Annotated in this window: 55 protein-coding genes and 1 other RNA gene (2 of these 56 only partly in view); 27 read left to right on the forward strand and 29 right to left on the reverse strand. The window is 62.5% G+C overall.

All coding sequences use genetic code 11. The features are described from left to right. Positions 1 to 839, reverse strand: the 5' portion of a protein-coding gene (gene ccoN / locus BM234_RS11350; RefSeq protein WP_092064793.1) for a cytochrome-c oxidase, cbb3-type subunit I. It extends 760 nt beyond the left edge of the window; the window shows 839 of its 1,599 coding nt (coding positions 1-839); it begins with the start codon at positions 837 to 839; the stop codon falls past the left edge of the window. A gap of 191 nt (positions 840 to 1,030) precedes the next feature. Between ccoN and BM234_RS11355 the strand changes: the two genes are divergently transcribed. Beyond that, positions 1,031 to 1,870, forward strand: a complete 840-nt coding sequence (locus tag BM234_RS11355) for a universal stress protein (protein WP_092064796.1) — start codon at positions 1,031 to 1,033, stop codon at positions 1,868 to 1,870. A 115-nt stretch (positions 1,871 to 1,985) separates the two neighbouring features. Beyond that, entirely contained in the window at positions 1,986 to 2,339 is a 354-nt protein-coding gene (locus BM234_RS11360) for a DUF1428 domain-containing protein (protein WP_092064798.1), read from the forward strand. Between the two features lie 3 nt (positions 2,340 to 2,342). On the opposite strand, the gene fnrL is transcribed toward BM234_RS11360, so the two are convergent. Then, positions 2,343 to 3,089 (reverse strand): transcriptional regulator FnrL, encoded by a 747-nt coding sequence (fnrL, locus tag BM234_RS11365; protein ID WP_092064801.1) that lies wholly within the window; start codon positions 3,087 to 3,089, stop codon positions 2,343 to 2,345. Between the two features lie 62 nt (positions 3,090 to 3,151). Between fnrL and hemN the strand changes: the two genes are divergently transcribed. Beyond that, positions 3,152 to 4,504, forward strand: coding sequence for an oxygen-independent coproporphyrinogen III oxidase (gene hemN / locus BM234_RS11370; protein WP_245752599.1), 1,353 nt, complete (start codon positions 3,152 to 3,154; stop codon positions 4,502 to 4,504). 4 nt (positions 4,505 to 4,508) lie between these two features. On the opposite strand, the gene BM234_RS11375 is transcribed toward hemN, so the two are convergent. The 5 genes from BM234_RS11375 to BM234_RS11395 all read right to left on the reverse strand — a co-directional run bounded on the left by BM234_RS11375 (position 4,509) and on the right by BM234_RS11395 (position 10,986). Then, the gene (locus BM234_RS11375) at positions 4,509 to 6,110 is read right to left on the reverse strand and encodes an ABC transporter ATP-binding protein (protein ID WP_092064804.1); all 1,602 of its coding nucleotides are present in this window, start codon (positions 6,108 to 6,110) and stop codon (positions 4,509 to 4,511) included. Continuing rightward, on the reverse strand, positions 6,107 to 7,291 hold the full coding sequence (locus BM234_RS11380; RefSeq protein ID WP_092064807.1) for an ABC transporter permease: 1,185 nt from the start codon (positions 7,289 to 7,291) through the stop codon (positions 6,107 to 6,109). The genes BM234_RS11375 and BM234_RS11380 overlap by 4 nt, the downstream gene beginning before the upstream one ends. Before the next feature lies 1 nt (position 7,292). After that, entirely contained in the window at positions 7,293 to 8,372 is a 1,080-nt protein-coding gene (locus BM234_RS11385) for a microcin C ABC transporter permease YejB (protein ID WP_092064810.1), read from the reverse strand. Positions 8,373 to 8,387: 15 nt separating this feature from the next. Continuing rightward, complete coding sequence (locus tag BM234_RS11390; protein WP_092064813.1) at positions 8,388 to 10,274, reverse strand: extracellular solute-binding protein; 1,887 nt, start codon at positions 10,272 to 10,274, stop codon at positions 8,388 to 8,390. Positions 10,275 to 10,470: 196 nt separating this feature from the next. Continuing rightward, positions 10,471 to 10,986 (reverse strand): c-type cytochrome, encoded by a 516-nt coding sequence (locus tag BM234_RS11395; RefSeq protein WP_092064816.1) that lies wholly within the window; start codon positions 10,984 to 10,986, stop codon positions 10,471 to 10,473. Between the two features lie 115 nt (positions 10,987 to 11,101). Here BM234_RS11395 and BM234_RS11400 point away from each other — a divergent pair, with 115 nt between their 5' ends. Together BM234_RS11400 and BM234_RS11405 are read left to right on the forward strand one after the other, a co-directional pair. Beyond that, a complete protein-coding gene (locus BM234_RS11400; RefSeq protein ID WP_092065235.1) occupies positions 11,102 to 11,932 on the forward strand; it encodes a prephenate dehydratase in 831 nt (276 codons plus the stop codon). A gap of 128 nt (positions 11,933 to 12,060) precedes the next feature. Continuing rightward, complete coding sequence (locus BM234_RS11405) at positions 12,061 to 13,323, forward strand: PAS domain-containing protein (RefSeq protein WP_092064819.1); 1,263 nt, start codon at positions 12,061 to 12,063, stop codon at positions 13,321 to 13,323. Positions 13,324 to 13,330: 7 nt separating this feature from the next. Here BM234_RS11405 and BM234_RS11410 read toward each other — a convergent pair whose 3' ends face one another. Next, entirely contained in the window at positions 13,331 to 13,798 is a 468-nt protein-coding gene (locus tag BM234_RS11410) for an SRPBCC family protein (RefSeq protein ID WP_092064822.1), read from the reverse strand. 29 nt (positions 13,799 to 13,827) lie between these two features. Beyond that, positions 13,828 to 14,724, reverse strand: coding sequence for an NAD(+) diphosphatase (nudC, locus tag BM234_RS11415; RefSeq protein ID WP_092064825.1), 897 nt, complete (start codon positions 14,722 to 14,724; stop codon positions 13,828 to 13,830). A gap of 181 nt (positions 14,725 to 14,905) precedes the next feature. Here nudC and BM234_RS11420 point away from each other — a divergent pair, with 181 nt between their 5' ends. Together BM234_RS11420 and ffs are read left to right on the forward strand one after the other, a co-directional pair. Then, entirely contained in the window at positions 14,906 to 16,726 is a 1,821-nt protein-coding gene (locus BM234_RS11420; protein WP_217645969.1) for a 5'-nucleotidase C-terminal domain-containing protein, read from the forward strand. Positions 16,727 to 16,766: 40 nt separating this feature from the next. After that, an RNA gene (ffs, locus tag BM234_RS11425) (signal recognition particle sRNA small type) lies at positions 16,767 to 16,865 on the forward strand. Positions 16,866 to 16,874: 9 nt separating this feature from the next. On the opposite strand, the gene ypfJ is transcribed toward ffs, so the two are convergent. Continuing rightward, entirely contained in the window at positions 16,875 to 17,720 is an 846-nt protein-coding gene (gene ypfJ / locus BM234_RS11430; RefSeq protein WP_092064831.1) for a KPN_02809 family neutral zinc metallopeptidase, read from the reverse strand. Positions 17,721 to 17,842: 122 nt separating this feature from the next. On the opposite strand from ypfJ, the gene BM234_RS11435 reads away from it, so the two are divergent. From BM234_RS11435 to recR, 3 genes are all read left to right on the forward strand, one after another. Then, positions 17,843 to 19,627 (forward strand): DNA polymerase III subunit gamma/tau, encoded by a 1,785-nt coding sequence (locus BM234_RS11435; RefSeq protein WP_092064834.1) that lies wholly within the window; start codon positions 17,843 to 17,845, stop codon positions 19,625 to 19,627. Between the two features lie 87 nt (positions 19,628 to 19,714). After that, positions 19,715 to 20,059, forward strand: a complete 345-nt coding sequence (locus BM234_RS11440; RefSeq protein ID WP_092064837.1) for a YbaB/EbfC family nucleoid-associated protein — start codon at positions 19,715 to 19,717, stop codon at positions 20,057 to 20,059. A 5-nt stretch (positions 20,060 to 20,064) separates the two neighbouring features. Next, complete coding sequence (gene recR, locus BM234_RS11445; RefSeq protein ID WP_092064839.1) at positions 20,065 to 20,658, forward strand: recombination mediator RecR; 594 nt, start codon at positions 20,065 to 20,067, stop codon at positions 20,656 to 20,658. Here the strand turns inward: recR and BM234_RS11450 are convergent. Next, positions 20,655 to 21,566, reverse strand: coding sequence for a sugar kinase (locus tag BM234_RS11450; protein WP_092064842.1), 912 nt, complete (start codon positions 21,564 to 21,566; stop codon positions 20,655 to 20,657). The two genes, recR and BM234_RS11450, sit on opposite strands and share 4 nt — an antisense overlap. After that, on the reverse strand, positions 21,563 to 22,261 hold the full coding sequence (locus BM234_RS11455) for a GntR family transcriptional regulator (RefSeq protein WP_092064845.1): 699 nt from the start codon (positions 22,259 to 22,261) through the stop codon (positions 21,563 to 21,565). Before BM234_RS11455 ends, BM234_RS11450 begins: the two co-directional genes overlap by 4 nt. A 115-nt stretch (positions 22,262 to 22,376) precedes the next feature. Between BM234_RS11455 and uxaC the strand changes: the two genes are divergently transcribed. The 5 genes from uxaC to BM234_RS11480 are packed head-to-tail and all read left to right on the forward strand — an operon-like array spanning position 22,377 to position 28,319. Next, a complete protein-coding gene (gene uxaC, locus BM234_RS11460) occupies positions 22,377 to 23,783 on the forward strand; it encodes a glucuronate isomerase (protein ID WP_092064849.1) in 1,407 nt (468 codons plus the stop codon). A gap of 22 nt (positions 23,784 to 23,805) precedes the next feature. Next, on the forward strand, positions 23,806 to 24,630 hold the full coding sequence (kduI, locus tag BM234_RS11465; protein ID WP_092064852.1) for a 5-dehydro-4-deoxy-D-glucuronate isomerase: 825 nt from the start codon (positions 23,806 to 23,808) through the stop codon (positions 24,628 to 24,630). Further along, entirely contained in the window at positions 24,627 to 25,373 is a 747-nt protein-coding gene (gene kduD / locus BM234_RS11470; protein WP_092064855.1) for a 2-dehydro-3-deoxy-D-gluconate 5-dehydrogenase KduD, read from the forward strand. Before kduI ends, kduD begins: the two co-directional genes overlap by 4 nt. Then, the gene (locus tag BM234_RS11475) at positions 25,351 to 26,799 is read left to right on the forward strand and encodes a mannitol dehydrogenase family protein (protein WP_092064858.1); all 1,449 of its coding nucleotides are present in this window, start codon (positions 25,351 to 25,353) and stop codon (positions 26,797 to 26,799) included. The genes kduD and BM234_RS11475 overlap by 23 nt, the downstream gene beginning before the upstream one ends. Next, positions 26,796 to 28,319 (forward strand): UxaA family hydrolase, encoded by a 1,524-nt coding sequence (locus BM234_RS11480; protein WP_092064861.1) that lies wholly within the window; start codon positions 26,796 to 26,798, stop codon positions 28,317 to 28,319. Before BM234_RS11475 ends, BM234_RS11480 begins: the two co-directional genes overlap by 4 nt. Here BM234_RS11480 and BM234_RS11485 read toward each other — a convergent pair. Continuing rightward, a complete protein-coding gene (locus tag BM234_RS11485; protein WP_092064864.1) occupies positions 28,288 to 29,178 on the reverse strand; it encodes a helix-turn-helix domain-containing protein in 891 nt (296 codons plus the stop codon). The genes BM234_RS11480 and BM234_RS11485 overlap by 32 nt on opposite strands. A 154-nt stretch (positions 29,179 to 29,332) precedes the next feature. Between BM234_RS11485 and BM234_RS11490 the strand changes: the two genes are divergently transcribed. From BM234_RS11490 to BM234_RS11525, 7 genes are read left to right on the forward strand one after another with little or no spacing between them, the layout of a single operon-like run. Beyond that, complete coding sequence (locus tag BM234_RS11490) at positions 29,333 to 30,727, forward strand: family 4 glycosyl hydrolase (RefSeq protein ID WP_092064867.1); 1,395 nt, start codon at positions 29,333 to 29,335, stop codon at positions 30,725 to 30,727. After that, positions 30,724 to 31,611: a carbohydrate ABC transporter permease gene (locus tag BM234_RS11495; RefSeq protein ID WP_281247963.1), complete on the forward strand. Its 888-nt coding sequence runs from the start codon at positions 30,724 to 30,726 to the stop codon at positions 31,609 to 31,611. The genes BM234_RS11490 and BM234_RS11495 overlap by 4 nt, the downstream gene beginning before the upstream one ends. Before the next feature lie 5 nt (positions 31,612 to 31,616). Next, on the forward strand, positions 31,617 to 32,531 hold the full coding sequence (locus BM234_RS11500) for a carbohydrate ABC transporter permease (protein WP_245752601.1): 915 nt from the start codon (positions 31,617 to 31,619) through the stop codon (positions 32,529 to 32,531). Continuing rightward, positions 32,531 to 33,772, forward strand: a complete 1,242-nt coding sequence (locus BM234_RS11505) for an ABC transporter ATP-binding protein (protein ID WP_092064873.1) — start codon at positions 32,531 to 32,533, stop codon at positions 33,770 to 33,772. Before BM234_RS11500 ends, BM234_RS11505 begins: the two co-directional genes overlap by 1 nt. Next, positions 33,675 to 34,940 (forward strand): ABC transporter substrate-binding protein, encoded by a 1,266-nt coding sequence (locus tag BM234_RS11510; RefSeq protein ID WP_092064876.1) that lies wholly within the window; start codon positions 33,675 to 33,677, stop codon positions 34,938 to 34,940. Before BM234_RS11505 ends, BM234_RS11510 begins: the two co-directional genes overlap by 98 nt. 56 nt (positions 34,941 to 34,996) lie before the next feature. Beyond that, on the forward strand, positions 34,997 to 37,600 hold the full coding sequence (gene pglA, locus BM234_RS17555; RefSeq protein ID WP_217645970.1) for a polygalacturonase PglA: 2,604 nt from the start codon (positions 34,997 to 34,999) through the stop codon (positions 37,598 to 37,600). Continuing rightward, positions 37,587 to 38,858, forward strand: coding sequence for a pectinesterase family protein (locus BM234_RS11525; protein WP_139226798.1), 1,272 nt, complete (start codon positions 37,587 to 37,589; stop codon positions 38,856 to 38,858). The genes pglA and BM234_RS11525 overlap by 14 nt, the downstream gene beginning before the upstream one ends. A gap of 43 nt (positions 38,859 to 38,901) precedes the next feature. Here BM234_RS11525 and BM234_RS11530 read toward each other — a convergent pair whose 3' ends face one another. From BM234_RS11530 to BM234_RS11540, 3 genes are all read right to left on the reverse strand, one after another. After that, entirely contained in the window at positions 38,902 to 40,074 is a 1,173-nt protein-coding gene (locus tag BM234_RS11530) for a type III PLP-dependent enzyme (RefSeq protein WP_092065248.1), read from the reverse strand. Positions 40,075 to 40,272: 198 nt separating this feature from the next. Then, positions 40,273 to 41,217, reverse strand: a complete 945-nt coding sequence (locus BM234_RS11535) for a 1-phosphofructokinase family hexose kinase (protein ID WP_092065251.1) — start codon at positions 41,215 to 41,217, stop codon at positions 40,273 to 40,275. A gap of 110 nt (positions 41,218 to 41,327) precedes the next feature. After that, positions 41,328 to 42,086: a DUF1013 domain-containing protein gene (locus tag BM234_RS11540; RefSeq protein WP_092064879.1), complete on the reverse strand. Its 759-nt coding sequence runs from the start codon at positions 42,084 to 42,086 to the stop codon at positions 41,328 to 41,330. Between the two features lie 124 nt (positions 42,087 to 42,210). Here BM234_RS11540 and BM234_RS11545 point away from each other — a divergent pair, with 124 nt between their 5' ends. Beyond that, positions 42,211 to 42,843, forward strand: coding sequence for a ribonuclease T2 family protein (locus BM234_RS11545; protein ID WP_092064882.1), 633 nt, complete (start codon positions 42,211 to 42,213; stop codon positions 42,841 to 42,843). Here the strand turns inward: BM234_RS11545 and BM234_RS11550 are convergent. Continuing rightward, positions 42,840 to 43,820 (reverse strand): quinone oxidoreductase family protein, encoded by a 981-nt coding sequence (locus BM234_RS11550; protein WP_092064885.1) that lies wholly within the window; start codon positions 43,818 to 43,820, stop codon positions 42,840 to 42,842. The two genes, BM234_RS11545 and BM234_RS11550, sit on opposite strands and share 4 nt — an antisense overlap. Before the next feature lie 81 nt (positions 43,821 to 43,901). Continuing rightward, entirely contained in the window at positions 43,902 to 44,591 is a 690-nt protein-coding gene (locus BM234_RS11555) for a COQ9 family protein (protein WP_092064889.1), read from the reverse strand. Between the two features lie 104 nt (positions 44,592 to 44,695). On the opposite strand from BM234_RS11555, the gene rpsU reads away from it, so the two are divergent. Further along, a complete protein-coding gene (gene rpsU / locus BM234_RS11560; protein WP_085306716.1) occupies positions 44,696 to 44,902 on the forward strand; it encodes a 30S ribosomal protein S21 in 207 nt (68 codons plus the stop codon). A gap of 117 nt (positions 44,903 to 45,019) precedes the next feature. Beyond that, positions 45,020 to 46,903 (forward strand): extracellular solute-binding protein, encoded by a 1,884-nt coding sequence (locus BM234_RS11565; protein ID WP_092064892.1) that lies wholly within the window; start codon positions 45,020 to 45,022, stop codon positions 46,901 to 46,903. Here BM234_RS11565 and BM234_RS11570 read toward each other — a convergent pair. From BM234_RS11570 to pyk, 10 genes are all read right to left on the reverse strand, one after another. After that, positions 46,900 to 47,085, reverse strand: coding sequence for a hypothetical protein (locus BM234_RS11570; RefSeq protein WP_245752603.1), 186 nt, complete (start codon positions 47,083 to 47,085; stop codon positions 46,900 to 46,902). The genes BM234_RS11565 and BM234_RS11570 overlap by 4 nt on opposite strands. Before the next feature lie 165 nt (positions 47,086 to 47,250). Next, positions 47,251 to 47,643: a large-conductance mechanosensitive channel protein MscL gene (gene mscL, locus BM234_RS11575; protein ID WP_092064895.1), complete on the reverse strand. Its 393-nt coding sequence runs from the start codon at positions 47,641 to 47,643 to the stop codon at positions 47,251 to 47,253. Between the two features lie 223 nt (positions 47,644 to 47,866). After that, a complete protein-coding gene (locus BM234_RS11580) occupies positions 47,867 to 48,316 on the reverse strand; it encodes a YtoQ family protein (RefSeq protein ID WP_092064898.1) in 450 nt (149 codons plus the stop codon). Positions 48,317 to 48,328: 12 nt separating this feature from the next. Then, positions 48,329 to 50,725, reverse strand: coding sequence for a phenylalanine--tRNA ligase subunit beta (gene pheT / locus BM234_RS11585; protein WP_092064901.1), 2,397 nt, complete (start codon positions 50,723 to 50,725; stop codon positions 48,329 to 48,331). 69 nt (positions 50,726 to 50,794) lie between these two features. Beyond that, complete coding sequence (locus tag BM234_RS11590) at positions 50,795 to 51,079, reverse strand: YrhK family protein (protein ID WP_092064904.1); 285 nt, start codon at positions 51,077 to 51,079, stop codon at positions 50,795 to 50,797. A 100-nt stretch (positions 51,080 to 51,179) separates the two neighbouring features. After that, complete coding sequence (pheS, locus tag BM234_RS11595; protein WP_092064907.1) at positions 51,180 to 52,253, reverse strand: phenylalanine--tRNA ligase subunit alpha; 1,074 nt, start codon at positions 52,251 to 52,253, stop codon at positions 51,180 to 51,182. A gap of 169 nt (positions 52,254 to 52,422) precedes the next feature. Then, the gene (gene rplT, locus BM234_RS11600; protein WP_092064910.1) at positions 52,423 to 52,785 is read right to left on the reverse strand and encodes a 50S ribosomal protein L20; all 363 of its coding nucleotides are present in this window, start codon (positions 52,783 to 52,785) and stop codon (positions 52,423 to 52,425) included. 14 nt (positions 52,786 to 52,799) lie between these two features. Continuing rightward, positions 52,800 to 53,000 (reverse strand): 50S ribosomal protein L35, encoded by a 201-nt coding sequence (rpmI, locus tag BM234_RS11605; protein ID WP_092064913.1) that lies wholly within the window; start codon positions 52,998 to 53,000, stop codon positions 52,800 to 52,802. A gap of 120 nt (positions 53,001 to 53,120) precedes the next feature. Continuing rightward, a complete protein-coding gene (locus BM234_RS11610) occupies positions 53,121 to 53,345 on the reverse strand; it encodes a hypothetical protein (RefSeq protein ID WP_092064916.1) in 225 nt (74 codons plus the stop codon). Between the two features lie 6 nt (positions 53,346 to 53,351). Continuing rightward, positions 53,352 to 54,800, reverse strand: a complete 1,449-nt coding sequence (gene pyk, locus BM234_RS11615) for a pyruvate kinase (RefSeq protein ID WP_092064919.1) — start codon at positions 54,798 to 54,800, stop codon at positions 53,352 to 53,354. 153 nt (positions 54,801 to 54,953) lie between these two features. Here pyk and BM234_RS11620 point away from each other — a divergent pair, with 153 nt between their 5' ends. Beyond that, a complete protein-coding gene (locus BM234_RS11620; RefSeq protein WP_092065258.1) occupies positions 54,954 to 55,751 on the forward strand; it encodes an N-formylglutamate amidohydrolase in 798 nt (265 codons plus the stop codon). Continuing rightward, the gene (locus tag BM234_RS11625) at positions 55,751 to 56,065 is read left to right on the forward strand and encodes a DUF1244 domain-containing protein (protein ID WP_092064923.1); all 315 of its coding nucleotides are present in this window, start codon (positions 55,751 to 55,753) and stop codon (positions 56,063 to 56,065) included. Before BM234_RS11620 ends, BM234_RS11625 begins: the two co-directional genes overlap by 1 nt. 125 nt (positions 56,066 to 56,190) lie before the next feature. On the opposite strand, the gene BM234_RS11630 is transcribed toward BM234_RS11625, so the two are convergent. Next, positions 56,191 to 56,357: the final stretch of a M16 family metallopeptidase gene (locus BM234_RS11630; RefSeq protein ID WP_092064926.1), read on the reverse strand. Its footprint extends 1,135 nt past the window's final position; 167 of the gene's 1,302 nt are visible here — the last part of the coding sequence; its start codon lies beyond the right edge, outside the window; its stop codon occupies positions 56,191 to 56,193.

The following is a 56,357-nucleotide window of genomic DNA, read 5'->3' on the forward strand; positions in this document are numbered from 1 at the left end:
TACATCATCCCCAGGAAGCCGGCTGTCAGAAAGAACCCAACGGCGTTGTGCCCATACCACCACTGGGTCATCGCATCCTGCACGCCGGAAAAAACCTGCACCGACTTGGAGCCGAAGATCGACACCGGTAGCGAGAGGTTGTTGACGATATGCAGCATCGCCACGGTCACGATGAATGCGAGGAAGAACCAGTTGGCTACATAGATATGGCGTTCGCGCCGGGTCATGATCGTACCGAGGAAGGCGATCAAATAGGCCACCCAGACGATGGTGAGCCAGATATCCACGTACCATTCGGGTTCGGCATATTCCTTGGATTGGGTTGCCCCGAGAAGGTAGCCGGTGGCCGCAAGAACGATAAAGAGGTTGTACCCCCAGAAAACGAACCAGCCGAGGTTGCCGCCGAAGAGACGCACGGCCGAGGTGCGCTGCACAATGTAGAACGACGTCGCGATAAGCGCGTTGCCCCCGAAGGCGAAGATCACCGCCGACGTGTGTAGCGGACGCAGGCGGCCGAAGTTCGCATAACCTTCGGCCCACTCGAAGTTGAGCGCCGGAAAAGCGAGTTGAAACGCGATGAAGGTTCCGACGAGAAACCCCGCGACCCCCCAGAAGGCGGTTGCGATCACGCCTGCTCTTACGGGACCATCCATGTAGCCGGTCTCAGCCACCGGCACTGGCTCATCAATGCGGCGCAGGGTGCGCAGGAAAAGCCCGCCAGCAACCAGCATGATGATGATCGCATGGACCGAATAGGCGAGGTCGCGCCCGTAATTTGCCGCGATCATCGCCGCGAGGGTCACAAGACCCAGCGCGATGAGTTTGACGTAGTTCGACATGATCTGTCCCTTCGGCTTGGACGCCCCCCGTCTGCCGCGGGTGGGCGGAAAGTCTGGGGGAGGTTCTGAACGATCGCGGCGGCCCCTACCTTGATCTGGGTCAAGCATCGGCGCCCCACGGTTTGATCAGGGTCAAGGTGAGGCTCCGCGGGCGACCCTAGGGTCAGAGACGTGCAATCAGGGAGGTTCCGATGGCCTACAAGACAATCTTCTCCGCATTGGCTCATGAGAGCGCGCTGGAACGCACCATCGCGCAGGCAGAGGCGTTGGCCGGTCAATGGGATGCGCACCTGGAGGTCCTTTGTATCGGCCTCGACCGGATCCAAAGCGGTTACTACGATGTCGGGGCGAATGCCCTGATCCTGCAGGATGCGATCAAGAAGGCGACGGAAGATGCCGAGGCATTGAGCGTCAAGGTCGATGAACGTCTGCGCGGCGCGGCTTTGCGCTGGTCCAGCGATACCGCCGTGGCGAATGTCTCTGATATGGTCCGCCCCGTCGCGGGCCGCGCCCGGTTTTCCGACCTCGCCGTGATGTCGCAGCCCCAAGGAGGACGAGCAGAGGGCGAAGCAGAGGCGCTCATCGAATCGGCACTATTTCAGGGGCAATGCCCGGTAATGGTCGTCCCGGAAAGTGGCGCGCCGATTGTCGCCCCGCGGCGGATTCTCATCGGCTGGGATGAAAGCCGTGAAGCGCTGAGCGCGGTTCGCGCCGCTTTGCCCATGCTCAAGAGCGCCGGTCAGGCGACGATCGCCGTCATCGATCCCCCCCGGCATGGCCCGGAGCGGTCGGACCCCGGCGGTCTTCTATCGCAGTTCCTGGCGCGCCACGGTATCCGCTGTGAAATCGACGTCCTGGCGCGGACCATGCCGAGGATAGCGGATGTTCTGATCCAGCGGGCGGTTGATATGGACGCGGAGATGGTGGTGATCGGGGCCTATGGCCACTCACGCTTTCGCGAAGCCATTCTCGGCGGCGCGACGCGGACGATGCTCGAAGAGGCGCCTATGCCCGTTTTCATGGCACATTAGGCCCCGCAGATCCGTTAGCCTCGGGCCTGCCCCGCCTACTGAGGCGATAAACCGACTGCGAATCTTGCGGAAAATGGAGTAAGCTGCGACGGCAAGGTTGCAGGAGGATGTTTCCATGCCCCATGTCTCTGGGTTTCTCGCCCCGGTCCCTGAAGAAAAGAAAGACGCCTATATCGCAAGCGCGAAAAAGTTCTGGCCGCTCTTCAAGGAATATGGCGCTATTTCGATGACCGAATGCTGGGAGGCAACGGTGCCCGACGGCGAAGTCACGTCTTTTCCGCTGGCCGTCAAACGCGAGCCGAATGAGAAGGTCGTGTTTTCATGGATACTTTGGCCGGACGAGGAAACCGCCGGCAAGTGCTGGGCAGCGATGGAAACCGACTCGCGGTTTCAGGAATCCATGGACATGCCCTTTGATGGGAAGCGAATGGTATGGGGCGGCTTCAACACCATCTTTGAGGGAACCTGACCCTCAGACGAGAAAACCGCCGTCAGAATCATCTCCTGCCTCTTCGATCAGGCGGGACATGTCGCGCACGACTATTCCCCGCTTGCCCTCAAGGATGATCGTTCCGTCCCGCTTGAGGGCGCTCATCTGGCGGCTGACTGTTTCGAGGGTCAATCCAAGATAGTCGGCCATCGCCTCTCGGGTCAGCGGCAGGTCGAAACTGGCACTGCGGGCACTTTGACGATCTTCGAGAACGGCATAGCGGCGCGCAATGATCGAGAGCAGGGATGCGATTTTCTCCCGCGCTGTTTTCCGCCCCAGCACAACCATCCATTCGCGCGCAGCGTCCAGTTCATCCAGCGTCATCTCCAACAACCGCTGAGCGATATGCGGAGTTTCAGTCATCAGCTTTTCGAACGGTTTCTTGCGAAAACAGCACATTACCAGATCACTGGTCGCGGTCACATCATACGCTGCCCCACGTCGGCCGGGCCTTCCGACAAAATCCGACGGCAGAAGAAGGCCGACCATTTGCGTCCGCCCGTCCTCCATTGTCTGGGACAATGTCGCGACACCCGACACCACGGAACCTACGAAATCCATCGGATCATCGCTCCAGACGACAGTCTGCCCGGCCTGGAAGTTGCGGTAATACTTGATTTCCTCAAGCTGAGAAAGCTCGTCGGATTCGCAGCGGGAGCATACCGCGCGATGTCGGATCGGACAGGCGGAGCATTCCACATGAAGCTCGGGGGTCTTCAGTTTATGCATGGCCACACTCTCGTTTGATCTGGGTCAAGGCCGACCTTAGGCTTGGCTAATAGATACCCTGTATGTCGAACACTGAACATCTGGCAACAATGGGTCTCTTTGACGCAAAAGTCCCGCGTTATACGAGTTACCCCACCGCGCCGCAGTTTACGGGCAACGTAAACGGCGGAACGCACTGCGATTGGATCAAAGCCATCCCCGAGGGGGCGGAGATCTCGCTCTATGTGCATATCCCCTTTTGCCGGCGGCTGTGCTGGTTCTGCGCCTGCCGAACCCAAGGTACGCAAACCGACGCGCCGGTGATCGCCTATCTCGAAGTGCTCAAGGCGGAACTTGCCCATCTTGCCGAAATCCTGCCTGCGGGAGTGCGTCTTTCCCGCTTGCACTGGGGCGGCGGCACGCCAACGTTGCTATCTCCTGTGATGATCCGCGATTTGGCGCGCAGCATCTTTGCGGTCGCGCCATTGGCTGGGTATGGCGAGTTTTCCGTGGAAATCGATCCCAATGAGATTGATGGCTTTCGCATTGCCGCCTTGATGGCGGCGGGCATGACCCGCGCATCCGTTGGCGTTCAGGACTTCGATCCGACCATACAAGCGGCCATCGGACGCTCCCAAAGCTATGAGGTCACGCGGGACGCAATCACACTTCTGCGCACCGCCGGGGTGGCCAGTCTGAATGCCGACATCCTCTATGGCCTGCCGCATCAAACCCGAGCGCGCATGACGGAGTCGGTTCAACGCCTGCTGTCGCTTGGACCGGACCGCGTCGCGCTCTATGGCTATGCACATGTTCCATGGATGGCGAAACGACAGCAACTCATCCCCACGTCCGCCCTGCCAACACCTGAGGAGCGGTTGAACCTGTTTGAGACCGCGCGGCGGCTCTTTCTGTGGGACGGGTATGCCGAAATCGGCATCGACCATTTCGCGATGAAGGGTGACGGACTCGAAATAGCCCAGCGAACGGGTCGACTGCGGCGAAATTTTCAGGGCTATACCGATGATGCTGCCGAGCATTTGATAGGCGTCGGTGCCTCCGCCATTTCTCGCTTTCCGCAAGGCTACACTCAGAACGCTGCTGCGACCGCAGCGCATATGGCCGCGATCCGCGAGGGCCGTTTCAGCACCAGTCGCGGGCACGCGCTGTCCCGGGAGGATCGACTTCGCGCTGCGATGATCGAGGCGGTGATGTGCGACTTTCGGATCGACATGGAAAAAATGAAGGCGTTGGGCGCGGATCCTGCATGGCTCAGGGCAGAATTCAAATCTGTCGCTTCAAGGTTTCCGGGCGTTACCCTTGCCCGAGACGAGGGATTCGAAATTCTGCCGGAGGGCCGCCCATTGACCCGGATGATCGCGCATGGGTTTGACGCCTACGAACTTGCGCGGGCGGGCCACTCCTCAGCGGTGTGAGGTGTCAGAGCACTGCGCTCGGGGAGCCGAACGCAGCCGCCATGAGCGTGCGGGTGTATTCTGTCTGAGGCCGGGCAAAGATATCCTCGGTGCTACCGGTCTCAACAACATCGCCCTGCTTCATCACGAGCACCTTGTGCGCAAGCGCGCGCACAACCTTCAGATCGTGGCTGATGAAAAGATAGGCAAGGTCATACTTTGCCTGCAGATCACGGAGCAAATCGACAATCTGTACCTGCACAGTCATGTCGAGCGCCGAAGTCGGCTCATCAAGGACAAGCAGCTTGGGCCGCAAGATCATGGCGCGGGCAATCGCGATACGCTGCCGCTGTCCCCCAGAAAATTCATGTGGATAGCGGTGCATCGTGGCGGGATTGAGCCCGACCTCCGTCATCACTTCGGCCACGAGGTCGTGTCGGCTTCGGTCGGATGCCACGGCATGCACGCCAAGCCCCTCGGCAATGATCTGTTCACAGGTCATTCGCGGGGAAAGCGAGCCGAAGGGATCCTGAAAAACGATCTGCATGGCACGCCGATTTCGCCTCAGCTCGCGCGTGGACCAGCGATTGACGTCCTCCCCCATGAAGGTGATCTGCCCCTCCGATGCGATAAGACGCATCATTGCGAGAGCCATGGTCGTCTTGCCCGATCCGGATTCTCCGACAATGCCGAGGGTCTCGCCCGCCCGAACCGAGATGGAGGACGGATTGACCGCTTTCACATGTCCGACAGTGCGCTTGAGAAAGCCTCGCTGAATCGGAAACCACACTTTCAGGTCTTTGGTTTCGGCGATTACCGGGGCGTTTTCGGGCACCGGGCCAGGTGTACCAGTGGCCTCAGCAGACAGGAGCATCTGCGTATAGGGATGCTGGGGCTTGGCAAAGATATCCTCGGTCGGCCCGCTTTCGACAATCTCGCCATCCTTCATGACACAGACGCGATCGGCAATCCGGCGCACGATCCCAAGGTCATGAGTGATGAAAAGAAGGCCCATTCCTTCGGCGTCCTTCAACTCTGCGAGAAGGTCGAGGATCTGGGCCTGAATCGTAACATCCAGCGCTGTCGTCGGCTCGTCAGCGATAAGCAGATCGGGACCGTTGGCGAGCGCCATGGCGATCATCACCCGCTGACGCTGTCCCCCAGAAAGTTGGTGCGGATAGGCATCGAGCCGGCTTTCGGGATCACGGATACCGACCTTGTGCAGAAGGTCTAGGATCTTGGCGCGGATCGCGGAGCCTTTCAGCCCCTGATGGAGTTCTATTGACTCTGCCAACTGCTTTTCCAGCGTATGCAGCGGGTTCAACGAGGTCATCGGCTCCTGAAAGATAAAGGAGATGTCGTTGCCGCGTACCTTGCGCAGACGAGCCTCCGAAGCGCCGACCATCTCCTGCCCCTCATAGGTGATAGAGCCGGAAACCTTGGCGCTATCCCCCAAAAGTTGCACGGTGCTGAGCGCGGTCACCGACTTCCCGGAGCCGGATTCCCCCACCAAAGCCACAGTCTCGCCCCGTCCCACATCAAAGGACACGCCCTTGACGGCCTCCGTTGTAGCGCCGTCCTGCTCGAAGCGGACGCGCAGATCGCGCACGGTAAGGATCGGGCTCATGGCTTTTGCTCCGCGCTACGCTGGCGCAAGTCTTCGGCCGTGGGCCCACCGGCTTCCTGCTTGGCCCCACCGCCGCCCGAGAAGGTCTTGCGCGGATCAAAGGCATCGCGCACGCCCTCGAAGATAAACACGAGCAGCGACAGCATGATGGCGAATGTGAAGAAGGCCGTGAAGCCAAGCCACGGCGCCTGAAGGTTCTGCTTTGCCTGCAGGGTCAACTCGCCCAGCGAGGGGGCCGAGGACGGCAAGCCGAACCCGAGGAAGTCGAGCGAGGCCAGCGTCGCGATGGTGCCCGTGATGATGAAGGGAAGCATGGTAACAGTGGCGACCATCGCGTTGGGGAGCATGTGGCGAAACATGATCGTGTAGTTGGAAACGCCCAAGGCCTTGGCCGCCCGCACATACTCAAGGTTTCGAGCGCGAAGGAACTCGGCGCGCACCACGCCCACAAGCGCCGTCCAGCCGAACAGCACAGTGAGGAACACCAACAACCAGAAGCTCCGCCCAAGGATCGCGAAGAGAATGATGATGATGTAGAGCGACGGTGTTGATGACCATATCTCGATGATGCGCTGAAAGATCAGATCGACCCACCCTCCGAAATAGCCCTGTATAGCGCCAGCCAGAACTCCGATCAGGGTGCTCAAGGTGGTGACGATGATGGTAAACAGGATCGACAGGCGGAAACCGTAGATCACCCGTGCGAGCACGTCGCGCGTCGTGTCATCGGTGCCAAGGAGATGGTCACCATCGGGCGGGGACGGTGCCGCACGGCCAATGTCGTTCGGGGTGTCAAAACTATAGGGAATGGGCGGCCAGATCATCCAGCCACGGGCTATCGCCTCCCCCTCGATCTCGCCGTCCTGCGCGTCTTCTATGGTGGCTTCCGGATCATCCCAACAAAGTTCCGAGCCTTGGGAGGCCACAAGGCATTTCACCTCGATATCGCGATAGATGGCTTCGGTCTTGAAATCACCGCCGAAGGCCGTCTCGGGGTAAAACTTGAAGATCGGGAAATAATAGCCGTCCTCGTATTTCACGACGATTGGTTTGTCGTTGGCGATGAACTCGGCAAAGAGCGAGAGACCGAACAGGATCGAGAAGATGATCAGCGACCAAAAGGCCCGACGGTTGCGTTTGAAGTTGCGCCAGCGGCGTTGATTGAGAGGGGAAAGCGCCATATCAGCCCTCCCGCTTTTCAAAGTCGATCCGCGGATCGACAAGGACATACATCAGGTCCGACACGATCCCCATCACAAGGCCGATAAGGCCGAAGACGAAGAGCGTACCGAAGATGACCGGATAATCCCGCGCCACCGCGGCCTCAAAACCCAGCCGCCCAAGCCCATCCAGCGAAAACAACGTCTCGATGATGAGCGAGCCGCCGAAGAAGACGGAGATGAAGGTGGCGGGAAGGCCCGCAATAACGATCAGCATGGCGTTACGAAACACGTGGCCATAGAGCACGCGATGCTCCGTCAGGCCCTTGGCGCGGGCCGTCATCACGTATTGTTTCTTGATCTCGTCGAGGAAGCTGTTCTTGGTCAGCATCGTCAGGCCCGCGAAAGCCGCAATGGTGGAGGCCAGTACCGGCAGGGTGATGTGCCACAGGTAATCCCCCATCTTGCCCAAAAGGCTCAGGCTCTCCCAGTTGTCAGAGGTGAGGCCCCGAAGCGGGAATATCTGCCAATAGGAACCACCCGCAAACAGAACGATGAGAAGAATGGCAAAGAGAAACCCGGGGATCGCATAGGCCACGATGATGAGCGCGGAGGTCCAGGTATCAAAGGACGTTCCATCCCGAACGGCCTTGCGTATCCCGAGAGGAATCGAAATCACATAGGCGATCACAGTGGACCAAAGGCCAAGCGTTACCGATACGGGAAGCTTTTCGAGCACCAGTTCCATGACGCCGATGGAACGGAAGTAGCTCTCTCCGAAGTCGAGCCGCATGTAGTTCCACATCATGGAGAAGAACCGCTCGATCGGGGGCTTGTCGAAACCGAACTCTTTCTCCAACTCCGCAATGAACTCAGGCGGCAGACCCCGCGCACCGGCATAATCCTCCGCCCCCGCGTTGTCGAAGGTCTCTCCCCCGGTGCCCGCGATCCCCTCGAAGACGTCTCCGCCGCCCTCAATCTGGGCGATGATCTGCTCAATCGGCCCGCCGGGGACGAATTGCGTCAGCACGAAGTTGATGACCATGATGCCGATCAATGTGGGGATGATCAGCAGCAGTCGCCGTAGGATATATGCGCCCATGCCTGCCTTGCCGGTCTATTTCAGCGCGCCAGCCGCGCGCAGCTTTTCGGCCTTTTCGGCGTTATACCACCAGAAATCAAGCTCTCCGCGCGCAAATGGCGGAAGTGGGTCGGGGTGTTCGTACATGTCGTAGTAAGCGACGGTATGCGTATCCTTGTACCACTGCGGCACCCAGAAGCGCTTGGCGCGCAAAACCCGGTCCAGCGCCCTGACCGCCACCGTCATTTCTTCCTGGGTATCGGCACGGATCACCGTATCGATCAGCCGGTCGACGGCGGGATCAGCAATCCCCATCGCATTGCGAGGAGATTCGTTGACCGCCTCGGAGCCGAAGTACTGCTTCAGCCCCGAACCCGGCTCGTAGGACATGGGCATCTGGTGCGTGGTCATGTCGAAATCGAAGTTGCGGGTGCGGTCGGTGGCTTGCGCCGGATCCACGCGAGACAGGCGGGCATCCACGCCAAGCTGGCGAAGGTTGGCCACATAGGGATTGATCACGCGGTCAAAGGTGGGACTGTCTTCGAGAAACTCGACCTCAAGCGTACGGCCATCCTTGCGGCGCAGCCCGTCCTGACCGACGATCCAGCCGGCCTCCTCCAAAAGTTGGGAGGCTCGGCGCAGGTTGCGGCGGTCAAGCTGCCGGTCGCTCGACGTGGGGGCCATGACGGCCTCATCGGTGAGGATCGACGCCTCCAGCAGGCCCTCATCGACCAGCGGCTGCAGCAATGCCTTCTCGGCGTCGGACGGGATGCCATCGGCCGCCATGTCACTGTTTTCCCACAAGGAATTTATCCGCTCATAGAGCCCATAAAACAGGGCTTCGTTCGACCATTCGAAATTGAACATCAGCGCTATGGCCTCCCGCACACGCGGGTCCTGAAACTTTTCGCGGCGCAGGTTGAAGACGAAACTCTGTCCTGTCGCCATGGTACCGTCGTTCAGTTCAGCCTTGACGATATGCCCCGCTTCGATTGCCGGGATGTCATAGCCCGTGGCCCATTGGCGCGAAGAGTTCTCCACCCGGAACGTATAGGCCCCTGCCTTGAACCCCTCGAATGACGCGGAAGCATCGCCGAAATATTCGACCCGTATCGTATCAAAGTTGTTGCGGCCGATATTGATGGGAAGAGAATTCCCCCAGTAATCGGGGTTCCGCTTGTATACGATGCGCTGGTTTATGTCATAGCTCTCAAGCTGATAGGGTCCGGATGTCAGACCGGGGTCAAGCCGTGTTTCATCCAGCCGGGCGCCCGTTTCCTCATACCATTCCTTGGAGAATGCCGGCATCGCCCCGGCAAGCCCGATCACATCGCGACGCGGCGCATCCTCGTTGAAGGTGAACTTGATCCGTTGAGGCCCGAGCACTTCGACCGTGTTGATGATGGATCCAAACGCCGCCCGGAAAGAAGGCAGCCCCTGATCCATCAGAATGTCATAGGAGAACTTGATATCCTCCGCCGAGATCGGTGTGCCGTCTGAAAATTCCGCCTCTGGGCGCAAGTTGAAAACTACCCAATCAAGGCTTTCGGGGTACTCCATCGTCTCGCACAGCAAGCAGTAGAGCGACGTGATGTCATCGGCCGTGGTGGTCAGCAGATCTTCCGTCCCGATGGAGGCAAGCGCCCCGGATCGGCCCTTGATCGTATAGGGATTGAAACTGTCGAACGTGCCGGGAGCCCAGATGGAAATCTCTCCACCCTTGGGCGCGTCCGCATTCACATATTCCAAGCGCTTGAAATCGGGGCCGTATTTAGGCTCCCCGAAGTAGTTATAGGCATGCGTCGTCGTCACGGTCTCTTGCGCGAGCGCAGGTTGGCCCAGCAGTACCGCAATGGCCGCGACCCCCAAGTGCCATCGCGGGGATGGTCGGGTGGCTGACCGGGGCTCTTTGCGGTTGCGCATGATACTGCTCCTCTTGTGGGATCGAACGCTACGCCGTTCCTTGCTCCCGGTAAGGTAGAGGTCGTCGCGGCCAACATTCAAGTTGAGATTGCGTGAGCGTGCCGTGACGCGCCCGTAGCCGAGAATCGAAACCCACCAAACGAAAAACCCCCGGAAAAACCGGGGGTCTTACAACGATAGGATTTCAAGAAGGTGATCAGCCGCCGATCGTTTCCAGATAGGCGATGACGTTGGCCCGATCTTCGACCTTGGGCAAGCCATTGAAGCTCATGGCCGTGCCGGGCGCATATCCCTTGGGGTTCTCGAGGAACGCCTGCAAGTTCTCGGGCGACCAGACATCGGCAGGCGATTCCGCCAACGCGCCGGAATAGTTGAACCCATCGACAGAGGCGACCTCGCGTCCGACAACACCGTAAAGGTGCGGACCGACCGCGTTCGCGCCATCTTCGAGCTTGTGACAGGCGCGGCACTTGCCAAACACACGTTCGCCGGAGCCGGCATCCGCATTTGCCAGAAGTTCGGCGAAATCGACCTCTTGTTCCGGCTCAGCCTCCTCGGCGCCGGTCTCGATCACATAGCCTTGAGCGTGTTCCTCACCGTGGCCGCCACCAACGTGGTAGAGTTCTTCCGCAGCCCACTTGCCGAGCAGGAACACAAGAAAGGCCCCGCAGAATGCGCCGACGGCCTTGGTCATTGTCATTGTGTCAAACATATTCGGTTGCCTAGCTAATCGTCGTTGCGGGCTATCTATCCGCTTCCCCCGCCGTTCTGCAAGGTGTAGCTACCGCGACCAATCGACCTTTTGAGGAAAGTTGGGAGCAATGCCCATGAGCAAACGCATCGCCTTTCAGGGTGAACCGGGCGCATATTCGCATCAGGCCTGCCGCGAAGCGCGCCCTGGTTATGAGCCGCTCCCTTGCCCCACGTTCGAAGATGCGATTGAGGCCGTTCGTTCAGGGGATGCCGAATTGGGCATGATCCCGGTTGATAATTCGACCTATGGGCGCGTGGCCGATGTGCACCACCTGTTGCCCGCATCGGGCCTCCATATCATCGACGAAGCCTATGTGCGGGTGCATGTGAATCTGCTGGCGGTAAAAGGCGCGACTCTGGATCAGATCAAGCGTGTGCGGTCGATGGCGATCCTTCTGGGACAAGCACGGGAGTTCATCAAGACGCACGATCTGCGGACGCTTGCGTGGTCCGACAATGCTGCCGCCGCGCGCACTGTCGCCGAAATGGCCGACCCCACCGAAGCCGCCTTTGCCTCTGAGCTTGCGGGGGAAATCTTCGGGCTCGACGTTCTTGCGCGTCATATCGAGGATCATGAACTCAACACCACGCGTTTCATCGTCATGAGCCGGCAAGCGGATCATTCGCGCCGCGCCGAAGATATGGTGACAAGCTTCGTGTTCCGCGTCCGGAATATTCCCGCCGCGCTCTACAAGGCCCTCGGGGGATTCGCGACAAACGGAATCAACATGACCAAGCTGGAGAGCTATATGCTCGACGGTCGGTTTACCGCGACTCAGTTCTACGCGGAAATCGAAGGGCATCCCGAGGATCGCAATGTCGCTCTGGCCTTCGAAGAGCTTGGATTCTTTACGGAGATGATTGAAATTCTGGGCGTTTACCCGGCAGATCCAAGGCGGAAATAGACGGGTTCCGGACCTGCGTTAACCCGTTGTTTGGGGTTGCGCACGTAGGCCTTTGGGAGGTGCCGTGACACTAGGCGCGGCCGGTTATGAATGGGGCGATGCCCCGCCCCGCGACCCCAGGAGCCCCTATGACCAGCGCGACGGACCTTTCCCACCACAACCGCCGAGCGGCAAAGCCCGCTCCTCAGTCGATCTTCTTTTCCCGTACGGACAAGGCGGCAAAGATACAGGCGATCAACGCTCAATTTCAGGAATTTTCCGGTCACGACTGGGGCAACCTGATCGGTGCCTCCCACGATCTGCTGCGCCATCAGGCAACCCCCAAAGGTGTCTTCGCGCAGGTTTGGCAAGAGTTGTCCGAAGGCCGCGTCACCAGCGCATATATGTGCAACCGTACCGCCGACGGAAATCGCTTCTGGGTGCTGGCACTGTTTGTGCCGGTGGATGACGGTTTCGTCTCGGTTCAGGTTCCCCCGGTCTCCCCAGCGCTCGAGAAGGTCGAAAAGCTCTATTCCGAACTGCTTGAAGGCGAAGCAGCCGATGGCGCCGAATCCCCTTCCGGTGAAGCCCTTGTCGCCGGGGTGCAGGCGCTAGATTACTACAGCTACGAGACTTTCATGTCCGAAGCGCTGAGCACCGAAATTGCCGCGCGCCGCACCGCGATGGGTCGCAAGCCCGAGCCTTTCCTCACCCGCTTCGATCAGATGGCACGACTTTCGAACGATCTGCGCAAACAGGTCGATGAAATGCGCGGCGCTCTCAACGGAATCCAGACCATTCCGATGAATGTGCGCATCATCGCATCTCGGCTGGAGCCGGAAGGCGGACCGATCACCCGCATTTCCGAGGATTTTCAGGCCCTCTCCCGTCGTCTCGCAAGCTGGCTCACCGATTTCTCCGGGGATCGCAATGACGCGTTCCAGAACATGTGGAAAAGCCTCGTCGAAGCCCGGACGCTGTTCTGCGCCGCCCTGCTCCTCGAAGAGGCGCAACTCGACTGCGCGGGAATGGATGCCGATGCGGCACAAGGCGTCGATCCCGAAGCCGAAGCCACGGCACTTCAGAGTGTCGGAACCAGCATTCGCGGGAAAGCGACCGATCTCGCTCGGAGCGTCGAGGGCGCGACATATGACCTGGGCGTCGCGGTTCATGACCTCAAACGCATCATGTCCTCGCTGCAGATGTCCACCATCCTCTGCAAGATCGAAGGGGAAAGGATGACCGAACGGCACGAGGGGCTCGATCAAGTCAACGGGCGGATGCGCAGCTTTCTCGATGCCATCGTCAAGCAAGCCGACCGGGCGACCGAACTCAATCAAGCGATCCAGAGCCAAGCAGAGGAATTGCACGGCATCGAGCCGGGATTCCGCCGCCCAGCCTCCGCAGCCTGAGCCAAGTTCAGCTTCGCGCGATGTAATCCGCTTCGATCTGGCTGGCCAATGTGGCCAGCCTTTTCAACAACCGCCGCTTGTAACGCCCCCGAGACAACTGCAACGCCTGTACCGCAATGCGCGCGTTCAGGCTCCGCGGCTTGACCTGCAGCGCCAAAGCCAACCGGGTCCGTTCCCGGGCAAGCGCCACGATGTCCACGGCCAGATCTCCCTCCGCCCCCTCGCCCACCGCTTTGAAGCGCAGCTTGTGGGGAGGCTCATATCCCACCATCTCAACCTCGACCTTGCGCCGCCGACCACGCAGAACGAACCCCATGGTCCACCGCATTCCGGCACGCGGCGCGGCGGACATGTCATGCCGGGCGACGTCGATGCCGCGGCGAAGCGCCAAGCGCTCCATGAAGTCGAAATCGGACACACGCCCAAAAACGACGTCAATCGGTGCCGAGATATCTTGACTGGCGGTGAATTTCATGGGCTGTCCTCTTGTCCCACCCTTTGGCGTCAATCAAGCCGGTCGGCAAGCCACTCGCGCATCAGGATATGGGCAATGGAACCCGGCCGCGCCGGAAGAAGTTCCGCGTGACGCCCCGCAAAGGCATCGAGAAGTTCCGCGCGCCCGACCCAGCGGGCCGCTTCGATCTCCACGGGATCAAGCGTGAATTCGCGGCTCCGGGCCTCAGCGCGACAGCCGAGCATCAAGGACGCAGGAAAGGGCCAAGGCTGGCTCGCCAGATACGATACCGGCCCGAGCTCTACCCCGACCTCCTCGAAAACCTCGCGCCGCGCCGCAGCCTCGATCGTCTCGCCCGGCTCGACATATCCCGCCAAAAGCGAAAACATCCCCTCGGGCCAACCCGGCGCGCGGCCCAGCAACACCTCCTGCCCCGACGTAGCCAGTACGATCACAACCGGATCGGTGCGCGGGAAATGCCGAGCGCCGCAGGCTGGGCACTGTCTCTGCCAGCCGCCCTCGATCATATCACTGGGTGATCCGCAACGCGCACAAAACCTATGCGCCTGATGCCATTCAAGAAGCCCGCGCGCCATCGCGGCAAGCTCGCCATCTTGGCGCGACAACTGGGCCATCACCTGTCGGATATCGGCGAATCTCGTGCCATCCGGCGCAATGACATCTTCTGCTGCGGGCAGCGCGCGAGCTAGGATCGCGGCGCCCTCTTCCGTGCGCGCCAGAAGCACAGGCGGACCGGCGTGCGACAGAAAGCCGTCGTTCGGAGCAAGTCGAACAAGGTTTCCCTCAGCGTCGATCAACACTTCCCCGCGCCAGAACAGGATTACATTCGTCGTATCGGCATTCGTGATTTCGTCGACGTTGCCGCGCCAATCGACAGCCCGGTCAAGCCCGGACCCCCCAAGGGTTACCTCCAGTTCGCGCCGCATCCTTCGTCTCCATGACAGACTCCAATTGGCGTCACCCCTGACACAAGCAGGTCCCTATTCGCCACCCGAAAAATCCCGGAGCGTGCCAAACAAGTCGGAACCCGTGTCGGCTATCATCTTGACGACGGGCTCCGTAAACGATTGAGGACGCAATGCGAATTACTTGCTGGCTGAGGTGCCATTGACCCACGTCATGGAGCGGACCGGGGTACTGCGCCTGTTGGCGACTTGTGACACCCACGCACATGTGCGCGGGTTCGATTACATTCGTGATCGTCCAAACCCCGGAATTGGCCTCAGCCGTATTGCTACCCTGATCGAAGATGCACGGCGCGACCATGCGGGCCCCTGCCTGCTGCTCGATGCTGGCGACACGCTGCAAGGCGGGTTGATGGGCGACATGCTGGCGGCGCAACCGGACATGCGCGCGCACCCGGCCATCGAAGCGATGAACGCGCTTGGCTATTCTTCTGCAGCGCCTGGCAACCATGACTTCGACTTCGGGCTCGATTTCCTAAAGCGCGCGACACGCGGCGCGGATTTTCCATTCCTGTGTTGCAATGTCCTTGCGCGGCGGGGTGCCGTACCTTCAGAGGATGAGTTGCTTTTCCAGCCATGGCATATCGTGCCGATTTCCTCCGGCGACCGGGTCTTGCGGCTCGGCCTGATCGGGTTCGCGCCTCCCGTGGCGTCGCCCCCCTCGCGGAACGGTCGCCCGGCCACGGTGGAAAGTCGCCCGATGCTCGAAGCGGCGCAATATCACGTGCCCTGCCTCAAGGCCGCGGGCGCGGATCTCATCATTGCAATCGCTCATACCGGCATTGGCGGAACAACATCGCTCAGCGACGATGACGCGGCCGGGGTGCCGCTCGCTGGTATCGATGAGATCGACGCGCTGATCCTTGGGCATATGCATCTGGTTTTTCCCGGACCCGATCACCCGGAATCGCTTCATGTCGATCCAGAGCGTGGCACGATCCACGGCAAGCCTGCGGTGATGGCGGGCCAAAGCGGAAGCCACCTTGCCGTGATGGATCTGGAGATTGACGGAACCAACGGGTGGCGCATCAAGGGGCACCGCAGCCGGTGCGTTCCGATCACCAACGGGGCCACGACCGCCCCCATTGCCGAAGATACCCGCATCCTCGATCTGACCAAGGACGTCCACAAGGAAACGCGGGCCTTTGCCCGCCGCCCCGTGGCGACACTTGGCCAGCGATTGACCAGTCACTGGTCGCTGATCACGAACGACGCCTATCTCACCTGCCTCTCTGAAGCGCTGCAACGCGGGGTGCGGGCACGGGCGGGTGCCCTTTTAAACTCAGGCTTGCCGCTTATCTCCGCCGTCTGCCCTTTCCGTACCGGGGGCCGAGGCGGCCCGCTTAACTTCACCGACGTTCCGGCAGGGCCGATCGGGATGGGGCACCTGGCGGATCTTTATGCCTTTTCCAATGTCCCGATCCTGTTGCGTCTGGGTGCCATGGATCTGCGGCGCTGGATGGAACAGGCGACCTCGGTCTATAGCTTGCTTCGCCCAGACCGGCACGGGCCGCTTTTCCGCTCCGATGTGCCGGGTTTTCAGTTCGATGCCTTCCACGGGCTGACCTATGAAATCAATCTTGCCGTCCCGGCGCGTGGCGGGCGGGTGCGTGACTTGCGGCATTCCGGCCGTCTGGTCGAGGATTCGGATGAGTTCATCGTGGCGACGACCTTCCACCGCGCCCGATCACTGATCGGTCGGCTCGGCTTGCGGCCTCGGGCAGCGGAACCGCTCGAGGGGATCGACATGCGCGATCTGTTGCTGGAGCACCTCACCGCGATCGACGGGCAAAGTGTGGTCGCGCGCCCCAAGACGGTTTGGCGCCTGATAGGACCGCCCGGCGCACGGGCGTGGTTCGACGGCGCGCCGCAAATGGAACAGGCCCCGCTGCTCGATGGCATCCGCATCTCTCACGAAGGCCCCACCGATGCGGGCTTCACACGGATGCGGCTGAACTTCTGACGGGGTTGCGAATCTGAGCACGAGTTCCTATGTCTCCGCCCGAGAGGTTGGCGCGGGCAGGCGCCTCGCCAACCCGGTCAGATCCGGAAGGAAGCAGCCGCAACGAGTCCCGCTTGGGTCGATGTCCAGCCTCTCACCTCCCCTACCCTCAAAGCCGATCTGTACCGAAGGTATCGCAGGCACCCATGTCTCCGGTCTCATATCCGCGCGTGAACCAGCGGGCGCGCTGTTCGCTGGTGCCATGAGTGAATGTGTGGGGCTGCGGCGTGCGTCCCGCGCGGCGTTGCAACGTGTCATCTCCGATCATGCGCGCCGCATTCACCGCCTCCTCGATATCTCCCGGCTCCAAGAGCCCATCAACCGACCGGGCCCAGACACCGGACAGGCAATCGGCCTGTAGCTCCAGCCGAACCGTAAGGGCATTGCCCTCTTCCTGACTGGATTGCTGGCGGATGCTGTTGACCTGCCCAAGAATGCCAAGCTCGTTCTGCACGTGATGCGCGACCTCATGAGCAATCACATAGGCCGATGCGAAATCCCCCTGCGCGCCCAGCTCCTGCGAAAGTGTCGCGAAGAATTCGGTATCAAGATAGGCCTTCTCGTCTGCCGGACAGTAGAACGGACCCGTCGCGCCGCTTGCCCCGCCGCACGGGCTCTGCGTGACGCCGGAGAATAATACGAGAACGGGCGGCTCATAGGCCTCACCCACCTGTTCGGGATAGACCTTCTCCCAGACAGTCTCGGTCGTGGCCAGCACCCTCGCGGCGAACTCCCCCGCCTGTTCCTCTGCGGCGGTCAATTCGCGCGGTTCGCTGTTGCTTGATGGCGACTGTTGTACCCCTTCAAGCAAGGGCCGTACGTCGATCCCGGTAAAATACCCGATCAGCAGGACGGCGATAACACCGACGCCCCCAATACCACCCGCAGCCCGACCCATGCCGCGCCCGCGACGATCCTCGACATTCCGGCTGGACCGGATTCCCTTCAAGCGCATCCGCAGCCCTCCATTTGATCTGACCCAACATAGCGCGGTCCAGAGATGGGGAAAGCCGCGCAGCCGCTGGACGCGCGAAAGCACAAGGCATAGGGTCGCCCTGATCCGACAAGAGGCAAGTGATGAGCGACGAGACCCCGCCCGGCTATCAGGTTCTGGCCCGAAAGTACCGCCCCGAGACCTTCGCCGATCTGGTGGGGCAGGATGCGATGGTGCGGACCCTCAAGAACGCGTTTGCCGCCGACCGGATCGCACAGGCCTTCATCATGACGGGCATTCGCGGCACCGGTAAAACGACGACCGCGCGGATCATCGCCAAGGGGATGAACTGTATCGGGCCGGACGGCACCAGCGGGCCCACGACGGACCCTTGCGGCGTCTGCGAACACTGCACCTCGATTTCCGAAGGCCGTCATGTGGACGTTCTGGAGATGGACGCGGCCTCTCGGACCGGGGTCGGAGACATCCGTGAAATCATTGAGAGCGTGCACTATCGCGCGGCCTCCGCCCGCTACAAGATATACATCATCGACGAAGTTCACATGCTATCGACGAGCGCGTTCAACGCCTTGCTCAAAACGCTCGAAGAGCCGCCCGAACATGTGAAATTCATCTTTGCCACGACAGAGATCCGAAAGGTTCCGGTCACGGTGCTGTCGCGCTGTCAGCGGTTCGATCTGCGCCGCATCGAACCCGAGGTCATGATTGGCCTGCTGCAGCGCATCGCCAAGGCCGAAGGGGCCCAGATCTCGGAAGAAGCGCTCGCGCTCATCACGCGGGCGGCCGAGGGTTCCGCGCGCGACGCGACCTCGCTTCTCGATCAATCGATCAGTCAGGGCACCGGAGAGACAAGCGCAGATCAGGTGCGCGCCATGCTGGGGTTGGCCGACAGGGGCCGGATCATGGATCTCTTTGACATGATCCTGAAAGGTGACGCGGCCGGTGCGTTGGCGGAGTTGTCCGCGCAATATGCCGACGGGGCCGACCCTCTCGCCGTACTGCGCGACCTTGCCGAGGTGACCCACTGGGTCAGCGTGGTGAAGATCACGCCCGAGACTGCGGACGATCCGACGGTAAGCCCTGATGAGCGCGCCCGCGGCATTGCTCTGGCAGAAACGTTGCCGATGCGCGTGCTGACCCGCCTGTGGCAAATGCTGCTGAAAGCGCTGGACGAGGTCGCGCAGGCCCCCAATGCGATGATGGCCGCCGAGATGGCCCTGATCCGCCTGACCCATGTTGCCGATCTTCCCGCCCCGGAGGAACTCGTTCGCAAACTTCAATCATCCCCGCCCTCTGCACCGTCCGGCGGTGGCAACGGTGGCGGGGGCAGTGGCGGCGGACGCACGGCCTCATCGCCAAGCCAAACCACCGGGGCGCAAGCGGTATCAAACGCGCAGGCCCGCATAAGCAACCAAGGTGGCACGGGCCATGGCCCGGCGACCGCTCTTGCCGCCGCCCCGCAGGAGGTGTTGGCGCGATACCCCAGTTTCGAGCATGTGCTGGAACTCGTCCGCGCCAACCGCGACGTGAAGCTGTTGGTGGAAATCGAAGGATGCCTGCGCCTTGCCGCCTATCAGCCCGGGCGCATCGAATTCACGCCGACGAACAATGCGCCGCCAGATCTCGCGCAGCGCCTTGGGCAACGGCTGCAAAGCTGGACGGGCAACCGCTGGGCCGTGATCCTCGTCAACGGGTGCGACGCCCCCACCGTGGCGGAGCGCCGCGATGCCGCCGAACTGGAACTCAAGGCACGCGCAGCGGAACATCCCCTCGTGAAATCCGTGCTGGAGGCTTTCCCCGGCGCCGAGATCACCGCGATCCGCAGCCCCGAAAGCCTCGCTGCCGAGGCCGAGACGGAAGCCCTCCCCGAGGTCGAAGACGAATGGGATCCCTTCGAGGAATCCTGATCCCCTTGTCGGGCGGTCCAACCATTGCGATATATCGCACAGAGTAAGACATATTCGCCTTCGGGCGCGAAACAGAAGGAATGAACGATGTTCAAGGGACTTGGCGGGCTGGGCGATATGTCCAAGATGATGAAGGCCGCACAGGACATGCAACAGAAGATGTCCGACCTTCAGGAAGAAATGCACAACATGACCGTCGAGGGCGAATCCGGCGCGGGACTGGTCAAGGCCGTTGCCTCCGTGAAGGGGGAACTCAAGTCGCTCGACATTGATCCGTCGATCTTCTCCGGCGATGACAAGGAAGTGGTAGAGGATCTGATCCTCGCGGCCATCAAGGACGCGCAGGCGAAGGCAAGCGAACGTGCGCAGGCTGAGATGTCGCGCGTGACCGAGGAGCTTGGCCTGCCCAAAGACATGAAGCTGCCGTTCTGACGCGGATGAGTTCCACCTCGGAGATCGACGCCCTGATCGACCTCATGGCCCGTTTGCCGGGCCTCGGGCCGCGATCCGCACGCCGTGCTGTCTTGCATCTCATCCGGCAGCGCGGCCGCCTTCTACAACCCTTGGCGGGGGCGATGGCGGAGGTGGCCGAAAAGGCGCGTGAATGCCTGAACTGCGGCAATGTGGGCACGTCCGACATCTGTGACATCTGCACAGATGAGACGCGGGCGAATGGCCAGATCTGTGTGGTCGAGGATGTGGCCGATCTCTGGGCGATGGAGCGCGGCGGAGCCTTTCGCGGGCGCTATCATGTCCTCGGAGGCACCCTTTCCGCCCTGGATGCCGTTGGCCCCGAAGATTTGCGGATCCCCAAGTTGATGGACCGGGTCACCGCCGAGACCATTTCCGAGGTCATCCTTGCACTGAACGCTACCGTCGATGGCCAGACCACCGCGCATTACATCGCAGACAGGCTGGAGTCGCGAGTAGCGCTCAGCTCTCTTGCCCAAGGCGTGCCGATCGGCGGTGAGCTGGATTACCTTGATGACGGGACCATCAGCGCCGCGCTCTCCGCACGCAAGCGCCTCTAGCCCGTAATGGGCGCGGAGGCACTTTCCACCAAGGCACCGTGCGCGCCGATCACCTGCCGCGAGAGACCGCAAGCCTGTGCCGCCGCGACCGTTGCTGTCTCGCCACTCAGAACCCCAACAAGGAAACGGGCATTGAAGCTATCGCCTGCGGCGGTGGTGTCGACGACCTGTTCTGCTGGCACGGTTTCCACGAGGTTTTCCGCCTCCGGTGTGACCAGCAGGACAGGCAGCGGCCCATCCTTCACGATCACGAGTTGCGCCCCGGCAGAGAGGTATCGCGCGCCCGTCGCTGCCTTGTCTGCGTCACCGAAATGCGCGCCTTCGTCCTCATAGGATGGCAGGGCGATGTCGGCCACCTCGGCCCCCCGCATGATCCACCGGCACATATCTTCCGTGCCGGACCAGAGCCGCGGTCGCAGGTTGGGATCGAATGCCACGGTCACCCCTTCGGCCCGTGCCTTGGCAAGAGCGGCAAGGAGCTTCTCTCGTCCGCTTTCAGGCAGGATCGCCAGCGTGATCCCCGAAAAGAAGGCCATGTCACCCGCCCCCAGCCCCGGCAAGCGGTCCAGATCATCCGCCAGAGTTGTCGCCGCCGACGTGCTCCGCCAGTAGGAAAAACTGCGCTCCCCCTCGATGAGCGAAATCATGTAGAGACCGACGGCACGCCCCGGTCGCACCGCCAACTCCGGGCGAACGCCAGCCTCACGCATGAAGGTGGTCATTTCCTGCGACGGCCCATCATCGCCCACTGCACTCAGATAGCCGATCTCGAGGTCAGGCCCCGCCACACGGCGGGCATACCAAGCGGTGTTGAACGTATCGCCCGCGAACCCCATGGAATAGGATCCGTCGGCCCGCGGAGCCATTTCGATCATGCATTCGCCAATTGATAGGAACTGTCGGGTCATTCGCCGGCCTCAAAATAATCAGGGTAAGCTTGGCGGTTCTCATCCAGAACCGTCACGATATCCGTAAGATGCGTGCGCAGACGTTGTTCAGCCAGCGCGATGTCGCGCTGTTCCAGCGCTTCGAGAAGGCTGGTATGCTCCTCGAGAACCCGGCGGCGACGCTCCTCGCTCAGGGTCAGGAACCGAAGCCGGTCCATATGCGCCTTCTGTTCCTGAATCAGGGTCCACACATGGGTATGGCCCGCGACGGAACAGAGGGTCTCATGGAACGCCTCGTCGAGCGCATGAAAAATCCCGGGATCGGAATCCTCCAAGGCTGCGGTCTGCGCTTCCAGATTTTGACGAATTGCGTCGATGTCCTCGGGCCGCTGCCGGTCGATCGCATAGCGCAGGCATTCCAGTTCGAGGGCGATCCGCACGAACACCGCATCGAGGATTGCCTGTTCTGAAATCCGCGTGATCAGTGTGGCCCGCTGCGGGCGGATCGCAACAAAGCCCAGCTTGGAAAGCCGAAAGAAGGCATCGCGAACCGGCTGGCGCGACACGTCCAATTGGCGGGCGACCTCAACCTCAGATACCTTCGTGCCCGGTGGCAGCTTGAGGGAAATCACGGCGTCATACAGCACCTTGAAGGCCAGATCCGTGGCGGATTGCGCTTGCGGAACCGTCAGCGGGGCGATTGTCAGATCGGTCATACGAGGGGCACAGCCTGTTGTTTCTGTGCCGGACGCTACACCAAGATAGGTTTTGACACAACTAGACCTCTAGCATATCAGTTCTTCAACACAATGCCAGAAGGAGCCCTTCCCCATGCGCTTGACGGACCCCGACCGACTGTTCCCGGTCGACGCAAAGCTGCGCGATCTGGCGCGAAGCCTGCACGACAGCGTGAAGGACCTCCCCATCCTGAGCCCGCACGGGCATTGCGACCCCAGTTGGTTCGCCGAAAACGCCCGCTTCCCCAATCCGGCCGAGCTTTTCGTCATTCCCGATCACTATGTCTTTCGGATGCTGGTGAGCCAAGGCGTGGCGATGACCGATCTTGGGGTGCCAAGGGTCGACGGCGGAGCGACCGAAACCGATCCGCGTCGCGTCTGGCGGCTCTTTGCCGAGAATTTTCACCTGTTTCGCGGCACGCCCTCGTCGATGTGGCTCAATCATTCGTTTGAGCACGTCTTCGGGCTGGATGTCCCCCTCAGTGCCGAGACGGCAGACCACTATTACGATCATATCGAAGCCAAACTGGCGCAGGACGCGTTCCGCCCAAGGTCGCTCTTCGAGCGTTTCAACATCGAGCTTCTGGCAACCACCGAGGGCGCACTCGACGATTTGCGCTGGCACCGACAGATCCGTGAAAGCGGCTGGACCGGGCGGGTGATCACGACCTATCGGCCCGATACCGTGGTCGACCCCGAATTTGAGGGCTTCGCCCAGAATGTCGCCGCGTTTGGGGAATTGACCGGCGAGGATACCGCGACATGGGCCGGGTACCTTGCGGCCCACCGGACCCGCCGCGCCTATTTTCAAGAGTTGGGCGCGACCGCCTCGGATCACGGCCATCCAACGGCGCGCACCGAGAACATGACCCCAGCCGAGGCCGAAGCGCTTTTCGCCAAGGTGATGAGTGGCGATTTCTCCCCTGAGGAGGCCGACGCCTTCCGCGGCCAGATGCTGACCGAAATGGCCCGCATGAGCCTTGATGACGGGCTCACCCTTCAGATTCACGCAGGATCCCGCCGCAATCACCACCCCGGCGTTTTTGCCGTTCATGGCAGGGACAAGGGCTTTGATATTCCGGGCCGGACCGACTATGTCGCGGCGCTTCAACCGCTGTTGGGGGCCGTGGGGATGGAGCCGCATTTGCGGATCATTCTCTTCACGCTCGATGAAACAGTCTATAGCCGGGAGCTTGCCCCGCTGGCCGGTGTCTATCCGGCGCTGCGGCTCGGCCCGCCCTGGTGGTTCTTTGACAGCTACGAAGGCATCCGGCGTTTCCGGGAAGCCACGACGGAAACCTGCGGCTTCTACAATACCGCCGGTTTCAATGACGACACCCGCGCCTTCTGTTCGATCCCCGCCCGCCATGATGTCGCGCGCCGGTCCGACTGCGCCTATCTCGCGACACTGGTCGGCACGGGCCGGCTTCGCGAAACTGACGCGTTCGAGGTCGCGCACGACCTGACATATCGCTTGGCCAAAGACGCCTACGCGCTCTGACCCACCCCGAGGAGAAAACTCCATGACCAACGCAGAGACCCGCTACGCCATCGACCCGGCCACAGCCAAAACGCTTGATACCGAAGGGCTGCGCTCGCATTTCCACGTCGGCGATCTTTTCCGTCCCGGAGAAATCAAGCTCGTCTATTCGCACTATGATCGGCTTATCCTCGGATCCGTCGTGCCCACCGACAGCACGCTTGTCATCGACCGCGTTCCCGAAACGGGTACCGCCACGTTCCTCGAACGGCGCGAAATGGGCGTGCTTAACCTTGGCCCCGCAGCAGAGGTAAGCGCAGGTGGCCGGACCTATAGCGTGGGCACAGGCGAAGTGCTCTACCTCGGCATGGGATCGGGTGAAGTTTCGTTCGCGGCTCCCGGTCGGTTCTACGTACTTTCCGCGCCCGCCCACCGCGCCTGCCCGACCAAGCTCATCACGCTGAAAGATGCGCGCCGCGTGGAGATGGGATCGCGGGAGACCGCGAATGAGCGCGTCATCATCCAGTTCCTGCATCCCGAAGTCTGCGACAGCTGCCAGTTGCTCATGGGCTACACGCAGTTCGCGGCGGGATCGATCTGGAACACCATGCCGGCGCACATCCACGATCGTCGCATGGAAGCCTATCTCTACTTTGATCTACCCGAGGATCAGCGCGTATTCCATTTCATGGGCCCGCCTGAGGAAACCCGGCACATCGTGGTGGCGAACGAAGAGGCGGTGATCTCTCCTCCGTGGTCGATCCATTGTGGCGCTGGCACGGGATCCTACACATTTTGCTGGGCCATGGCCGGCGACAACGTGGACTTCACGGACATGGACATGGTTTCCATGGCGACCCTGCGATGAGCGGAGTGTTTCAACTCAGCGGCAAGCGCGCTCTTGTGACCGGCGCCAATACCGGCATCGGACAGGCGATTGCCGTGGGGCTCGCCCAAGCCGGGGCGCATGTGGTGGCCGCGGGCCGTTCCTCCTGCGAGGAAACCGTCGGGTTGATCCAAGACGCGCGCGCGACGGGCGAAGCTTTTGCGCTCGACCTGTCGGACCCTGCGGCGGCTGCGGCAAAACTCGGGGAAGCGGGCGATCTCGATATCCTCGTGAACAACGCAGGTATCATCCGGCGCGATGATTGCGTCGATTACTCCGAGGCCGATTGGGACGATGTGATGGACGTCAATCTCAAGGCCGTTTTCATGATGTGTCAGGCTTTTGCGCGCGGTGCGTTTGCGCGGGGCGCAGGGGGGCGCATCGTCAACATCGCCTCACTCCTGAGCTTTCAGGGCGGCATCCGGGTTCCGGCCTATACCGCGTCCAAACATGGGGTCGCAGGGCTTACCAAGATCCTCGCAAACGAATGGGCGCCCAAGGGCATCAACGTCAACGCCGTCGCCCCGGGCTATATCGCGACCAACAACACGACCGCGCTCCGCGAAGATCCCAAACGCTCCGCCGAGATTCTAAGCCGCATTCCAGCAGGCCGCTGGGGCGATCCCGCGGACATCGCGGGCGCGGTGACGTTCCTGTGCACACCTGCGGCGAACTATGTGACCGGCGCCGTACTCAACGTCGATGGAGGCTGGCTTGCCCGATAAACCGCGCCTTTCGCGTACTGCCCCCGCGCCGAAGGTCGGCATCGTTCATCTTGGTCCGGGCGCCTTCTTTCGTGCCTTCAACGCGGTCTATACCGACGAGGCGATGGCTCTCTCTGGCGGCGACTGGGGCATCACGGCAGTGAGCCTTCGAAGCGCCACGGCCCGCGACCAACTGGAGCCACAGGGCGGAACCTATACCTCCGTGACGTTGGCCCCCGACGGCGAGCGGGACAAGGTGATCGGCGCAATTACCCAAGTACTGGTCGCACCCGATGACCCCGAGGCGGTGATCTCCGCGATCGCCGATCCTGCGGTACGGATCGTGTCGCTGACCATCACCGAAAAGGGCTATTGCCACAGCCCCGCAACCGGGCGGCTCCGTCTTGATCACCCGGACGTGGTGCATGATCTCGCTCACCCCGAGGCCCCACGGTCCGCACCCGGATTTCTCGTGGCGGCGCTCGCCCGCAGGCGGGATAGTGGGGCAGGGCCGCTGACCGTCCTGTCTTGTGACAACCTGCCCTCCAACGGGGCGCTTGCGCGCGGTGTCGTGCTGGATTTTGCCCGCGCGCTCGATCCTGATCTGGCCGACTGGATCGCGGAGGAGATTTCCTTTCCCGCCACCATGGTCGACCGGATCACCCCGGCGACAACCGCCGATGATGTGGCGCGCCTTGCCGACCGGGCTGGCTATGATGATCCCGGTTGCGTCGCGCACGAACAATTCCGGCAGTGGGTCATCGAAGACAATTTCGTGGCTGGCCGTCCTGCTTGGGACAGCGTCGGAGTGCAATTCGTCGCCTCGGTCGAAGCGCATGAAACGATGAAGCTGCGCTGCCTTAACGGGACCCATTCCGCGCTTGCCTACCTTGGTTATCTTGGCGGGTATGAGACGATTTCGGAAACCGTCTCCGATCCGGCTTTCGCCGCCTTCTGCGAGCATCTCTGGGCACAGGAAATCCTGCCTACGGTGGAGCGCCCGGAGGGTGAGGATCTCAAGGCCTATTGCCAGACGTTGCTCGCCCGATACCGCGATCCCTCCATCCGCCACCGGACGTGGCAAATCGCCATGGACGGCAGCCAGAAACTTCCTCAACGCATTTTGGGAACCATCGCCGATACCCGCGCCGCGGGCGGTATGCCGGAGGGGCTCTGCCTGGTGGTGGCGGCGTGGATGCGATACGTCGGCGGCGTGGACGAGACCGGTGCTCCCATCGATGTTCGCGATCCGCTGGCCGCCCGTCTCAAGGCGGCGTCCGATGCCGCGGATGGTGCGGAGGCGACTGTCGCCGCCCTTCTCGCCTTCGACGAGATCTTTGCCCCCGAACTGGCCGCCGATGCCCCCTTCCGCGACGCCGTGTCAGCGGCCTTTGCGCGGCTGGAGAAGGATGGCGCCCGTGCCACCGTGACCGCTTTCAAGCCATGAGGTCTGCAATCCTCCTGCATGCGTCGGATGACGTGTCGATCCTCACCGCCCGCGCGGCGGCGGGATCAACGCCGCTGGACGTAGGGCTGCCGTTGGAAAGCTCCGTTCCGGCGGGCCACAAGATCGCCCGCCATGACATCAAAACCGGCGCTCCGATCCGCAAATACGGCCAGATCATCGGATATGCCAACGCCGCGATCCCGGCCGGCGCGCATGTGCACACCCACAATTGCGCATTCGGCGATCACCCCAAAGGCGATACGTCGGGGGAGGGGCTGGCGGCGGCACGGGCGGCGATCCCGACCCCTGCCCCGCGACAGTTCAATGGCTACGCGCGCGCGAACGGACAGGTCGGAACGCGCAACATGATTGCCCTCATCGCGACGGTGAATTGCTCCGCCACGGTGATCCGGCAGGCAGCGGAACAGGTCACACGGTCGGGCCTGCTGGACGCCTATCCGAATGTCGACGGTGTCGCGGCCTTTGCCCATGGAACCGGTTGCGGGATGGCCGCAGGGGGGCCGGGGTGGGACAACCTGCAACGGGTCCTCTGGGGCCATGCCACCCACCCCAATGTCGGGGCGGCGCTCTTTGTCGGGCTCGGCTGCGAGGTGATGCAGATCGCCCGGATGAAACAGATGTTCGGTGCCTCCGGGGAAGAGCGATTTCACGGTCTGACCATTCAGGATTCAGGGGGCACTCGCGCAACGATTGCCCAGATCGTCCAGCGGATCGAGGCGCTGTTGCCCGAGGTGAACGCCGTCTCCCGAACGCCACAGCCGCTCTCTGCACTTACCGTTGGCCTGCAATGTGGTGGCTCCGACGGAGCCTCGGGGATCACCGCAAACCCAGCCCTCGGGGTAGCGAGCGATTTGCTCGTCGGGCACGGCGGGCGGGTCATCCTTTCGGAGACCCCAGAGATCTATGGCGCTGAGCAACTTCTGCTTGATCGCGCCGCCGATCCCGGCGTGGCGACCGCCCTGCGGGAGCGCCTTGAATGGTGGGAGAGCTATACCGCGATCCACGGCGGGTCGATGGACAACAACCCGTCGCCGGGCAACAAGGCCGGAGGGCTGACCACCATCCTTGAGAAATCTCTGGGCGCGGTTGCCAAGGCCGGTGCCACCCCGCTCAATGAAGTCGTTTCCTACGGTGCCGCGCCAACGGCCTCCGGCCTCGTCTTCATGGATACTCCCGGCTACGATCCCGTCTCCGCCACGGGTCAGATCGCCGGCGGCGCGCAGATCATCGTGTTTACCACCGGCCGCGGCTCTGCCTTTGGCTCCAAGCCGGCGCCGACCCTCAAGCTGGCGACCAACGATGCGCTCTATGCGGCAATGACCGAGGACATGGATCTCAACTGTGGTGATATCCTGAGTGCGGGCGTACCGCTTGCCGACAAGGGGGCCGAAATCTTCGATTTGATCGTCGCGACCGCCTCGGGCCATACCACCAAGAGCGAAGCGCTCGGCCTTGGGGACAACGAATTCATCCCGTGGCAGATCGGCGCGGTGATGTAGCGGCCTTGCGCCCCTTTCGCTCCCGATAGGAGGATGGGTTCGCCCCGAGATAGCGCTTGAACATCCGGCTGAAGAAATAGGGGTCGGAATACCCCAGTTCCTCGGCCGCGGCCTTGACCGACAAGCCCATGCCCAACCGGTTGGCGGCGAATTCCATGCGCTTCAGTTCCCGAAACTTCTGGGGCGTGTAGCCGATGCGCTCCTTGAACGCGCGCCTGAAGTAGTCCGGGTTATAGGGGATGCGTTCCAACACCTCATCCGCCCCTGCCCCGCTCCCCAGCGGATCCGCCGAAAGCCGGGCGGCGGCCAGCATGATCTGCACCGACAGGTGATCCTGACTGTCCGGCTCCGCCCCATCGACACGCCATTCCACAAAGGCTGTTTCCAGAAACGCCAGCAGGACCACCATGAACTGGTGATGCTGAACAAGGGTCGTGCTGCCATGGGGGGAGGCGTCGCGGTAGTGGCGCAGCAACGGCTCGAGCGCGCCCCAGTTCGGCAAACCTACCGCACGCCGCAGCGCCATCTGTTGAATGAGGTCCCCCCGCTCAAAGAGGTCCAGCGTGAAATGCTGGGCGATGCCGGTGAACAGCTCCGATCCGCCCCCGTGGTTGCCGCGAAACCGGGTATAGGCGGGGATCAGCATCGCCTCCCCGGGGCGAAGCTCAATGCGTTCGGCATCCTCTCCGACTTGATAGACCCCACTCCCCGACAAGCAGATGATGAGATCGTGCACTGGGTTGACCTTGTTGATCCGCCAACTTGCCCCGTGGGACATCCGGATGGTCGAACGCGCAAGCCGAAGCGACAGGGATCGCATCGGAATATGGCCGAGGGCGTGATGTTCGATTTTGTCCATGCTTTTGTATAATTAGCATCATTCCGGCGAGCGGACTAGCATATTACACTTTGCCCAACATCACGAAACGCTCCTAAAAACGAGGGTTTCACAAGTACTTGGGAGGGATTGAAAGGTGGGCGTTGCCTAATCGGCGCTTCCTTTCGGCTAGGTCATGCACGATTTCGGTCAATATCGTTCCGTCCGAATCGCCTTTGTTGGCGGCGGCTCACTCAACTGGGCGATGGGCCTGATGGCTGATCTAGCTCATGACACTCGGCTTTCCGCACAGGTCCGGCTCTATGATATCGACGCAGAGGCTGCGCGGCGCAATGCGGAGATCGGCAACCTGCACGCCGCAGTATCGCGGGGCGCCCCCGCAGGCTATCGGGCCTGTGAGACATTGGCCGGTGCCCTCGAAGGGGCAGATGTGGTCGTCATCTCCATCCTGCCCGGCAGGTTCGAGGATATGGCACAGGATATCGGCATCCCGGCAGAGTACGGCATTCCCCAAGCGGTCGGTGACACCGTTGGTCCGGGCGGCTTTGTGCGGGCCATGCGTGCGATCCCGATGCTGGCCAGTATCGGCACCGCGATCCGCGAGCATGCCCCAACTGCCTATGTCTGCAACCTGACCAACCCGATGAGCGTGCTGACCGGGGCGCTGCATGCGGTGTTTCCCGGCATTCGCGCTTGGGGCGAATGTCATGAGGTTACGAAGATCCGCAAACAGGTCGCCTGGATCGCCAATCGCGGCGCGGGAACGGAACGGTTCACCCACCGCGATGTGCAGGTCAACGTTCTGGGCATCAACCACTTCACCTTCGTGGATCGCATCGCGCTGGATGGGCGGGATATGCGCCCAGCCTATGAGGCCTTTGTGCGTGAGCACATGGAACCCGGCTGGGCCCAGACCGAAAGCGGCAAGGATGAGGAACACCACCGTTATTTCGGTACACGCAATCTGGTGGCCTTCGATCTGTTCCGCCGATTTGGTATCCCGGCTGCCTCGGGTGATCGCCATCTGGCGGAGTTCATGCCGGTTGCGGAGTATCTGGCCGATCCCGCCCGGTGGGGCTTTGCGCTGACACCGGTGGAGTATCGCATTCGGGATCGCGACGCGAAACGCGCCCGCGCCGAGGAGATGCGCGCGGGGCGCATCGCTCCGCGTGCACATCGGTCGGACGAAGCGCTGGTGGATCAGATCGCGGCCCTCATGGGCGGCGCGCCTTTTGTCAGCAACGTAAACCTTCCCAATCACGGACAGATGGCCGGCATCCCCCAAGGCACGATTGTGGAAACCAATGCGCTGTTCTCCGGCCTCGGCCCGCAACCCATCGGTGCGGGAGCCTTGCCGCCCGACCTGTTGGCGCATGTCGCCGGTCACGCAGAGCGGCAGACCGCCTTGCTCCATGCGGTTCTGTCTGGTGATCGCGCGGCGCTCTTCCCGCTGTTTGCGACCGACCCGCTCGTGGCCCACCTTCCCCAACCCCGCGCGCGGGAAATGTTTGACCGCATGGTCGCGGCGACCGCAGGCTGGATTCCTGACAATCTCAAGGGAGCGGCATGATGGGCGGAGACAGCAAATACCTCGGGCTATGGTACGTCGCGCCCTATGGGATCGGCCTGATCCTCTTTACCGCCTTCCCGTTCATCACTTCGCTTTACCTCAGCTTCACGGACTACGACCTGCTGTCGAGCCCCGAATGGGTGGGGCTCAAGAACTATGAGAAACTCTTCACCCGTGACCGGACCTTTGAAAAATCCCTGAAAGTCACGCTGACCTATGTGTTCCTGACCGTCCCGCTCAAACTGACCTTCGCGCTCTTCATCGCGGTGGTGCTGAATTACCGGCTGCGCGGCATCAACCTGTTTCGCACTGCCTATTACGTCCCGTCCATCCTCGGCGGGTCCATCGCGATCGCCGTGCTGTGGCGGTATATCTTTGCCGAGGTCGGCCTCGTGAACATGATCATCACGGGGCTGGGCGGCGAGCCGATCAACTGGTTCGGAGAGCCGGGCAATGCCCTTTTCACAATCACGCTGCTGCGCTGCTGGCAGTTCGGCTCCGCCATGGTGATCTTCCTCGCCGCGCTGCAATCGGTGGATCGCTCGCTCTATGAGGCCGCCGCCATCGACGGGGCCACTCCGTGGCGGATCTTTCGCCACATCACCTTGCCGCTCATCACACCGGTGATCTTCTTCAACCTGATCATGCAGACGGTACAAGCCTTTCAGGAGTTCAACGGCCCCTACATCATCACGCAAGGTGGCCCGCTCAAATCCACCTACCTGCTGCCCCTTTATATCTATGACGAAGCCTTCAAGAGCTTTGACATGGGCTATGCCTCGGCCATCGCCTGGGTGCTGTTCACCATCATCATGGTCCTGACCCTCGTCGCCTTCTGGTCGTCGAAAAAGTGGGTCTACTATGCCGGCGACAAGAGGAACTGATCCCAGTGTCCACGCTCACCGAAATCCCGCTCACCCCCGCCGCGCTTTCCGATGCGCCCACCGCGCTTCAGATCAAGTTGCGCAAACGCGCGCGGTTCAATGCCTTCGTTCGCTATGCCCTGCTTACCATCGTCGGGTTCATCATGATCTATCCGCTGCTGTGGCTGATCGGCGCCTCCTTCAAGACCAACGGCGAGATGTTCTCCTCCGCATGGTTCTGGCCCAGGAACCCGACCGTGCAGGGCTATGTCGACGGCTGGCAAACTTCGACCCCCTATACCTTCGCCACCTTCTTCTTGAACTCGATGCAGATCGCCATTCCCAAGGTGATCGGCACGGCCATTTCCTCGACGCTGGTGGCCTACGGCTTTGCGCGGTTCGACTTTCCGGGCAAGAAGATCCTCTTTGCGATCCTCATCGCGACCTTGCTGCTACCCGACGTGGTGACGCGCATTCCCCAATACCTGCTGTTCCGGGAGCTTGGCTGGCTCGATACCTATCTGCCGCTCTTCGTCCCCCAATGGTTCGCGTGGGAGGCCTTCTTCGTCTTCATGCTGGTGCAATTCCTTCGGGCCATCCCACGGGAGATGGAAGAGGCCGCGCGCGTCGATGGCGCCAATACGCTCCAGACGCTCATCTTCATCGTGGTGCCGATGTTGATGCCCGCGCTCGTCTCCGTCTGTCTGTTTCAATTCATGTGGACGATGAACGATTTCCTCGGGCCCCTGATCTATATCTCCACGGTCGAGAAATACCCGATCAGCCTCGCGCTCAAACTCTCCATCGACGCGACCGAAGCGTTCAACTGGAACCAGATCCTCGCGATGACCGTGCTGGCCCTGACCCCCTCGCTCGTCGTGTTCTTCCTCGCCCAGAAGTCCTTCATCGAAGGCATATCCACCGGAGGTACGAAGGGCTGATGGCCGAACTGCAACTGCGCTCCGTCGAGAAAACGTATGGCAACGGCTTCAAGGCCGTCCACGGGATCAATCTTGACGTCAAAGAGGGCGAATTCATGGTGCTCGTGGGGCCGTCCGGCTGTGCGAAATCCACCACATTGCGGATGATCGCCGGGCTGGAGACGATCTCGTGCGGCGAAGTGCGCATCGGGGATCAGATCGTCAACGACCTCGTCCCCGGCAAGCGGGGCATCGCCATGGTGTTCCAGAATTACGCCCTCTACCCGCATATGAAGGTGCACCGGAACCTCTCCTTCGGCCTGCGTCTGCGCGGGGCGTCCCGCCAGACGATCCAAAGCTCCACCGATACGGTCTCGGGCATTCTGGAAATCGAGGAACTGCTCGACCGCCTGCCAAAGCAACTTTCGGGCGGACAGGCGCAGCGCGTCGCGCTTGGCCGCGCCTTGATCAAACAGCCCGAAGTCTTTCTCTTTGATGAGCCGCTGTCCAACCTCGATGCCAAGCTGCGCGCCTCCATGCGGGTGCGGATCACCGATCTGCATAAACGGCTGCGCGACGAGGGCCGCCCCGCCACGGTTGTCTATGTCACCCACGATCAGGTGGAGGCGATGACCATGGGCGACAGGATCTGTGTCATGAAAGACGGCCACATCATGCAGGTGGCCGATCCCGTCACGCTCTATGAACGCCCCGCCAACGCCTTTGTCGCGGGGTTCATCGGGATGCCCGAAATGAACCTCGTCGATGCGGTCCTGACACGGCAGGACGGCGTGCCTTCTCTGACCGTCGAAGGTCAGACCATCGCCATTCCCGACGGCCTCGGGAAGCGGATCGTCGGGCCGGACGGGCCGGTGCGCCTTGGGATACGGCCCCAGCATCTAGACCTCGTGGCCCCCGATACCCCCGGCGCGTTCACCGGGACGGTGGCGAATGTCGAATTCATGGGCCACGAGAGCAATCTTTACCTGCGGGTCGGGGAGGCGGATTTCGTTGCCGTCACTCCTGCAGAGGCGCGCTTTGGGCAACCCGCCCGTGGCGACCGCATCGGGCTTCGGCCACAGGGCCAAAAACTGCATTTGTTCACCGCCGGAGACAACGGCGGAAACATCTCACTCGGAACGCAACATCTCCAGGGAGGAAACGATGACAACGCGTACCATTCTCGCACTCGCGCTCACGACAACAGCGCTGGCGACGACAAGCTCGGCAGAGGAACTCCGCATGAGTTGGTGGGGCGGTGACAGCCGCCATCAGGCCACGCAGGAAGCGCTGAAGGTTTGCGGCGACAAGCATGGCCACAGCATCAGCCCGGAGTTCACCGGCTGGTCGGGTCACTTTGAAAAGCTGACCACCCAGATTGCCGGCCGCACCGAAGCCGATATCATGCAGGTCAACTGGCCCTGGCTGTCGATCTATTCCGCCGACGGTACCGGGCTGGCCGACCTCAAGGAGTTGTCGGACAAGATCGACCTGTCCAACTGGGATGAGGCCCAGATCGAAGCCGGTTCGATGAAGGGCAAACTCAACGGTCTGCCCGTCTCCACCACGGGGCGTCTCTTTGTTTTCAACGAAACCGCGTGGGAAAAGGCCGGGCTGGATCTGCCAAAGACATGGGATGATCTGATCGCGGCGGGCCCGGTGTTCGCGGAGAAGCTCGGCGAGGATCACTATCCGTTCGAAGCCGCAGGGCTTGATGCCGCTCTCGTCGTGACGCTCTACGGCACGCAGAAGACCGGCAAGCCGTTGATCGACCCCGACACGAACGAAATCGCATGGTCGATGGATGAACTGACCGAGGCGATCACCTTCTACAAGAGCCTGGTCGACAACCACGTGATCCCGTCGTGGAAAGCTGTCGCCGCCGCTGGCAACGTCCCTCTCCATGAGAAGCCGGAATGGTCCGACGGGCGCATCGCGGGCACCTATCAGTGGGATTCGACCTACTTCAAGATCTCCGACCCGCTGCAGGATGGCCAAAATCTCGTCTACACCGACCTGCTGAGCCAAGAGGGCCAGAAAACCCCCGGCATCTATCGCAAGGCCTCCATGGTGTTCTCAATCTCGGCGAACTCCGAAAAGAAAGAGGCCGCAGCGGAGATCCTCAATTGCCTGCTCAATGAGCCGGAGGGTGTGGCGGCGCTTGGATCGACGCGCGGGGTTCCGGCGTCGAAAACAGCGCGCGAGCAACTCCTCGAAGTCAACGCTATCGATGCGATCCAGACCGAGGCACAAGACCGCGTGATCAACGCAAAGGGCCCCGGCATCCACCCGATGATGGAGTTCCCCGACGTGCGCTCCGCCATGCAGGATAATCTGGAGTTGTTCGCCTATGGCGAGATCGACGCCGAAACTGCGGCCGAAGAGATGATCTACGCAATCAACGAGGCGCTCGACGACATCAAGTCCTGAGCAAATCCAAAGGCCGGGTTCGCGCCCGGCCTTCCCCCTTACGAACGGAACGATCCATGTCGAGCTTACGTGTTCTCGCGGCAACCCCGAGAACCCTCTCCTTCCTTGCGGCCCCGGCCGATGCCCGCCACAGCCTTGAGACCCCGCTGAGCTGGGTGCTTGAGACGGCGGAGGGCACCCTCGTAGCGCAAGGCGCAATGCGTAAGGTCGTGCTCTTCGTCGAGGGGCTGGAGCCGGGCTGCGACTATCGGCTCGTCACGCCGTTGGGCACGATTTCCGGAACCACCCGCCCTTGTGCCGGGCTGGTCGAGGCGGCCGAGTTAGGCGTTCATCAGACCAACCCCGACAACGGTCCAGCCCTCACCCGCGCGATCGGCGCCGTACCGCCGGGGGGGACCCTGCGCCTGCCCGCCGGGCGATATCTCAGCGGGCCGATCTTTCTCAAACGCGACATGACGCTCTATCTAGAGAGCGGCGCGGAATTGGCCGCCATCGGGGATCGCACCCACTGGCCGCGCCTGCCCGCGCGAGATGAGGCGGGCCGTGTGCTGGGCACTTGGGAAGGCCTGCCGGAGCCTTGTTATGCCGCGCTCATCACGGCGGTGGATTGCACGCGCCTCGCCCTCACCGGAGGGGGCACCATCGACGGCGGGGGCGACCGGGGCGACTGGTGGTCCTGGCCCAAGGAAACCCGCGACGGCGCGCGGCGGCCCCGGACGGTGCACCTTGCCCATAGTGATTGCGTCACGGTAAGCGGCCTGACGATCCGCAACTCGCCCTCGTGGACGGTCCACCCTTACCGCTGCCGCGACCTGCATTTTTCCGCTCTGCGGATCGAGAACCCGCCCAACAGCCCCAATACCGACGGGCTCAACCCCGAAAGCTGTGAGCGGGTGGAGATCACCGGCGTTGCTTTTTCTGTGGGGGACGACTGCATCGCGATCAAGGCGGGCAAGCGCGCGCCGGACGAGACTGAGCATCTTGCCCCCACCCGCGACGTCGCCATAGCGCATTGCCGGATGGAGCGCGGCCACGGAGCCGTTGTGATCGGCTCTGAGATGTCCGGCGGGGTGCATGATGTCGAGATCGCGCATTGCGACTTTATCGCCACCGACCGGGGCTTGCGGATTAAAACGCGGCGCGGGCGCGGCGGAGAGGTCTCTGGCATCCGGCTCCGCGACACCGCCATGCAGGATGTGCCCACCCCGCTCGCCATCAACGCCTTCTATTTCTGCGATCCCGACGGCAAGGACGACTGGGTGCAATCCCGCGTGCCCGCGCCCGTCACGGAGACGACCCCCACGATCCGCGACATCACCCTGACGCGCGTGACGGCGCGTGGTGTCTCACTGGCCGGGGCCGCCCTGCTCGGCCTGCCCGAAGCGCCAATCGAGGGGGTGCGCCTGTCGGAGTGCTCCCTGACCTTCGCGCCGGATGCCCGGCCCGATGTACCGCTCATGGCGCTCGGGGTGCCCCCCGTTCGACATGCCCGCATCACCGCGCAATTCGCCCAAGTCACGGGCACCATAGCGGACATGCCCCCAGACAAGGATCCCGCTCACATGCTGATGGAGTATTTCGACGCCTACGCGCGCAATCACCGGCCCTATAAAGGCGGGGCATGGTGCTATGAAGACGGGCTTGTCTATCGCGGGCTGGAATTGCTCCATCGCGCCACGGGAGAGGCCCGCTGGCTCGATCACATCATCCGCCTCGCCGACGCCCAGATCGGAACCGGACCATCGCTCGCCGGCTATGACCCGAGCGATTACAACATCGACAACATCCTGTCTGGTCGCACGCTGCTCTACCTGCATCAGGTCACGGGCGAGACGCGCTACATCGCGGCGGCGCAGCTTCTGGGCCGCCAGCTTGCGCAGCATCCCCGCACCCGGTCCGGCGTCTATTGGCACAAGCTCCGCTATCCGTGGCAGGTCTGGCTCGACGGGCTCTACATGGGCCCGCCCTTTCAGATCGGACTTGGCCAGCATCTGCGGGATGACCGGATGATCACCGACGCAATCACCCAAGTCAGCACCGCGCTCGACATGGCTTTCGTAACGCGGACGGGGCTTTATGCCCATGCCGTCGATGAGGCCCGCATGCAGCCCTGGGCCGACACCGACACCGGGCATTCTGGCGCGCACTGGGCGCGCGCGATCGGCTGGCTCGCCATGGCGCTGGTCGATATCGCGGAACTCACCAGCACCCCCGAATTCGCCCCGCTGGCGGCGCGCAGTCGGGCGCTTTTCGATCGGATCGCAGCCCTGCAACAGCCCGGCGGCCTCTGGCTTCAAGTGATCGACCAGCCTGCCCTGCCCGGCAACTATGAGGAAACCTCCGCGTCGGCGATGTTCGTCTATGCCCTGCTCAGAGCGTCGGAACTGGGCCTTTGGCGCGGGGATGCGGAGCCTCTGGCGCGGTGCCTGCTTGAGCGGGCCGTCAAACCAAAACCGGGCGGCGGTCTGGAGATGGTGGAGATCTGTCACGTAGCGGGGCTTGGCCCCTTCGAGGATCGCTTTCGCGACGGCTCGGCGGAATACTACCTTTCCGAACCGCTCTGTACCGATGATCCCAAGGGCGTCGGCCCCCTCATGATGGTCGAGGCGACCCGCATCCTGCAAGCGGAGCGCCGGAGCGCTGCCTGTGCCGGGCAATAACACGCCCCCGCGACACCAGATCCTGAGCGGGCGGGACCTGCACGGCACCGCGCTCGCCCCCATCTGGCACCCGGTTGCGGCACCGCCCGCACCTGCGGACATCACCGTTGATCCCACCGCGCCGCCCGATCCGCCGAGCTGCGTCCGCACCCTGCAAGGGGCGATTGACCTGCTTCTGTTGCTCGGTGCCTCGGCCCCCTGCCACATTGCCCTCACCCCCGGCTTTCACGAAGGGCCGGTGCATATCCCCGCCGAAGCGCCCCCGCTGCGCATCACCGGCGCAGGGCAGGAGAGGACCGTTCTCGCCGCGCGCATCGACGCCGCCATGAGCGGATGCGACTATGCCCAGAGGTTCGCGGCACTTGCCGCCTGCACGGCCCTGCCCCTGCGCGCGGCTTTCGCCCGGATCGCCGCCCGCGAACGGATCGGCACGGGAAATTCCGCCGTGCTCCGTGTTGCGCGCGATGACACGCGCCTCAGCCATTTCACGATCCGCAACGACTATGCCTGCGACCGCACCGACGCCGCTCCTCCGGGGGCCGAACCCGATGCCGAGGGCCGCTTTGCCCAAGGCCAGCATCAGGCCGTCGCGCTTCACATCGCGGGGGCCGACCGGGTGCACCTTTGCGGCCTCTATCTCTCCAGCTTTCAGGACACGCTCTACCTCCAGGCTCCTCGCACGGGCATCGCGCGTGCCCTGTTCGAGAGTTGCTGTATCGAGGGTGATGTGGATTTCATCTTTGGCGGTGCCACGGCCCTCTTCGAGCGATGCGAAATCCGAACTCGCGGCGCACGTGGCGCGCAAAGCTGGGCCACTGCCCCAAGCACGTCACTCCACCTTCCTCATGGATTCGTCTTTGCCCGGTGCGACTTTACCCACGACGGCGCGGAGGCCGGACGCGATGGCCGGTCCTTCCTCGGGCGGCAGTGGTTCGAAGGGGTCCGCGCCTCCCCCTATGGCGCGGAGGGCGCTGGCTTTGAGTGCCGGGCGGGCGACGTGAACCGCCTTGCCCCACCGCTCGGCTGGATCAGCCGCCAAACCCTTGAGGCTGTCGGCAAATGTCATCTCCGCGACTGCACCATCGGGGACCATATCGCGGCATCCCCGTGGGACGATTGGGCAAGCAAAGGACCGCGCTACCGACCCGTTCAGATCCGAGCGCGCGATTTCCTGAAGGGGCTCGGCCCGTGGCTGTCACGCAACGGGCTCGACTATGGCTGGATGAACCCCGAAGAGGTCTGGCTTTCAGTTGACTAAAGCAGATGCAGACGGGGCGCCCCGCAAGGCACCCCGACTGGGATCAGAGAACGACCACGTCCAGCGGCGGGAAACCGTTGAAGCCCACGCTCGCGTAGGTCGTGGTGTAGGCGCCGCAGTTGCGGATCACGATCCGGTCCCCGGCCTTGAGATCGGCCGGCAGGTTCACGGGCCGCTTCTCATAGAGAATGTCCGCGCTGTCGCAGGACGGTCCGGCAAGCACGCAAGGCCCGGTCTCACCGCCATCGCGGGTGGTGAGGAACTTGTAGCGGATCGCTTCGTCCATCGTCTCGGCGAGGCCGGAGAACTTGCCGATGTCGAGATAGACCCACCGGTGCAGATCGCTTTCCTGCTTGCGCGACACCAACAGCACTTCGGCCACGATATGCCCGGCTTCGGCAACCATGCCCCGGCCCGGCTCCGCCATGATGCGGGGCACATCGCCAAAACGGGCGTGCACCTGTTCCATCACCGCGGCGGCATAGCCACGGGGCGCTTCGACCGGCGCATCGTAGAAGGCGGGGAAACCGCCGCCGATGTTGAGCAGGTCAAGGTCGTGCCCCGCCGCCTTGGCGTTGTTCCAAAGGATCGCGACCTGATCCAGAACCGGGCCCCACATGGCGGCCTTGCGGGTCTGGGAGCCGACGTGGAACGACAGGCCAACGGGCCGCAGGCCAAGCGCAACAGCGCGGTCAAGCAGGCCGGGAAGCGCAGAGGGCGCACAGCCAAACTTGCGGGACAGGGGCCAATCGGCGGAGGAATTCTCGACGATCACCCGCAGATAGACCTGCGCGCCCGGTGCATGAACGGCAATCTTCTCAAGCTCTTCCTCGGCGTCCGCCGCGAACAGAACCACACCGACGGAGCGCGCGAACGCAATGTCGGAGCCGCGTTTCACCGTGTTGCCGAAGGAGATATCCTCGGCATGAGCGCCCTGCTGAAGGCACAGTTCGATCTCGGCCCGGCTGGCCGCGTCAAAGTGACAGCCGCGCTCAACCAGAAGGCGGATAACTTCGGGCTCGGGGTTCGCTTTCACCGCATAGTGGATCGCGGCACGGCCAAGGCCACCGGCCAGCGCGTCATACTGCTGGGCAACGCGATCGAGGCTCAGGACAAGCGTCGGACGGTCGAATTCGTGCGTCGCGATGTAGTTGAGCGCCTCATCGGGCAGGAATACGGGATCGGCCACGGCGGAGCCGTAGAATGAAACGGTCATGAGCATCTCCATAGGACCGGGCCCTTGCGGACCACTAGACATCGAAGGGAGACGTTACCGTCGCTGCGTAAACTCGAGAGGCGAGCCACCGGCCAGAGGCGCGTGCGTTGGCGTCTTACGGGCCAGATAGGGCGCAATGTGAGTCGGTGCAAGAATTATTTTGCCCCCTGCCGTTGCGCGCGGTGCATGGCTGATGCCCTATGGCCGGGCGAGCACGATTTCCGGCAGGATCGCAGCAACATCTTCTGCCGAACAAAGCTCCGTCGCATCGCTCATCACCGCGGCGCAGGCGGCGGCGGTACCAAGCCGCAGCGCCTCTTCGGGCGGCTGCCCCATGGCAAGCGCCTGGGCGAATCCCCCCATGAAGCTGTCGCCCGCCCCCACCGCGCTCACCACCTCGCGCCGGGGCGGTCTTGCATGAAATGCGCCCTCCGCGCCCCGCGACGCCAGCACCGAGCCCTCGGCCCCAAGCGCGAGGATGACATGCGCCGCGACGCACTCTGCCACAAGCCCGGCGGCAAGCTGCGCAAGGTCGGGCACCGAGGTGATCGCGCGCCCGGCCATCTCGCTGGCTTCCTGCCCGTCAAGCCGCAGGGCAAAGAGCGGCGCACGCGCCTCCCGCAGGGCAAGCATCGGCGCACCGGAGGTATCCACCAACAGATCCCGCCCCCCGAGCACCGCCGCCAGACGGGCGGGAAAGGTGGCGGAAATCCCCGGCGGCTGGCTCCCGCTCAGCACAACGAGCGCGCCCTCCGGCACACCACCACCCAGATCCGCCAGAAGCGCGTCTTCCGCTGCGGGCGTCCATTCCGGCCCCGGCAGGACAAAGCGATATTGCCCGCCCCGCTCGGTATCGCGCACCGCGAGGCTCATCCGTGTCTCCCCCGGTGCCTCATAACGGCGACAGGAGATTCCCTCCGCCGCCAGCAACTCCGCCATCCGCGCGCCGGTCGGCCCACCCAGCGCGGCAAAGGCCGTAGCCTCGCCGCCAAGCCGCTTGATCGCGCGGGCCACGTTGATCCCGCCGCCTCCGGGGTCCGAGCGCGGCGCGGTACAGCGCAGCTTGCGATCAGGCACGATACCGGCCGCCGTGGACGAAAGATCCAGTGCCGGGTTCAGGGTCAGCGTCACGATGGGTCGCATGGTTGCTCCAAAGAAAAACCCCCGGACGGGCATAGCCATCCGGGGGTCACTCTAGGGCATAGACGCCGCGCCTCAAGCCCGGAGGGCGCGCGCGGATCAGCTACCTCGGATCAGGGCTGTTCGTCGTCGTCGTCACTGCTCTCCGGCAGGTTGAAGAAGGTGGCGGCATCCGGCACGGGGCCGCTGTTGATGTCGTCATCCTCGTCGGAGTTGTCATCGGACAGGCTGAAGGTTTCCAGCCCTTCGATCGCCGTCGGGATGCGCGGCTCGGTCGACATGCCAAGGCTCTGCTCGGTGGAGACCAGCTTGCGCCGCTCGTCGTCCGTCATGACCGCGCCTTCGGCCTCGCGCCGCTTGGCGGCCTTTTGCACGGCGGCGTCAAGCTCGGTCTGTTTGCACAGCCCAAGCGCAACCGGATCAATCGGCTGGATGTTGGAAATGTTCCAGTGCGTCCGCTCGCGGATCGACTGGATCGTCGGCTTGGTGGTGCCGACCAGCTTGCCGATCTGACCATCGGTCAGTTCAGGGTGGAACTTGACCAGCCAGAGGATCGACGCGGGGCGGTCCTGACGCTTGGACAGCGGCGTATACCGCGGCCCACGTCGCTTTTCCTCGCCCGCCGCAGCCGGGTTGAACTTCAGCCGCAGCTGGTACAGCGGATCCTTCTCGGCCTTGTCGATCTCGGATTGCTCAAGCTGGTTGTTGGCGATCGGATCAAAGCCCTTCACCCCCGAGGCAACATCCCCGTCGGCGATGCCCTGAACCTCAAGCTCGTGCATCCCGACGAAATCCGCGATCTGCTTGAAGGACAGTGTCGTGTTGTCCACCAGCCAGACAGCCGTCGCTCTCGCCATGATCGGTTTTGCCATCGTTGATCTCCTAACGCATATCTTTCCCGTCGCCTGGAAGGGCGGTCCCGGGGGCCGGGACGGTTTCCGTTGTCGGGGAACTCCGGCGCTATATAGTGATCCCGAAGGTCAATGGAAAGCGAAAATGCGCAACGCCCTGCTCTGCCTGCTTCTGCTCACCGGGATGGCCCGTGCCGACGGGGATCGCGCGGGCGTGTTCGACTATTATGTCCTGAGCCTCAGTTGGTCCCCAACGTGGTGCGCCCTCGAAGGCGACAGCCGCAACTCGCCGCAATGCGATCCGGCGCGCGATCACGGCTGGGTGCTGCACGGGCTCTGGCCCCAATATCACCGCGGATACCCCGCCAACTGTCCCAGCACGGCGCGCAATCCCACCCGCACTGAGACCGCCCAGATGGCCGATATCATGGGGACCAGCGGCCTTGCATGGTATCAATGGCAAAAGCACGGACGCTGCACCGGGCTTTCCTCCCAGAGGTATTTCTCCACGGCCCGCGCGGCCTATGACGCCGTGAACCGCCCCGAGGTCTTTCGCAAACTGACCGATCCGGTCCGCCTGCCCGCCCGCGTCGTCGAAGAGGCCTTCCTCAAGGCCAATCCCGCATGGGAGCCGGACATGATCACCATCACCTGCAAGGCGGGCCGCATTCAGGAAGCGCGCCTGTGCCTGTCAAAGGCGCTCGACCCGGTGCCCTGCGGACAGGACGTCGTCCGCGATTGCCGCGCGGATGACGCCCTCTTCGATCCGATCCGCTAAAGCGTGATGACGGTGGAGCCGGTGGTCTCCCGCGCTTCCATCGCGCGATGCGCCTCGGCGATCTGGTCCAGCGGATAGCGCTGGTCGATCCGAAGCGTCACATCCCCCGCCAGCACCTTGTCGAACAGGTGCCGCGCCATCGCCTGACAGGTGTCCGGATCACCGATATGGGTGAACAACGTCGGGCGCGTCACCTTCAAGGACCCCTTGGCGGCAAGCGTCGCGATGTTGAGCGGCGGCACAGGCCCCGAGGCATTGCCAAAGGAAATCATCATACCCAGCGGTTTGAGGCAATCGAGCGATCCGTCGAACGTATCCTTGCCGACGCCATCCATGACCACATCGACACCCTTGCCGTCGGTCAATTCCCGCACCCGCGCCACGAAATCCTCATTGCGATAGTTGATGCAGGCATCCGCGCCGCTCTCCACCGCCAGCGCGCATTTCTCATCCGTGCCCGCCGTCCCGATCAGCCGGATACCTTCGGACTTTGCCCACTGACAGGCGATCAGGCCAACGCCCCCCGCTGCTGCGTGAAACAGCACGGTATCCCCCGCCTTGATCGGGGTCGTCCGGCAAAAGAGATACTCCGCCGTCAGCCCCTTGAGCATCATTGCCGCAGCCGTCTCAAAGGCGATCCCCTCGGGCAAGGGACAGACCTGCGCCGCCGGCATGACGCGGGCGTCGGCATAGGCGCCGGGCGGCATCGCGGCATAGGCGGCCCGGTCTCCGGCTTTCAGATGCGTGACGCCCTCGCCCACCGCCTCGACGATGCCCGCACCCTCCATGCCCATCGCATGGGGCATTTCCATCGGATACAGGCCGCTGCGCTGATAGGCGTCGATGAAGTTGAGCCCGGCCACCTCATGCCGAATGCGGATCTCGCCGGGACCGGGATCACCGACCTCGCGGGTTTCGATCTCGAATTCCTCCGGCCCGCCGTGTTTACGGATGATGACGGTTCTGGCAGTGGCCATGTCGCGGCTCCCCTTGATGTGCTGTCCGGGGGCAACTCTTACCCGTCCAGCCGGGGCGTGCAATTTGGTTTGCGCCGCAGTTCAGCTCCGCGGGGCCCAACGTCCGGGCAAATCACTGGGCGCCTTGCGCGGCGCGCGGACCTTGCCGAAAATCCAGTTTGGCCCGGCGAACACCGTGCGTAGCAGAGGATTGTCCCGCACCTTCGCCTTGAACTTCTCGAACTGCATCACGTTGTCGATCCGCCGGTCGAGGAATTCCCACGTGTCCCGCTGATCGGGTGTGGTGTCGCCCAACCAATAGAGCACCGTTGAGGAATAGACCCCCGACAACGTTCCGCGCTTGGTGTACCAGTTGATGTCGTCCGAGGTATCGCCCAGCGCGGTCCAGATCTTGTCGCAGGTCTCCCACAGAAGCTTGGTGCATTCGGGCGTGTGCTGCGGCAAGGACATCAGCGTCACGCTGCGGCGCACGACCTCCTTGTCGACCTCCTCCAGCCGCCAGCGCACCGCCGCCGCGATCCGGTCGCGAAACCGCATCTCGCCCAGATCCGCCTCGGCCAGCCGCTTCTCCATCCGTGCATCGCCCGCCCGGTGATAGGCCACCGCCAGATCAAGCGCCCCGCGCGGGCAAACCCGCCGCGCCGCGTCCATTTCGATCCCCGCATCCCGCGCCGCGGCGGCGAATGTCGTCTCCGACCATCCGTCAAAAGGCACATGCCCCAGCGCCGCCTCAAGCAGCGCCGCGCGCGTGTCGTCATACCCGGTTGTCATCGCAGCCTCCATTTGCACCACCCTAGACAAGCTAGGGGGCCTTTGCTATATGGCCACCTCCTGCAACTTGACGCAACTCTAACTAGGAAGGTGGTGACAACCACATGCAGGTCAGTGTTCGTGACAACAATGTCGATCAGGCGCTTCGTGCCCTGAAGAAGAAACTGCAGCGCGAAGGCGTTTTTCGTGAAATGAAGCTCAAGCAGCATTTCGAAAAGCCGTCCGAGAAAAAAGCGCGCGAGAAAGCCGAAGCGATTCGGCGTGCCCGCAAGCTGGCGCGCAAGAAATTGCAGCGCGAAGGAATGCTCTGAAGTTTCCGGCAGCAACACGAAAATCCGACCCCCGCGGCAGAGGCGCCCCGGGGGTTTTTCTTTGCCCTGCGGCCAGCTGCTCCCTACGCTAGTGCAAATCGCACGACGGGGAAGTTCATGATCCGCATCCTTCTTGCCTGCCTTCTGCTGGCGTCCACCGCCACGGCCCAAACCGCCACGGCGCAAACCGCCACGGCCCAAACCGGCGAAGCGCCCGGCGCATCGGCACCGATCACCACCGCGCACGGCATTTCCGCCTTTGGGCCGCTCAAGTATCCCGCCGATTTCCCCCATTTCGAATATGTGAACCCGGATGCCCCCAAGGGCGGGGAGATGAGCTTTCGCGGGGTCTATGCCTCCCGCACCTTCGACAGCCTCAACCCCTTCATCCTCAAGGGGGAATATGCCCAAGGCGTCGAACGGCTCCACGATACGCTTCTTGCCCGCGCCTTTGACGAGCCAGACAGCTATTACGGCCTCATCGCCGAATCCCTCGAATACCCCGAGGATCGCGCCTGGGTGATCTTCAACCTCCGCCCCGAGGCCCGGTTCTCCGACGGCACGCCCATCACCGCCGAGGATGTCGTCTGGACCCTCGACACCCTCAAGACCCAAGGCGCGCCCTACTACCGCATCACCCTCGACGATATCGCCGGGGCCGAAGCGCTCTCCCCCTCCCGCGTGAAAGTGACCTTCGCCCAAGGCGCCGCGACCCGGAACCTGCCCGCCGATGTCGGCCAGATCGAAATCCTGCCCAAGCACTACTATGCCGACGTTCCCTTCGATGAGAGCACCCTCGTGCCGCCCGTCTCCTCCGGGGCCTTCCGCGCGCGCGACATCAAACCGGGCCGCGCCATCACCTATTGTCAGGATCCCGACTACTGGGGCGCGGACCTGCCCGTGAACCGCGGGCATCTCAACTTCGATTGCTTCCGCTACGAATACTTCGCCGACACCACCGCCGCCTTCGAAAGCTTCAAGGTCGGCGAATACCTTCTGCATGAGGAATACAGCTCCGCCCTCTGGGCCACGAACTATGACTTCCCCGCCGTCGAACGCGGCTCCATCATCCTCGATGAGATCCCCGATGGTCGCTCTTCGGGGGCGCAGGGTTTCTGGTTCAACCTCCGCCGCCCCCATCTTCAGGATATCCGCGTCCGCGAGGCGATCGGCATCCTCTTCAACTTCGAATGGTCGAACGAGGCGCTATTCTATGGCGCCTATCAGCGCAGCGACAGTTTCTGGGAAAATTCCAATCTTCAGGCCGAAGGCATCCCCGAGGGCGCGGAACTTGCCCTGCTGGAACAGATCCCGGACCTGCCCGCCCGCGTCCTGACCGCCCCCGCGGTCGTCCCGCGGATCAGCAGACCCGTCGCCGCCGACCGCGGCGCAACCCGCGAAGCCTCGGACCTGCTCGATGCCGCCGGTTGGGAGGTCGGCCCCGACGGCCAGCGCCGGAATGCGAAAGGAGAGCCGCTCCGCCTCGATTTCGTCGATGACAGCCCCTCGTTCGAGCGGATCATCCTGCCCTTCATCGAGAACCTCAAGCGCGTGGGTATCGACGCCCGGCTGGAGATCATCGACCCCGCCCAGATGGAAGAGCGCCAGAAGGTCTTTGACTATGACATGATCACCGCGCGGCTCGTCCTGCCGCTGACCCCCTCGGTGGAGGTCCGCACCGTCTTCGGCTCCCAGAGCGCGAATGCCGAAGGCACGCTGAACCTTACCGGGATCGCGGACCCGGCTGTCGATGCGCTTATTGATCGGGTGGTCAGCGCCGCAACGCGCGAGGATATGACCATCGCCACCCGCGCGCTCGACCGCACCCTCCGGGCCCAGCACATCTGGATTCCGAACTGGTTCAAGGGCACGCACTGGCTGGCGTACTGGGATGTCTTCGGTCGCCCGGACATCAAGCCGCCCTTTGATCGGGGCGTCGATACGTGGTGGTTCGATGCGGAGCGATACGAGTCGCTCCGCGAGGCAGGCGCGCTCCGCTAGGTCTGGCGCGGGCCGCGCTGTGCGTAGATCGCATCGCGAATCCGCCGCCAGTCTTCGGCCTCGGACGTGCGGCCGCCTTCGGAACAGCGCCGCATGCGTTCGGACACCTCGACAACGGCACGGTCCCCATGCGCGCTGTGCAGCGCGCGGGCGAATTCGGCAACTTTGATGGCTTCGATCATGCGTGATCTCCTTTGTCCGCTGTGGTGCGAAGGACGGCCAGACTACCCAATGCGCATCGATTCGGCACGCCGCGGCGCAGCGAGACCGGCAGGTTTCAGCCCCCCAACGCAAAACGCCCGCGCAGATCCCTGCGCGGGCGTTCCATCTCAAATCGGAAAAGTGGCTTACTTGCGCAGCAACTCGCGGATATCCATCAGCAGATCCTTTTCGGACGGGCCGGTATCGACCTCAACCGCAACATCCTCGTCACGCACGGACGCGGCTTTGACGCGGTTGACCATCTTGACCAGCATGAACACCACAAAAGCGATGATCAGGAAATTGATGATGGCCATGATGAAGTTGCCATAGGCAAACACGGCCCCGTCTTCACCTTCGGTCAGGCGAACGCCAAGACCCGAGAAATCGATGCCGCCGGTAAAGAGGCTGATGATCGGGTTGATCAAATCGCCGACCAGCGATGTGACGATCGCGGTGAACGCCGCGCCGATGATGATCCCGACCGCCATGTCCATGACGTTGCCCTTGGCGATGAAGTCTTTGAATTCCTGAAGCATGTATCTGTCCCTTATAACTGTCCGGGCCGTTCGGGCCCTTGATGGCGCATTACTTACAGTTAACCTTGGATACATGACACAGCGGCGGGCTGGTCCAAAAGGATAGTTGACGTAGCGTCGCGACTACGTAAGCCGCCGTGCGGGCGCAAAATGCGGGTCACACGATCATATGACGCCGAGTCATACGTTTGTCATACAAAAGTCATACCCGCTTTTCAGAGACTTAGCCCGGAAGCGTCCCCGTCAGGACATAGCGCAGGATCTCCACCACCTGACGTGGTTCCTCCGCCACGGCGAGCGCCGCGGCATGCACTTCCTTGAGCGCGTGCTGATGCTCTGGCGGGTTCAGGACGATGATGGATTTGCCGAGCGCAGCCGCATAGCCCGCGTCAAACGCCGCGTTCCATTGCTTGTATTTCTCGCCAAACCGCACCACGACAACATCTGCTTCTTCGAGCCCCTTTCGGGTGCGGATCGCGTTGACCATGGCGCCCTTGTGATCGTGCCAGAACTTGTTCGGCTCCTCCCCGAGGATCGCCACGCCGCAATCGTCAGAGGCCGCGTGATCGGTCACAGGAGCGCTGAAAATAACGTCAAGCCCTTGGGAACCTTCGATGATTTGTTCGCGCCAATCGGTGTGAATTTCACCGGACAGGTAAACATGCAGGGTCATGGTCTTTCCTCCTTAGCTGCGCAGGATGCCGCCGGTGGCCTTGGTGACCTTCTCGACGATCTTCGCGCTGACGGCCTCGATATCGGCCTCCTTGAGCGTGGCGTCGCTGGGTTGCAAACGCACCGTGATGGCGAGGGATTTCTTGCCCTCCCCAAGGCTGCCGCCGATGAACTCGTCAAACACGCGGACTTCCTCGACCAGCGCCTTGTCGGCCCCCGCCGCCGCGTTGACCAGTGTCAGCGCCTCGACATCGGAATCCACCACAAAGGCGAAATCCCGCTCCACCGCCTGCAGGTCATTGAGCGCCAAAGCCGCCCGCGTCGCCCCCGCCTTGCGCGGCATCGGAATCTCCGACGGCCAGATGGTGAAACCGACAGCCGGCCCTTTGACATCAAGGGCTTGCAGCACTTTTGGATGGATCTCACCAAAGACGGCAAGCGTCTTCTTGGGGCCCAGACAGACCCGCCCGTGCCGCCCCGGATGCCACCACCCTTCGCCGCCGCGCAGGATCTGCGCCTTGGCCGGCGCACCAATTGCCGCCAGCACAGCCTCGCAATCGGCCTTGGCATCAAAGAGATCGACCGGGCGCGACGCCCCGTGCACATCCTTCGGCCCGGTACGCCCGACGAGCACACCGGTCACCACGGTCGCTTGCTCCTCCGGCTCACCGCCGTGGAAGGTCGCCCCGACCTCAAACAGCGCCATGTCAGAGAGGCCCCGCGCCTGATTGCGCGCTGCGGCTTGCAGCAATCCGGGAAGCAAGGACGGGCGCATATGGCTCAAGTCCTGACTGATCGGGTTGGCGAGCATTGTCGCCTCTGTCCCGCCGCCAAAGAGCGCCGCCGCGGCCTGATCGATAAAGCTGTAGGTCACGCATTCGTTGTAGCCAAGCGCCGCCGTCGTCCGCCGAGCCGCCCGTTCGCGAAGCTGCATCGGCGTCATGACGGGGGCCGGAATTCCGGCGGTGATACGTGGCAGCGGCTTGCCTTCTAGCTTGGTCAGTGACGCCATGCGCGCCACCTCCTCCACCAGATCCGCTTCGCCCATCACGTCAGGCCGCCAGCTTGGCACATGCGCCATGTCGCCTTCGAGCGAGAAGCCCAGCTTGGACAGTGTCTCCCGCTGTTGCTCCGCCGAAATCTCCATCCCGACGAGCGACACAACCCGATCAGTATCAAGGCGATAGGCCCGGTCCGTTTCCGGCACCGATCCGGCCGTCACCACTTCGGAAGCCTCGCCACCGCAAAGATCGAGGATCATACGCGTGGCGGCCTCAAGTCCGACGGGGGTGAACGCAGGATCAACGCCCCGCTCAAACCGATAGCGCGCGTCGGAGTTTATCTTGAGCGCACGACCAGTCAGCGCGATCCGCACCGGGTTCCAGTAGGCGCTTTCGAGAAAGACGTTGACCGTCTCCCCGGTACAGCCCGACTCTTCCCCGCCCATGATCCCGGCAATGCTCTCAGCGCTCTTGGCATCGGAAATGATGAGCATCCCCGGCTCCAAGGTGTAGGTCCGCTCGTCCAGCGCCTGCAGCGTCTCTCCACCCTGTGCGCGGTGGACACGCAAGTCGCCCGACACCTTGTCCGCGTCAAAAACATGCAAGGGGCGGTTCTGATCAAAAGTGAAGAAGTTGGTGATATCCACCAGCGCTGAAATGGGCCGCAAGCCTATGGCACGCAGCTTATCCTGCAACCACTGGGGTGACGGGCCGTTCTTCACGCCCCGGATCACCCGGCCGCAAAAGAGCGGACAATCCTCCGCCGCATCCCCGTCGATACTGACCCCGATGGGGGACGCAAAGCTACCGGCCACGGGTGCGATTTCCTGCGGCTTGAGCGTGCCTAATCCCCGCGCCGCGAGGTCTCTTGCGATACCGCGCACGCCAAGCGCGTCGGGACGGTTGGGGGTGATCGCGATTTCAACCACCGGATCGACTTTGGCCGGATCATGCTCGGCCAGCCAGTCGACAAAGCGTTGCCCCACCTCACCGGACGGCAGCTCGATGATCCCGTCGTGCTCCTCCGAAAGCTCCATTTCCCGTTCGGAACACATCATGCCGAAACTCTCGATCCCGCGGATCTTGCCCACACCGATCGTCGTGTCGATCCCGGGCACATAGACGCCGGGCTTGGCGATCACCACCGTGATCCCCTCCCGCGCGTTGGGTGCGCCACAAATGATCTGCGTCTCGCCCGCATCGGTTTGCACCTGACAAACCTTGAGCTTGTCCGCATCGGGGTGCTTCTCGGCCTGCATGACCTTGCCAATGGTAAAGGCCCCGAGCCGCGCCGTGGGATCTTCGACCCCCTCGACCTCAAGCCCGAGGTCGGTCAGCGTCTCGACGATCTCATCGAGCGAGCTTTCGGTTTCCAGATGCTCTTTGAGCCAAGACAGCGTGAACTTCATGGGTTTCGTCTCCGGGATAAGTACGCGCTGACATATCAATTTCCCGCCCGAGGTCCACCCTTGAACGGCTCAACCGCCCTGCTCTCGCTCCGCCAGACGGTCGATCTCGCCCATGCGCCAGAGATGCACCTCCCGAGCAAGCCGGATCGTTGGCTTGGCCATGAAACAAAGCGAGCCGATCACGAAGAGCCAGATCGCCGCCGTCTCCGTCTGCTTCCAGAAGAACAGGACAGAACCTACGGTGAAACAGAGCGCCGCCGTGAAATCTACACCGGTATAGGCCAGTTCATAAAGCGCATAGACCCGCTCAGCATCAGCGCTGCGGGTGCGACTGGAGTGGCGGAACAGTTTCATCCAAGGCCTCCTTCTGGGAGGGAAAAATGGGGCGCGCCAAGTTTGGATCAAGTTTGCACACAAGCCTCGCCGCTTCGCGGTTCATTCACCCAAACAGGAACTAGCCACTCAGGCCCCCATGCAGCGTCGGCACCTCCAGCGCGCCGAAACCGTAGTGCCGCAGCCAGCGCAGGTCGGAATCGAAGAAAGCGCGCAGGTCGGGGATGCCGTATTTCAGCATGGCGATCCGATCGATACCCATGCCGAAGGCAAAGCCCTGCCACTCGGCCGGATCAACGCCCGCCGCCGACAGCACCTTGGGGTGGACCATGCCCGAGCCCAGAACCTCAAGCCAGCCATCGCCCTGCCCGATCTTCAACTGACCGTCTTCCCAGGAACACTGGATATCGACCTCGGCCGATGGCTCCGTGAACGGGAAGTGCGACGCGCGAAAGCGGGTCTTGATGCCCTCGATCTCGAAGAAGGCCGAGAAGAACTCTTCCAGCACCCATTTCAGGTTCGCCATCGAAATGTCTTTGTCGATCGCAAGGCCCTCGACCTGATGGAACATCGGCGTGTGCGTCTGGTCGTAATCCGCGCGGTACACCCGGCCCGGCGCGATGATCCGGCAGGGCGCGCCGTGTTTTTCCATATGCCGGATCTGCACCGGCGAGGTATGGGTGCGCAGCACATGCGGCGGGCGGTTGTCGCCCTCGGCGCGGTGCATATAAAACGTGTCCATCTCGGCCCGCGCGGGGTGATGGCCGGGAATGTTCAGCGCGTCGAAGTTATACCAATCGGTGTCGATCTGCGGACCTTCGGCGACGGAAAATCCCATCTCGGCAAAGATTGCGGTGCATTCTTCCCAGACCTGACTGACCGGGTGGATCGATCCCCGTCGCTGAGGCCGGACCGGCAAGGTCACGTCAAGCCACTCCGCCCGCAACCGCTCATCCAGCGCCTTGTCGGCAAGCGCCACCTTCTTCGCAGCCAGCGCGGAATTGATCTCATCTTTCAGCGCGTTGAGCGCCGGTCCAGCGACCTGCCGCTCTTCAGGGGTCATCTTACCCAGCTCGCGCATCTTGAGGCTGACTTCGCCCTTCTTGCCGACGGCCTGTACACGCAACGTCTCAAGCGCCGACTCGTCAGCGGCATCGGCAATGGCGGCAAGGTATTTGTTGCGCAGATCGTCCATCAAAGGCCTCCAGCTTCCACGCCCGCCTGACTAGCGACAGCCGCCACCGGGCGCAAGCCGCTAGGCCGCCGCAGCAGGATCATGCCCCACGCGGGGTCGGGACCACCGCAAAACGAAAAACGCCGCAGGCAGGACCCGCGGCGTTCAAAACTCTCTTACCCTGACGGGATCAGGCCAGTGCGGCCTTCGCCTTGTTCACGATCTCGCCGAACGCGGCGGGCTCATGCACGGCCAGATCGGCCAGAACCTTGCGGTCCACTTCGATCCCCGCAAGGGACAGGCCGTTGATGAAGCGCGAATACGTCAGCGCCTCGTCATGGCTGCGCACCGCGGCGTTGATCCGCTGGATCCACAATGCGCGGAAATTCCGCTTGCGGTTCTTACGGTCGCGCGTGGCGTATTGGTTCGCCTTGTCGACGGCTTGGGTTGCCGTGCGGAAGGTGTTCTTGCGGCGGCCATAGTAACCTTTGGCGGCCTTGATAACCTTCTTGTGGCGGGCGTGTGTGGTAGTTCCACCTTTAACTCGGGACATGTCTCAAGCCTCCTTTAGCGGTCGTAGGGCATAAAGCCCTTGACGATCTTGGCATCCGGCGCGGACAGGGTCGTTGTGCCCCGTGCATCGCGAATGAATTTCTTGTGGCGCTTGATCATGCCGTGACGCTTGCCGGCCTGTGCTGCGAGCACCTTGCCGGTGGCGGTCGTCTTGAAGCGCTTCTTCGCGCTCGACTTGGTCTTCATCTTAGGCATTTCCGTCTCCTCGGAAGTCGGTCGGGAACGCGACTCGGCATGCCATCCGGGCCGGCCGCGCATGAGTGGGCGCAGATACGATACTTCCCCATGGGTGGCAAGGGCGTAGAGCGGTTTTTCTCAGGGCAGCACCCGAGCGATGACATCGATCACCGCTTCGGAGGCCAGATGCAGATCCCGCAACGCCGGCTTTGACCAAAGAGCCCATCCCATCAGGCCTGCTCCAGCGAAAAAGAGCGCCGTTGAAACCTGAGGGGCGCGCCGTTCGACCAATGCATTGAGAAGAACCGGCAGGCTGAGCGCGGCAAAGACCACGCCCAGCACCAGAGCCAGTTCCGCCCGCAAGGGATCTTACTCGTCTTCGGAGGCGAAGATAAGCCGCTCATCGCACGGCGCGACCCGCAGGATGTTCGTGGTGCCCTTCACGTTGAAGGGAACACCGGCGGTGACCACGATAAAGTCCTTCTCGTCCGCATAGCCAAGCTTGCGGGCCGCACGGGCCGCGCCAACCACGGCCATTTTGAAGCGCGAGACGATTTCTTCGGACACCACGCATGTGGTGCCCCAGCTCAGCGCAAGGCGGCGCGCTGTGGCAACCTTGGGCGACAGCGCGATGATCGGAACACGAGGCCGCTCTCTCGCGGTCAGCGCACCGGTGGTGCCGCTATCGGTGAAGCAGCAGATCGCCTTGATGTCGGTCGCTTCGGCGATTTCGCGCGCGGCAGAGACGATGGCATCGGCAACACTCTCGCGTGCCACCTGACGGGAAGCTTCGAGGATACTGTTGTAGTTCTTGTCGCTTTCCACCTCGATGGCGACGTTGTCCATCATCGTGACCGCTTCGATCGGAAACTGCCCTGCGGCGGATTCGGCGGACAACATGATCGCATCGGCACCTTCATAGATCGCGGCGGCGACATCGGAAACTTCGGCGCGCGTCGGCATTGGGCTTTCGATCATGCTTTCGAGCATTTGTGTCGCGATAATCACCGGTTTCGCGGCCTTGCGGCATTCGCGGACCAGACGTTTCTGAATCGTTGGCACCGCTTGCACCGGCATCTCGACCCCAAGGTCGCCGCGCGCGACCATGATCGCGTCGGAAGCCTCCAGAATTTCGTCGAATGCCTTCACGGCGGCGGGCTTCTCGACCTTGGTCATGATCGCCACACGGCCCTTGGTGAGCGCGCGGGCTTCTTCGATATCTTCCTTCCGCTGGACGAAAGAAAGCGCCAGCCAGTCGATATCGAGTGTCAGGGCGAATTCAAGATCCGCGCGATCCTTGTCCGAGAGCGCGGCGAGAGGAAGCACCACGTCAGGCACGTTCACGCCCTTGCGGTCGGAAATCATGCCGCCCGCGATGACTTCACAATTGGCGAAGTCCTCGCCGCATTCCAGCACCTTGAGACGCACCTTGCCATCGTTGACCAGCAGACGCGCGCCGGGTTCCAGCGCGGCGAAAATCTCCGGATGTGGCAGACAGACCCGCGTCTTGTCCCCGTCGGACGGATCCAGATCCATGCGGAAATGGTCGCCAGTAACCAGATCGACCGGCCCACCCGAGAATGTGCCGACGCGAAGCTTGGGACCCTGCAGATCAACCAGAATGGCGATCGGGCTTTCGAGTTCCTTTTCGACGCGGCGAATGATGTCGTACCGGGCGCGCACGTCGTCGTGGCTGCCGTGGCTCATGTTCAAGCGAAACACGTCCGCGCCGGCTTCGTGCAGGCCGCGGATTGTCTCGTAGTCGCTTGATGCTGGCCCCAGCGTGGCCACGATCTTGACTTTGCGATTTCGTTTCATGCGTTCTCTTCCCTATCGTCAACGGTGACCTAAACGGCCGGATCGCGGCGTCTGCGGACCACCGTTACCGCTAACCTCGCTCGACGGCTTTATGACCCAATTCCCTTTTCCACACAACTGCCCTATGGGGTGGCTCAGGATTGTGACATGCCAATGACTTACCACCCTTTCGAGCGCCTCGAAGCGCCCCGCCCCACCCGCTGGCTGCTGACATGCGACCACGCGGCGAACACGGTTCCGCCTTTCGTCAATGGGGGCGATCTGGGCCTGCCCGCGTCCGACATGTCGCGCCACATCGCCTATGACGTCGGCGCGGCGGGCGTGACCCGGCGTCTTGCGACGGCACTTGGCGCGCATGCCGTCCTGTCGAATTTTTCCCGACTGGTGATCGATCCGAACCGGGGCGAAGACGATCCCACGCTGCTGATGAAGCTCTATGATGGCTCGATTATCCCCGCCAATCGTCATGCTGGCCCCGAAGACCTCTCCGCCCGAAAGACCGCATGTTACGATCCCTACCACCAAGCTGTTGAGGATCTTGCGAACCGTCAGGATGACCCGGTCATCGTCTCGATCCACAGTTTCACGCGGCAACTACGTGGCCGTGCCCCCCGGCCGTGGCAAATCGGCATTCTCTATGCGGAGGACGACAGGCTCGCCGGCGAGTTCATCGGGCAACTTCGCAACGACAGGCCCCTCGCTGAATTGATCCGGAGCGCATGCGGCGAGCCACTTTGCGTCGGTGCGAATGAACCCTATCCGGGCTACTTGCCCGGTGACGCCATCGACCGGCACGCCACGGCACATGGGCGGATGAATGTGCTGATCGAAATACGCAACGACCTGATTCAGCATGAGGACGGCCAGCGGGCCTGGGCCAGTCTTCTGGCCCCTCTGCTTGAACGTGCCCTTGCCGCTGCACAGATGAAAGAAAACGAGGAGACCGATTGATGGATGACCAAACCCGCATCGAGCTAGAAGCCGCCGCCTTTCGTCGCCTGCGCAAGCATTTGATGGAAGATCGCACGGACGTTCAGAACATCGACATGATGAACCTTGCCGGGTTCTGTCGCAACTGCCTCTCCCGCTGGTATCAAGAAGCCGCGAATGAACGCGGCATCGAGATGAGCAAGGACGAAGGGCGGGAAATCTTCTACGGCATGTCCATGGCCGACTGGAAAGCCAACTTCCAGACCGACGTCGGCGACGACAAGAAGGCGGCCTTTGAGAAATCCTTCGCTGAAAACGTGAAATCCGAAACCTGAACTGCCTCAGCATTACAGAGTAAGCGAGCCGCAGTTCAGCCCGGTTCCTTACTCTGCCCAATGGGGGTTCGGCTGCATATTGCCTGCGGCGCGCTTATTTTCAGCTCTCGCCAGAGAGGTCCGCCTCAGATTGCCCCTTCCGGCTGACCCACCACGACGAAATGCAGCGACTCGGGGCGCAGCAACTCGGACGCCACACGGTTGGCCTCCTCGAGCGTGACCGCGTTCACCTTGTCGTTGCGGGTAGCGGCGTAATCAATGGGCAGGTTCTGCATTTGCATCCCGACGAGGA

Source organism: Poseidonocella pacifica (genome assembly GCF_900111875.1).
Classification (GTDB): Bacteria; Pseudomonadota; Alphaproteobacteria; order Rhodobacterales; family Rhodobacteraceae; genus Poseidonocella; species Poseidonocella pacifica.

Coding starts and splice junctions, on each gene's coding strand:
- BM234_RS11355 (WP_092064796.1), top strand. CDS start 1,031: ATGGCCTACAAGACAATCTTCTCCGCATTGGCTCATGAGAGCGCGCTG.
- BM234_RS11360 (WP_092064798.1), top strand. CDS start 1,986: ATGCCCCATGTCTCTGGGTTTCTCGCCCCGGTCCCTGAAGAAAAGAAA.
- fnrL (WP_092064801.1), bottom strand. CDS start 3,089: ATGCATAAACTGAAGACCCCCGAGCTTCATGTGGAATGCTCCGCCTGT.
- hemN (WP_245752599.1), top strand. CDS start 3,152: ATGTCGAACACTGAACATCTGGCAACAATGGGTCTCTTTGACGCAAAA.
- BM234_RS11375 (WP_092064804.1), bottom strand. CDS start 6,110: ATGAGCCCGATCCTTACCGTGCGCGATCTGCGCGTCCGCTTCGAGCAG.
- BM234_RS11380 (WP_092064807.1), bottom strand. CDS start 7,291: ATGGCGCTTTCCCCTCTCAATCAACGCCGCTGGCGCAACTTCAAACGC.
- BM234_RS11385 (WP_092064810.1), bottom strand. CDS start 8,372: ATGGGCGCATATATCCTACGGCGACTGCTGCTGATCATCCCCACATTG.
- BM234_RS11390 (WP_092064813.1), bottom strand. CDS start 10,274: ATGCGCAACCGCAAAGAGCCCCGGTCAGCCACCCGACCATCCCCGCGA.
- BM234_RS11395 (WP_092064816.1), bottom strand. CDS start 10,986: ATGTTTGACACAATGACAATGACCAAGGCCGTCGGCGCATTCTGCGGG.
- BM234_RS11400 (WP_092065235.1), top strand. CDS start 11,102: ATGAGCAAACGCATCGCCTTTCAGGGTGAACCGGGCGCATATTCGCAT.
- BM234_RS11405 (WP_092064819.1), top strand. CDS start 12,061: ATGACCAGCGCGACGGACCTTTCCCACCACAACCGCCGAGCGGCAAAG.
- BM234_RS11410 (WP_092064822.1), bottom strand. CDS start 13,798: ATGAAATTCACCGCCAGTCAAGATATCTCGGCACCGATTGACGTCGTT.
- nudC (WP_092064825.1), bottom strand. CDS start 14,724: ATGCGGCGCGAACTGGAGGTAACCCTTGGGGGGTCCGGGCTTGACCGG.
- ypfJ (WP_092064831.1), bottom strand. CDS start 17,720: ATGCGCTTGAAGGGAATCCGGTCCAGCCGGAATGTCGAGGATCGTCGC.
- BM234_RS11435 (WP_092064834.1), top strand. CDS start 17,843: ATGAGCGACGAGACCCCGCCCGGCTATCAGGTTCTGGCCCGAAAGTAC.
- BM234_RS11440 (WP_092064837.1), top strand. CDS start 19,715: ATGTTCAAGGGACTTGGCGGGCTGGGCGATATGTCCAAGATGATGAAG.
- recR (WP_092064839.1), top strand. CDS start 20,065: ATGAGTTCCACCTCGGAGATCGACGCCCTGATCGACCTCATGGCCCGT.
- BM234_RS11450 (WP_092064842.1), bottom strand. CDS start 21,566: ATGACCCGACAGTTCCTATCAATTGGCGAATGCATGATCGAAATGGCT.
- BM234_RS11455 (WP_092064845.1), bottom strand. CDS start 22,261: ATGACCGATCTGACAATCGCCCCGCTGACGGTTCCGCAAGCGCAATCC.
- uxaC (WP_092064849.1), top strand. CDS start 22,377: ATGCGCTTGACGGACCCCGACCGACTGTTCCCGGTCGACGCAAAGCTG.
- kduI (WP_092064852.1), top strand. CDS start 23,806: ATGACCAACGCAGAGACCCGCTACGCCATCGACCCGGCCACAGCCAAA.
- kduD (WP_092064855.1), top strand. CDS start 24,627: ATGAGCGGAGTGTTTCAACTCAGCGGCAAGCGCGCTCTTGTGACCGGC.
- BM234_RS11475 (WP_092064858.1), top strand. CDS start 25,351: ATGGAGGCTGGCTTGCCCGATAAACCGCGCCTTTCGCGTACTGCCCCC.
- BM234_RS11480 (WP_092064861.1), top strand. CDS start 26,796: ATGAGGTCTGCAATCCTCCTGCATGCGTCGGATGACGTGTCGATCCTC.
- BM234_RS11485 (WP_092064864.1), bottom strand. CDS start 29,178: ATGGACAAAATCGAACATCACGCCCTCGGCCATATTCCGATGCGATCC.
- BM234_RS11490 (WP_092064867.1), top strand. CDS start 29,333: ATGCACGATTTCGGTCAATATCGTTCCGTCCGAATCGCCTTTGTTGGC.
- BM234_RS11495 (WP_281247963.1), top strand. CDS start 30,724: ATGATGGGCGGAGACAGCAAATACCTCGGGCTATGGTACGTCGCGCCC.
- BM234_RS11505 (WP_092064873.1), top strand. CDS start 32,531: ATGGCCGAACTGCAACTGCGCTCCGTCGAGAAAACGTATGGCAACGGC.
- BM234_RS11510 (WP_092064876.1), top strand. CDS start 33,675: ATGACAACGCGTACCATTCTCGCACTCGCGCTCACGACAACAGCGCTG.
- pglA (WP_217645970.1), top strand. CDS start 34,997: ATGTCGAGCTTACGTGTTCTCGCGGCAACCCCGAGAACCCTCTCCTTC.
- BM234_RS11530 (WP_092065248.1), bottom strand. CDS start 40,074: ATGACCGTTTCATTCTACGGCTCCGCCGTGGCCGATCCCGTATTCCTG.
- BM234_RS11535 (WP_092065251.1), bottom strand. CDS start 41,217: ATGCGACCCATCGTGACGCTGACCCTGAACCCGGCACTGGATCTTTCG.
- BM234_RS11540 (WP_092064879.1), bottom strand. CDS start 42,086: ATGGCAAAACCGATCATGGCGAGAGCGACGGCTGTCTGGCTGGTGGAC.
- BM234_RS11545 (WP_092064882.1), top strand. CDS start 42,211: ATGCGCAACGCCCTGCTCTGCCTGCTTCTGCTCACCGGGATGGCCCGT.
- BM234_RS11550 (WP_092064885.1), bottom strand. CDS start 43,820: ATGGCCACTGCCAGAACCGTCATCATCCGTAAACACGGCGGGCCGGAG.
- BM234_RS11555 (WP_092064889.1), bottom strand. CDS start 44,591: ATGACAACCGGGTATGACGACACGCGCGCGGCGCTGCTTGAGGCGGCG.
- rpsU (WP_085306716.1), top strand. CDS start 44,696: ATGCAGGTCAGTGTTCGTGACAACAATGTCGATCAGGCGCTTCGTGCC.
- BM234_RS11565 (WP_092064892.1), top strand. CDS start 45,020: ATGATCCGCATCCTTCTTGCCTGCCTTCTGCTGGCGTCCACCGCCACG.
- BM234_RS11570 (WP_245752603.1), bottom strand. CDS start 47,085: ATGATCGAAGCCATCAAAGTTGCCGAATTCGCCCGCGCGCTGCACAGC.
- mscL (WP_092064895.1), bottom strand. CDS start 47,643: ATGCTTCAGGAATTCAAAGACTTCATCGCCAAGGGCAACGTCATGGAC.
- BM234_RS11580 (WP_092064898.1), bottom strand. CDS start 48,316: ATGACCCTGCATGTTTACCTGTCCGGTGAAATTCACACCGATTGGCGC.
- pheT (WP_092064901.1), bottom strand. CDS start 50,725: ATGAAGTTCACGCTGTCTTGGCTCAAAGAGCATCTGGAAACCGAAAGC.
- BM234_RS11590 (WP_092064904.1), bottom strand. CDS start 51,079: ATGAAACTGTTCCGCCACTCCAGTCGCACCCGCAGCGCTGATGCTGAG.
- pheS (WP_092064907.1), bottom strand. CDS start 52,253: ATGGACGATCTGCGCAACAAATACCTTGCCGCCATTGCCGATGCCGCT.
- rplT (WP_092064910.1), bottom strand. CDS start 52,785: ATGTCCCGAGTTAAAGGTGGAACTACCACACACGCCCGCCACAAGAAG.
- rpmI (WP_092064913.1), bottom strand. CDS start 53,000: ATGCCTAAGATGAAGACCAAGTCGAGCGCGAAGAAGCGCTTCAAGACG.
- pyk (WP_092064919.1), bottom strand. CDS start 54,800: ATGAAACGAAATCGCAAAGTCAAGATCGTGGCCACGCTGGGGCCAGCA.
- BM234_RS11620 (WP_092065258.1), top strand. CDS start 54,954: ATGACTTACCACCCTTTCGAGCGCCTCGAAGCGCCCCGCCCCACCCGC.
- BM234_RS11625 (WP_092064923.1), top strand. CDS start 55,751: ATGGATGACCAAACCCGCATCGAGCTAGAAGCCGCCGCCTTTCGTCGC.